Annotated in this window: 47 protein-coding genes, 1 pseudogene and 1 riboswitch (1 of these 49 cut by a window edge); of the genes and pseudogenes, 9 read left to right on the forward strand and 39 right to left on the reverse strand. The window is 55.7% G+C overall.

The window, feature by feature from the left end; all coding sequences use genetic code 11:
* The coding region (locus FHS18_RS28085) for a hypothetical protein (RefSeq protein ID WP_183603712.1) at positions 1-4,704 on the reverse strand (4,704 nt) is incomplete at its 3' end.
* A 103-nt stretch (positions 4,705-4,807) separates the two neighbouring features.
* Positions 4,808-5,611, reverse strand: a complete 804-nt coding sequence (locus tag FHS18_RS28090; protein WP_183603713.1) for a hypothetical protein — start codon at positions 5,609-5,611, stop codon at positions 4,808-4,810.
* 344 nt (positions 5,612-5,955) lie between these two features.
* Between FHS18_RS28090 and FHS18_RS28095 the strand changes: the two genes are divergently transcribed.
* The gene (locus FHS18_RS28095; RefSeq protein ID WP_183603714.1) at positions 5,956-6,576 is read left to right on the forward strand and encodes a TetR/AcrR family transcriptional regulator; all 621 of its coding nucleotides are present in this window, start codon (positions 5,956-5,958) and stop codon (positions 6,574-6,576) included.
* 39 nt (positions 6,577-6,615) lie between these two features.
* On the opposite strand, the gene thiD is transcribed toward FHS18_RS28095, so the two are convergent.
* From thiD to FHS18_RS28145, 10 genes and pseudogenes are all read right to left on the reverse strand, one after another.
* Positions 6,616-7,482: a bifunctional hydroxymethylpyrimidine kinase/phosphomethylpyrimidine kinase gene (thiD, locus tag FHS18_RS28100; protein WP_183603715.1), complete on the reverse strand. Its 867-nt coding sequence runs from the start codon at positions 7,480-7,482 to the stop codon at positions 6,616-6,618.
* Complete coding sequence (gene thiO / locus FHS18_RS28105) at positions 7,479-8,621, reverse strand: glycine oxidase ThiO (protein ID WP_183603716.1); 1,143 nt, start codon at positions 8,619-8,621, stop codon at positions 7,479-7,481. The genes thiD and thiO overlap by 4 nt, the downstream gene beginning before the upstream one ends.
* A gap of 163 nt (positions 8,622-8,784) precedes the next feature.
* A pseudogene (locus FHS18_RS28110) lies at positions 8,785-9,546 on the reverse strand (thiazole synthase); the annotation flags it as partial.
* Positions 9,547-9,562: 16 nt separating this feature from the next.
* Positions 9,563-10,420: a thiamine phosphate synthase gene (thiE, locus tag FHS18_RS28115; protein WP_183603717.1), complete on the reverse strand. Its 858-nt coding sequence runs from the start codon at positions 10,418-10,420 to the stop codon at positions 9,563-9,565.
* Positions 10,402-11,550: a ThiF family adenylyltransferase gene (locus FHS18_RS28120; RefSeq protein ID WP_183603718.1), complete on the reverse strand. Its 1,149-nt coding sequence runs from the start codon at positions 11,548-11,550 to the stop codon at positions 10,402-10,404. Before FHS18_RS28120 ends, thiE begins: the two co-directional genes overlap by 19 nt.
* On the reverse strand, positions 11,543-13,303 hold the full coding sequence (thiC, locus tag FHS18_RS28125) for a phosphomethylpyrimidine synthase ThiC (RefSeq protein ID WP_183603719.1): 1,761 nt from the start codon (positions 13,301-13,303) through the stop codon (positions 11,543-11,545). The genes FHS18_RS28120 and thiC overlap by 8 nt, the downstream gene beginning before the upstream one ends.
* A gap of 455 nt (positions 13,304-13,758) precedes the next feature.
* Positions 13,759-13,867: riboswitch (TPP riboswitch) on the reverse strand.
* A gap of 72 nt (positions 13,868-13,939) precedes the next feature.
* Entirely contained in the window at positions 13,940-19,537 is a 5,598-nt protein-coding gene (locus tag FHS18_RS28130; RefSeq protein ID WP_183603720.1) for a glycoside hydrolase family 78 protein, read from the reverse strand.
* 849 nt (positions 19,538-20,386) lie between these two features.
* Positions 20,387-21,337, reverse strand: a complete 951-nt coding sequence (locus FHS18_RS28135; protein ID WP_183603721.1) for a copper amine oxidase N-terminal domain-containing protein — start codon at positions 21,335-21,337, stop codon at positions 20,387-20,389.
* A 584-nt stretch (positions 21,338-21,921) separates the two neighbouring features.
* Positions 21,922-23,082 carry a glycosyltransferase family 4 protein gene (locus FHS18_RS28140; protein WP_183603722.1) on the reverse strand — a complete coding sequence of 387 codons (1,161 nt, stop codon included), beginning with the start codon at positions 23,080-23,082 and terminating at the stop codon, positions 21,922-21,924.
* Between the two features lie 121 nt (positions 23,083-23,203).
* Positions 23,204-23,497 carry a hypothetical protein gene (locus FHS18_RS28145; RefSeq protein WP_183603723.1) on the reverse strand — a complete coding sequence of 98 codons (294 nt, stop codon included), beginning with the start codon at positions 23,495-23,497 and terminating at the stop codon, positions 23,204-23,206.
* A 171-nt stretch (positions 23,498-23,668) separates the two neighbouring features.
* Between FHS18_RS28145 and asd the strand changes: the two genes are divergently transcribed.
* On the forward strand, positions 23,669-24,457 hold the full coding sequence (gene asd / locus FHS18_RS28150) for an archaetidylserine decarboxylase (RefSeq protein ID WP_183603724.1): 789 nt from the start codon (positions 23,669-23,671) through the stop codon (positions 24,455-24,457).
* Between the two features lie 104 nt (positions 24,458-24,561).
* On the opposite strand, the gene pdxR is transcribed toward asd, so the two are convergent.
* The gene (gene pdxR, locus FHS18_RS28155; protein WP_183603725.1) at positions 24,562-26,088 is read right to left on the reverse strand and encodes a MocR-like pyridoxine biosynthesis transcription factor PdxR; all 1,527 of its coding nucleotides are present in this window, start codon (positions 26,086-26,088) and stop codon (positions 24,562-24,564) included.
* Positions 26,089-26,205: 117 nt separating this feature from the next.
* Between pdxR and FHS18_RS28160 the strand changes: the two genes are divergently transcribed.
* Positions 26,206-26,829, forward strand: a complete 624-nt coding sequence (locus tag FHS18_RS28160) for a pyridoxamine 5'-phosphate oxidase family protein (protein WP_183603726.1) — start codon at positions 26,206-26,208, stop codon at positions 26,827-26,829.
* A 38-nt stretch (positions 26,830-26,867) separates the two neighbouring features.
* Here the strand turns inward: FHS18_RS28160 and FHS18_RS28165 are convergent, their stop codons facing one another.
* Complete coding sequence (locus FHS18_RS28165) at positions 26,868-27,653, reverse strand: helix-turn-helix domain-containing protein (RefSeq protein WP_183603727.1); 786 nt, start codon at positions 27,651-27,653, stop codon at positions 26,868-26,870.
* A gap of 350 nt (positions 27,654-28,003) precedes the next feature.
* On the opposite strand from FHS18_RS28165, the gene FHS18_RS28170 reads away from it, so the two are divergent.
* Complete coding sequence (locus FHS18_RS28170; protein WP_183603728.1) at positions 28,004-29,308, forward strand: aminotransferase class I/II-fold pyridoxal phosphate-dependent enzyme; 1,305 nt, start codon at positions 28,004-28,006, stop codon at positions 29,306-29,308.
* A 58-nt stretch (positions 29,309-29,366) separates the two neighbouring features.
* Here FHS18_RS28170 and FHS18_RS28175 read toward each other — a convergent pair whose 3' ends face one another.
* The 9 genes from FHS18_RS28175 to FHS18_RS28215 all read right to left on the reverse strand — a co-directional run bounded on the left by FHS18_RS28175 (position 29,367) and on the right by FHS18_RS28215 (position 40,456).
* The gene (locus FHS18_RS28175) at positions 29,367-30,872 is read right to left on the reverse strand and encodes an ABC transporter substrate-binding protein (protein ID WP_183603729.1); all 1,506 of its coding nucleotides are present in this window, start codon (positions 30,870-30,872) and stop codon (positions 29,367-29,369) included.
* A gap of 132 nt (positions 30,873-31,004) precedes the next feature.
* On the reverse strand, positions 31,005-32,075 hold the full coding sequence (locus FHS18_RS28180) for an aminopeptidase (RefSeq protein WP_183603730.1): 1,071 nt from the start codon (positions 32,073-32,075) through the stop codon (positions 31,005-31,007).
* Positions 32,076-32,092: 17 nt separating this feature from the next.
* On the reverse strand, positions 32,093-33,337 hold the full coding sequence (locus FHS18_RS28185) for an ABC transporter permease (RefSeq protein ID WP_183603731.1): 1,245 nt from the start codon (positions 33,335-33,337) through the stop codon (positions 32,093-32,095).
* The gene (locus FHS18_RS28190) at positions 33,321-34,085 is read right to left on the reverse strand and encodes an ABC transporter ATP-binding protein (protein ID WP_183603732.1); all 765 of its coding nucleotides are present in this window, start codon (positions 34,083-34,085) and stop codon (positions 33,321-33,323) included. The genes FHS18_RS28185 and FHS18_RS28190 overlap by 17 nt, the downstream gene beginning before the upstream one ends.
* 147 nt (positions 34,086-34,232) lie before the next feature.
* Complete coding sequence (locus FHS18_RS28195; protein WP_183603733.1) at positions 34,233-35,918, reverse strand: S-layer homology domain-containing protein; 1,686 nt, start codon at positions 35,916-35,918, stop codon at positions 34,233-34,235.
* 166 nt (positions 35,919-36,084) lie between these two features.
* Positions 36,085-37,512, reverse strand: a complete 1,428-nt coding sequence (locus FHS18_RS28200; protein WP_183603734.1) for a DEAD/DEAH box helicase — start codon at positions 37,510-37,512, stop codon at positions 36,085-36,087.
* A 29-nt stretch (positions 37,513-37,541) separates the two neighbouring features.
* Entirely contained in the window at positions 37,542-38,315 is a 774-nt protein-coding gene (locus FHS18_RS28205; RefSeq protein ID WP_183603735.1) for an SDR family NAD(P)-dependent oxidoreductase, read from the reverse strand.
* 336 nt (positions 38,316-38,651) lie between these two features.
* Positions 38,652-39,113: a chemotaxis protein CheX gene (locus tag FHS18_RS28210; RefSeq protein ID WP_183603736.1), complete on the reverse strand. Its 462-nt coding sequence runs from the start codon at positions 39,111-39,113 to the stop codon at positions 38,652-38,654.
* A 335-nt stretch (positions 39,114-39,448) separates the two neighbouring features.
* Entirely contained in the window at positions 39,449-40,456 is a 1,008-nt protein-coding gene (locus FHS18_RS28215) for an HRDC domain-containing protein (RefSeq protein ID WP_183603737.1), read from the reverse strand.
* Positions 40,457-40,947: 491 nt separating this feature from the next.
* On the opposite strand from FHS18_RS28215, the gene FHS18_RS28220 reads away from it, so the two are divergent.
* Genes FHS18_RS28220 through FHS18_RS28230 form a run of 3 tightly spaced genes read left to right on the forward strand, consistent with a single transcriptional unit; the run spans position 40,948 to position 41,808 of the window.
* Positions 40,948-41,220 carry a DUF3055 domain-containing protein gene (locus FHS18_RS28220; RefSeq protein ID WP_183603768.1) on the forward strand — a complete coding sequence of 91 codons (273 nt, stop codon included), beginning with the start codon at positions 40,948-40,950 and terminating at the stop codon, positions 41,218-41,220.
* A gap of 49 nt (positions 41,221-41,269) precedes the next feature.
* A complete protein-coding gene (locus FHS18_RS28225) occupies positions 41,270-41,545 on the forward strand; it encodes a hypothetical protein (protein ID WP_183603738.1) in 276 nt (91 codons plus the stop codon).
* Positions 41,546-41,604: 59 nt separating this feature from the next.
* A complete protein-coding gene (locus FHS18_RS28230) occupies positions 41,605-41,808 on the forward strand; it encodes a cysteine-rich CWC family protein (protein WP_183603739.1) in 204 nt (67 codons plus the stop codon).
* 161 nt (positions 41,809-41,969) lie between these two features.
* Here FHS18_RS28230 and FHS18_RS28235 read toward each other — a convergent pair whose 3' ends face one another.
* The 6 genes from FHS18_RS28235 to FHS18_RS28260 form a co-directional block, all read right to left on the reverse strand.
* On the reverse strand, positions 41,970-43,130 hold the full coding sequence (locus FHS18_RS28235; RefSeq protein WP_183603740.1) for a Gfo/Idh/MocA family protein: 1,161 nt from the start codon (positions 43,128-43,130) through the stop codon (positions 41,970-41,972).
* Between the two features lie 111 nt (positions 43,131-43,241).
* Positions 43,242-44,054, reverse strand: a complete 813-nt coding sequence (locus FHS18_RS28240; protein ID WP_183603741.1) for a hypothetical protein — start codon at positions 44,052-44,054, stop codon at positions 43,242-43,244.
* Positions 44,055-44,270: 216 nt separating this feature from the next.
* Complete coding sequence (locus FHS18_RS28245) at positions 44,271-44,957, reverse strand: TerC family protein (RefSeq protein ID WP_183603742.1); 687 nt, start codon at positions 44,955-44,957, stop codon at positions 44,271-44,273.
* Positions 44,958-45,467: 510 nt separating this feature from the next.
* Positions 45,468-45,746, reverse strand: a complete 279-nt coding sequence (locus FHS18_RS28250) for a hypothetical protein (protein WP_183603743.1) — start codon at positions 45,744-45,746, stop codon at positions 45,468-45,470.
* 232 nt (positions 45,747-45,978) lie between these two features.
* Positions 45,979-46,578 carry a hypothetical protein gene (locus FHS18_RS28255; RefSeq protein ID WP_183603744.1) on the reverse strand — a complete coding sequence of 200 codons (600 nt, stop codon included), beginning with the start codon at positions 46,576-46,578 and terminating at the stop codon, positions 45,979-45,981.
* A 110-nt stretch (positions 46,579-46,688) separates the two neighbouring features.
* Positions 46,689-47,915, reverse strand: coding sequence for a D-alanyl-D-alanine carboxypeptidase family protein (locus FHS18_RS28260; protein WP_246427967.1), 1,227 nt, complete (start codon positions 47,913-47,915; stop codon positions 46,689-46,691).
* 257 nt (positions 47,916-48,172) lie between these two features.
* Here FHS18_RS28260 and FHS18_RS35475 point away from each other — a divergent pair, with 257 nt between their 5' ends.
* Positions 48,173-48,523 (forward strand): DUF4183 domain-containing protein, encoded by a 351-nt coding sequence (locus tag FHS18_RS35475; RefSeq protein ID WP_183603746.1) that lies wholly within the window; start codon positions 48,173-48,175, stop codon positions 48,521-48,523.
* Positions 48,524-48,529: 6 nt separating this feature from the next.
* On the forward strand, positions 48,530-48,949 hold the full coding sequence (locus FHS18_RS28270; RefSeq protein WP_183603747.1) for a DUF4183 domain-containing protein: 420 nt from the start codon (positions 48,530-48,532) through the stop codon (positions 48,947-48,949).
* Positions 48,950-49,119: 170 nt separating this feature from the next.
* Here FHS18_RS28270 and FHS18_RS28275 read toward each other — a convergent pair whose 3' ends face one another.
* From FHS18_RS28275 to FHS18_RS28320, 10 genes are all read right to left on the reverse strand, one after another.
* The gene (locus FHS18_RS28275) at positions 49,120-50,004 is read right to left on the reverse strand and encodes a 5'-3' exonuclease (protein ID WP_183603748.1); all 885 of its coding nucleotides are present in this window, start codon (positions 50,002-50,004) and stop codon (positions 49,120-49,122) included.
* A gap of 70 nt (positions 50,005-50,074) precedes the next feature.
* Positions 50,075-51,280, reverse strand: coding sequence for an aminotransferase class I/II-fold pyridoxal phosphate-dependent enzyme (locus tag FHS18_RS28280; protein ID WP_343060715.1), 1,206 nt, complete (start codon positions 51,278-51,280; stop codon positions 50,075-50,077).
* A 19-nt stretch (positions 51,281-51,299) separates the two neighbouring features.
* Positions 51,300-51,659 carry an arsenate reductase family protein gene (locus FHS18_RS28285; protein WP_183603750.1) on the reverse strand — a complete coding sequence of 120 codons (360 nt, stop codon included), beginning with the start codon at positions 51,657-51,659 and terminating at the stop codon, positions 51,300-51,302.
* Positions 51,656-52,639: an RluA family pseudouridine synthase gene (locus FHS18_RS28290; protein ID WP_409348594.1), complete on the reverse strand. Its 984-nt coding sequence runs from the start codon at positions 52,637-52,639 to the stop codon at positions 51,656-51,658. The genes FHS18_RS28285 and FHS18_RS28290 overlap by 4 nt, the downstream gene beginning before the upstream one ends.
* 2 nt (positions 52,640-52,641) lie before the next feature.
* Positions 52,642-53,217 (reverse strand): cob(I)yrinic acid a,c-diamide adenosyltransferase, encoded by a 576-nt coding sequence (locus tag FHS18_RS28295; RefSeq protein WP_183603752.1) that lies wholly within the window; start codon positions 53,215-53,217, stop codon positions 52,642-52,644.
* Positions 53,214-53,765 carry a hypothetical protein gene (locus FHS18_RS28300; RefSeq protein WP_183603753.1) on the reverse strand — a complete coding sequence of 184 codons (552 nt, stop codon included), beginning with the start codon at positions 53,763-53,765 and terminating at the stop codon, positions 53,214-53,216. Before FHS18_RS28300 ends, FHS18_RS28295 begins: the two co-directional genes overlap by 4 nt.
* A gap of 157 nt (positions 53,766-53,922) precedes the next feature.
* Positions 53,923-54,945 (reverse strand): CotS family spore coat protein, encoded by a 1,023-nt coding sequence (locus tag FHS18_RS28305; RefSeq protein ID WP_183603754.1) that lies wholly within the window; start codon positions 54,943-54,945, stop codon positions 53,923-53,925.
* 4 nt (positions 54,946-54,949) lie between these two features.
* Positions 54,950-56,215 carry a glycosyltransferase family 4 protein gene (locus FHS18_RS28310; RefSeq protein ID WP_183603755.1) on the reverse strand — a complete coding sequence of 422 codons (1,266 nt, stop codon included), beginning with the start codon at positions 56,213-56,215 and terminating at the stop codon, positions 54,950-54,952.
* 25 nt (positions 56,216-56,240) lie between these two features.
* Positions 56,241-57,185, reverse strand: coding sequence for an NAD-dependent epimerase/dehydratase family protein (locus FHS18_RS28315; RefSeq protein ID WP_183603756.1), 945 nt, complete (start codon positions 57,183-57,185; stop codon positions 56,241-56,243).
* Positions 57,182-57,671, reverse strand: partial view of a nucleotide sugar dehydrogenase gene (locus tag FHS18_RS28320; protein ID WP_183603757.1) — the end only. It continues 791 nt past the right edge of the window; only the last 490 of its 1,281 coding nucleotides appear in the window; its start codon lies beyond the right edge, outside the window — the gene reads right to left on this strand; it ends in the stop codon at positions 57,182-57,184. Before FHS18_RS28320 ends, FHS18_RS28315 begins: the two co-directional genes overlap by 4 nt.

The raw sequence follows: 57,671 nt of genomic DNA on the forward strand, positions 1-57,671 counted from the left end.
TGCGGCCGACGTCACGGAACTTGCCGCGATATGCTCGCTGGTTACGGCTTCTTTGGCCAGCTGCGCGCCTGTTACCGAACTCGCAGCAAGATGGGCCTGCGTTACAGCCCCTGCAGCCAGATGCGCACTCGACACGGAACCTTCGGCTAGTTGCACGCCTGTCACCGAATCGGACGCCAAATGTGCCGACGTGATGGAACTTGCCGTGATATGCTCGCCGGTTACGGCTTCTTTGGCCAGCTGCATACCGGAGACCACGTCCGCGGCCAGATGCGCCTGCGTCACTGAGCCTAATGCCAGATGCGCGCTCGACACCGCACTCTCAGCCAATTGCACGCCTGTGACCGAATCTGCGGCGAGATGGACCGTCTTAACCGCACCTGATGCGAGGTATTCGCTGGTTACGGCTTCTTTGGCCAATTGCATACCGGAGATCACGTCTGCGGCCAGATGCGCCTGCGTCACGGAGCCAAGCGTCAGATGCGCGCTCGATACCGCATTCTCAGCCAAATGGAGTCCCGTGACCGAATCCGCGGCCAGATGCTCAACCGATACGGAACCTTTGGCCAATTGGACGCCAGTAACGACATTCGCCCCCAGATGGGCTTCCGTGACAGCGCCTGATGCGAGGTGTTCGCCCGTAACGGAACCTTTGGCAAGCTGCGCGCCTGTAACTGCTTCTGCCGCCAGATGCGCCTGCGTGACAGAGCCTTCAGCCAGATGCGCGCTCGACACCGAGCCCTCGGCCAGTTGCACGCCGGTGACGGAATCCGCGGCCAAATGTCCGCTTACGACGGAACCCGCAACCAGGTGCTCGCCCGACACGGCACCTTTAGCCAACTGCATGCCGGTAATCACGTCTGCCGCCAGATGCGCCTGCGTGACAGAGCCTTCAGCCAGATGCGCGCTCGACACCGAACCCTCGGCCAATTGCACGCCGGTAACCGAATCCGCGGCCAGATGCCCGTTCGAGATCGATCCAGCGGCTACATGTTCGCCGGACACGGCACCTTTGGCCAACTGAAGTCCCTTAAACACGTCTTCGGCCAGATGCGCCTGCGTAACAGAGCCTTCAGCCAGATGCGCGCTCGACACCGAACCCTCGGCTAGTTGCACACCGGTAACCGAATCCGCGGCCAAATGTCCGCTCGCGATGGAACCCGCAGCCAGATGCTCTCCGGATACGGCACCTTCGGCCAGATGCTCGCCATTTACGGATCCTGAAGCCAATTGCACGCCAGATACCGAGTCAGGTGCCAAATGAGCCTGTGTCACGGAGCCGGCAGCGAGATGCGCACTCGAAACCGAACCGTCAGCCAATTGATCCCCTGTGACGGCGCCGTTCGCCAGATGCGTTTGCGCTACTGCGCCGGCTGCCAGATGAGCTCCGGATACGGAGCCTTCAGCCAGCTGAATGCCGGTGACCGAATCGGCGGCTAAGTGCGTCTGCGTGACCGCGCCCGGTGCGAGATGCGTTTCGGATACGGCTCCGGCGGCCAAATGCTCACCGGATACGGAACCTTCCGCTATCTGAACGCCTGTCACGGAGTCGGCTGCCAATTGTGCTGCCGTTACGGCACCTTCTGCCAAATGCTCCTGTTTCACCGAACCGTCCGCCAAATGCGAGCTTGTTACCACGCCTTCGGCCAACTGTACGCCCGTCACCGAGTTTGCCGCGAGATGAGCTGCCGATACGGAGCCTTCAGCCAGATGCACGCTATTGACCGCGGCATCAGCCAGTTGTTCGCCCGTTACGGAATTAGCTGCGAGATGCGCGGCTGTGACGGCACCTTCGGCTAGATGCGCGCTCGTTACGACACCTTCGGCCAATTGCGTGCCTGTGACCGAGTCTGCCGCGAGATGGGCTTGCGTCACGGCCTCTTTTGCCAAATGAGTTGTGCCGATCTCGCCGGCTTTGATTTTGCTGCCGACGATGCTGCCGTCATGAATTTTGGAAGCGGCCAATACCTCAGGCGCCAGATGAGCCTGCGTGACGGCCCCTTTGCGGATATGATAGCTCTGGATCGACTCGGCCTTCAGATGCTTGCCGGTAATCGTCTCCAGCAGCAAGTGTTCGCCGGAGATGGATTGGGACGCCAGTTTCTCCTTCGTAACCGCGCCATTCGCCAGTTGCTCGGTGCTGACTGACGACGCTGTGAGATGCTCAGCGCCAACGCTGCCCTCGCGAATTTGTGCACGGCCGACCGATTGCGGTGCCAGATGTCCGTGCGTGATCGACTTCTGTGCGATATGCGCTCCTTGAACGGCCCCCGCCTGTATCGCCTTGGAGCTTACGGCATCGGCTTGCAGCTGATCCGCGCCTACGCTTTCCGCCGACAGCTTCGAAGCCGTCACGGACTGGTCGCTTAAGTGTTCCTCATGCACGCTTGCTGCTGCCAGATGTCCGCTATGCACGATGCGCTCCGCCAAGTGGCGGGAACCTATTGCCTCATCCGCCAGATGCCCGGCTTCCACTGTACCTGACGCCAGCTTGCTGCCGGCAACCGCGCCGTCCGCCAAGGCGAATGAGCCTACGGCTCCGTCGGCCAGATGGTCGCTTGTAATGGCATCCCGTGCGATAACTCGGCTGTCTACAGCGCCAGATGCCAGATGAAGGCTGCTCACTGATTGCTCCGCAAGTTGGTCGCCCGTGACCGCCTGTGCGCCAAGCTTCGTGCTCGTAACCGAACCATCCGACAGCTTCGCCGCCGTAACGGCCCCGTCTGTCAGCTTATCGGTCGACACGCTCTCCGGAGACAGCTTGAGGGAATTCACCGCATGGTCGGCAAGGTGATGCGAATAGACCGCACCGTTGCCCAGATGGCGCTCCGTCACGGATTGAGGAGCCAACTTGGCGGATTTGACCGCGCCGTCCTGCAATACCGCGGAACCGACGGATCCCTCGGACAGATGCTCAGGTGCGATTAATCCCGGTTGTAGATGCCAAGGCGCGATCGATTCGAGCGCGATCGACTCCTCGGTCACCGATGCAGCGGCCAGATGGAACGCGCGTACCGATTCCGGAGCGATCTTCTCGAACGTAACCGATTCATCGATCAGATGCTTGCCGTTCACGGTATAAGGAGCCAGCTTATCTGTCGTAACGCTGCCGTCCGCAAGCTTGCTTGTCGATACGGCGCCGGGAGCCAGCTGCTTCTCGCCGACGGCTTCGCCCGCCAGATGCTTCTTCTGGACGGCCTCCTTGGCGAGCTTCCGGGACGTGACCGACTCGCTTGCCAAATGCTTCTCTTCGACGCTGCCATCCGTGAGGCTTGCTGAATTGACGGATCCATAACCGATATGGCGAGCTTCGATCGAACCATCCGCGATTTTGTCGCTGTTTACGGAATTGCGGCCCAGATGGCGCCCTAGCACGGCAAACTCGCTCAACTTGGAGGCGCCAATGCTCTGATCAGCGATCTTCGAAGAGGTAACCGCATGATCGGCCAGCTTGATCGTCGTGATCGACATATCCGCTAGCTTAGGCGAAGTGACCGCTTGATCGTTCAGATGATGCGTCTCAACGGCGTGCTCACCGATTGCTGCCGACTCGACGGCTCCTTCCTGAAGTTGCAGCGCTCCGACGGATCCCTGTGCCAATGCTTCGGTTTTTACGGCTCCGCCCTGCAGTTCCCTTGCCCCGACCGCGCCTTCTGCCAGATGCGCGGATTCGATTTCGCCCGGAGCCAAATGCTTTCCCAGCAATACTCCGGCAGCGACGTGTTCGGCAAGCAGCAAGCCTGGCTTCAGATGGACGGAGTCGACTGCGCCTGCAGCCAGCTTATCGGTGGTGACCGATTGATCCCGCAGCTTCGAACGCGTTACCGCGCCATCGGCCAGTTTCGATGTGTTGACGGATTCGCCCGCCAAGTTCTCGGCGCGGACGGCTCCGCTTTTGATTTTACTGCTCGTAATCGCTTGATCTTCGATCAGGTCCGCCGAGACGATGAAAGGCTTCAGATGCTTCGTCTCAATCGAGCCTTCGGCGATTTTGTCCGGTCCAATGGCCCGGTCAGCCAACTTATCGGGCGTAATGCTGCCATCTTTGAGTTTGTCGCCGGTGATCGTACGGTCCCCGATTTTGGCTCCCGTAACCGCGCCTGGCACGAGATGGTCGCTGGTTACCGATTCCTCTGCAAGCTTCGAACCCGTTACCGCACCATCCGCCAGTTTGATGCTCTCGACCGCATAATCCGCAATCGACTGCGTAATAACGCTGCCGCGTCCCAGACGAGTGGAATCAACGGAACCTGGCGCCAGCTTCTCGGCCGTAACCGCATCATCGGCCAGATCATCGGTATACACGAATGGAACCGGAGCCTCGGGTCTGCGCTCGGCCGCAATCTCCTCCCGGATCTCGCGTGTTAGTCCCGGTTCTTCAGCAGGCACCTCTTCTGCCGGCTCCTCCTGAGCCGATGCAGCGACTTCCTCTGGCAGTGACTCTGATTCCGTTGTTGCGTTCTCGATGAGCTTACGCTCGGGCTGCTGATCTGAAGCAGCGGATTCAGCCGGTGCTTCAGCCAAAGCGGCGGCATTGAGATGAAGCTGCCTATCATCGGCTTTGACGTTGTTCCTAGCTGAAGCCGAAGCAGCTTGCTTCTTTTTCAGCTCATCTAGCCATTTCAGTTCCGAATCATTCGGATTATCCACGTAAAATAACGGCCGTTGCCCCTTTGCGCCCTTTCCTTTCCTGCTCTTCGCCATAGCCCTCTCCTTCTCACACCTCGAATGTCATAAGCATTCTATGCATTCACCTATAGGCAGGTCACAGGTTCGCTTGGGCGAAAGGGCGAAAAGAACAAAAAACTTACGCTTTCATCGTCTGAATCCCTTTGGACAGCGTGGCCATATACAACTCGGTTCCATGCCAGTCGACGTCGGTAACCGGTACGCCGGGCTTCAACGAGAACAGCGTCAGGCGATCGCCGAGACGTCCTAGACGGAACAGACCTTTATCGGTGCATGCGTATACATGCGGCAGACGCGTTACGACGGAGAAGATGAACATATCGCCGAAACGGATCGTCTCGAAGCCGCCTTTGCCGTTGCTGACGATCAACTCCCCGCGCTCGCTCGCTCCGACCAAATGTTCACGATCCGCGGCCAGGCTCGTCACCCCGACGCCAAGATTAAAGTTCGCCCAGCGGTCGGTCATTCTGTCGTACATGCCGACGCCATGATCTAATCCGATATACAGGTACTGCGGCGTGAACAAGAAATCATAGACGGTATTGCTTTCGTAGGCCGAGATTTTCCATACGTCGCCAGTACGATAGACAAGCCCCTGCTGCGTGGCCGCGAAGGAGTATCCCCACTCCTCCTTGTATTGATAACAGCCGTGCGGAACTTCGGTATCCTGCCAACGCTGCTTGTGCAGGCGGAATAGCCCTTTGCTCGTGCAAGCAAACAGCTTGCCGTCGATGACTTGCAACCGGTTGACGGTAGCTTCCTTCGGCAACCCTTCGGAGATGGCGTTCCATTCCCCATGCTCTTCTTTATGAAAAATCCCTTTGCCCGGCGACGCAGCAAAGAGCGATCGATCTGCCTGCACCTTAACGGATGAAAAATGAACAGGACGGGATTGCCAGCTTCTATAGGAATCGGGCAGCATTGCTATATTCAACTCCTCGCTTATATGCACAGTTGGGCCTTTTATGTGATCGGCCATCTTATTCCATTTTAATGATAATGATTATCACTGTCAATGAAGATGGCGAGGCAATGCATCTAATGGCCAGCTGTTCCTGAAGCGGTGCATAGCTTTTTCTCATATGGAAAATGCTAGAACATGACACATACGCTATAGGTTTCAGGCCCAGATGATTACAGACGGTATCTTTTTACCATTTATTATTAAAAAATAGGCAGATGGAACCGATACATAATTGAAGAGTAAGCCTTTTGACCTCTTTCCCTCACTCAATACAATTCAATCTCACACACGGATGGTGGATTATGCCCGATAAAATGGATAGACGCAAATTGCGCACCCGAGCGCTGCTGCGTCAAGCGCTGCTCAGCCTCATGAAAGAAAAAGGACTCGAACAGATCACGGTCAGCGATCTGACGAGCCGCGCAGACATCAATCGCGGAACGTTTTATCTCCACTATAAAGACGTCCCCGATATGGTCGAGCAGGAGAAGAACGAGCTGCTCCAAGGCTTGCGCGAATTGATGAGCCAGGTGGATGTCCAACAGATGATGGAACAAGCGTTGACGGATCTGGCGCATCCCAGCCTGATCGATGTCTACGCTTATATCGCGGAGCATAGCGAGACCATTCTGCGGCTGCTTGGTCCCGGCGGCGATTCCTCGTTCGCGGATCAGTTCATTGTACTGATCGAGGACGAGCTGCTGCGCAAGCTGCCGTTCTGGCAGTTCGAGGAAGAACGGCTCAACATTCCGAGAGATTATCTGATCGCGTATGTTTCGGCGGCGAATCTCGGGTTCCTCAGTCATTGGCTGAACGAAGGTGCCCAGCTGTCTCCCGAGGAATTCGCCAACATGGTGATCCGCCTGGTCCGTACGGGGCCGATCCGCCTGACGAGCGAAACGTTAGTCCGACTCGATACATGAAGAAAAGCCGACCGGCGTCCATGCCGGTCGGCTTTCCTATTAGCTGCGCTGCATCTGCAGCTGCCGATGCGCGGCGTGCCACAGCGTTCCCGTTCCTCGGCCCATCGGGCCGGCTGCGGCGATCGCGGCCGTCACGAATTGCTTGGCCTCGCGCGCCGCTTCGGGAATCGAACGTCCGCGTGCAACGAAAGCCGCAATCGCCGCGGCCGTCGTACAGCCCGTTCCATGCGTATGCTTCGTCGCATATCGGGGAGCTTGCAGGAGGACCGGCTCCGCGAGTCCGGGTCCAACGAGCACATCGATTGCCTCTTTGCTGGATAAGGCATCATTCTCGCTGGAGTATTCCTCCAGATGCCCTCCTTTAAGCAATACGTACTTCGGCCCTAACGCAAGCAGACGATCCACCGTTTTGACCATGTCGGCGACCGACCGGATCGCGTCCCGTTCGATGCCGAGCAGCTCGCATGCTTCGGGCAGATTCGGCGTCACGACGGAAGCGAGCGGGAGCAGCTCGCCGCGCAGCACGTCCACCGCCTCTTGCCGCAGCAGCGGAGATCCGCCCTTGGCGATCATGACCGGGTCGACGATGACATGCTCCGGGCGATGTCTTCGAATAGCTTCCACGGTACAGGCGACGATGTCGGGCGACAGCAGCATGCCTGTCTTCACCGTCGTTGCGCCCATATCGCCAAGTACGGCGTCGATCTGCTGCACGACAGCTTCGACGGGCAACGGATAGACCCCGTGCACCCCGACGCTGTTCTGCGCCGTTACCGCCGTAATCGCGCTCATTCCGAATACTTCGAGTTCTTGGAATGTCTTCAGATCGGCTTGTATGCCCGCTCCGCCACCGCTGTCCGACCCGGCAATCGTCAGCACGCGCGCCCACGCTCTACTGTTCGTCATGCTCTTCTCCTTCCCATCGCGGCCGCGAACCGTGCAGGCGTGAATGGCTCAATTGGTGTGGCGGGAGCGCGACCTGCCAGCAGATCCCCGACTACCTGCCCTGTGATCGGGCTGAGCAGAATCCCGTTGCGGTAATGGCCGGCTGCAATAATCACTTCCGGCTGCTCCTGAAGCTGTCCGATCAGCGGCCAACCGTCCCGTGTTGCCGGACGCAGACCTGCCCAGGTATGATTCGGTTCTTGGTCATGCAGGAACGGCAATACGCGCGGGCCCCAGCGCTTCAAGCGGCTGATGCCCTTGTCGGTTACGGAAGTATCGTAGCCGGCGACATCCTCGGATGCGCCGCAGACGAGCGTGCCGTTCTTTTTGCCGACCCAATAGGCTTGGCTGGAGAATACCATATGGCGAACTTCGCCATATGGCACCTCATACGCGCATATCTGTCCCCGTATCGGGTGAATCGGCATGGGCATCCCGAATGCCTCTGCGTAATGGCATGCCCATGCTCCTGCGCATACAATTAGGCGATCGCCGTTGTAGGTACCGGCTTGGGACGTCTCGATCCGAATACCTCCGGTTCCTCCCGTAAGGTGCTGGACCTTAATTTCTCCCGCATGGTCAACCATTCTGGCCCCAAGTCTGCGGCAAGCTTTCTCCAATGCTTCGACCAGCTTCGGCGCGTAGACATGCTGCTCGGCAGGACAATACACCGCCGCCAACGCTTCGCGAACAAGCAGCGGCTCCAGCTCGGAGAGCCGACCGCCTTGCACCAGCTCCGCTCGGGCTCCGAACGGTTGCTGCCAGGCCATTCGGCTCTGCAGCGGCAGCAAATCCGCTTCATGGAGCGCAACCGTTAAGCTTCCTGAACGTTGCAGCTCGACATCGATGCCCGATACCGCTTCAATGTCGGACGCCCATGCGGCATAGGCATTCAGGCTGTCGAGGCAGAGCCGGAAAAAGGCGTCCGGCTGTTCCGGATTCTCGGTGAACGGGGCGAGCATGCCTGCCGCAGCGCCGGATGCCTGGCCGCCGAAATAGCCCGGCTCGATAACCGTGACCGACGCCCCGCCCCGCAGCGCCTCGAAGGCGCAGGATAGACCGATGATTCCTCCGCCCAATACAAGCACCTGCTCAGACAAGGCCTTTTTCCTCCCCGCGCAGGGCTTCCGGGCTCGATTGATGCGTTCGCATATTCTGTGCCATCGTAACGGCTGCTTCATGGGCGTATGCATCCGCTTCACTCTGCCGGAGGGCGCTTGCAGATAGCGGATCAGAGCCGGATAGCGGCGATACGCCTGCTTGCTCGCTGCTGGCGGATGCATAGCGGCGTTTCGGTATCCGCCCGGCCAGATAGGAGGCGCGGCCGGCTTCTACCGCGAGCCGGATGGCATAAGCCATGGCGACGGGATCTACCGCTTTGGCAACCGGCGTGTTGACCAGTATGCCATCTGCTCCAAGTTCCATCGCTTGCACGACGTCGCCTGCAGAACCGATTCCCGCATCGACGATAATAGGGACATTCGCATCTTCGGCGATGAGTCCGATGTTGTACGGATTCAGAATGCCGAGGCCCGAGCCGATCGGGGCGCCGCCAGGCATGACGGCCGCCGCGCCGGCTTCCTCTAATCTTTTGCACAGAATCGGGTCATCCGAGGTGTAGGGCAGCACGACGAAACCTTCGGCGGCCAGCTGCTCCGTTGCCTTCAGCGTCTCGATCGGGTCGGGCAGCAGCGTGCGCGGATTCGCGCTGATCTCTACCTTGATCCAATTGCCAAGGCCGGCTGCGCGCGCAAGCCTGGCGATCCGGACCGCCTCCTCTGCGCTCGACGCTCCCGATGTATTCGGCAGATAGGTCAGCTTCCTGTCGGCAAAATGCTGCAAGACCGAGTCGTCTTCCGCAAAATCAAGATTGACTCTGCGGACCGCGAACGTAACGACCTCTGCCTTAGAGGCCGTCAGCGCCTCCTGAAGGACAGCCGGACTTGGGAATCTGCCGGTTCCGAGGAAGAACCGCGACGCTAGTCGTACGCCGCCGATCACCAGCGGATCATGCTCGGTGTTCATGGTGTAAGTCATCGAATCAGCCTCCCCCTACAAAATGAACGAGCTCCAGCTTCGCGCCTTCATCCACGCTCGTGTGTAACCAAGCTTCGCGCGCGAGAATAACGCCGTTAAGCTCCACGACGATCCGCTTGGCGCCAAGGCCGTATTGCTCGACGAGACCCGCAATCGTAACGGCGTCCGTCCACTCCTGCCTGCCGTTGATCAGGACCTGCTTCAAGCTGGACGCGCTGGCGCCATGCGCGTTGTAAGCGCGAATCCGCTGCTTGAACGCGCGGGCGGTCTCGGCCGGCTGATCGCTGCCGACGATGGCCGACACTGCGCAGATCCGGGTTGCTCCCGCTTCCAGCACGGCGTCCACGTTATCCAGCGTAATGCCGCCGATAGCTACGAACGGGATGCGGACTTGCGCTGCAGCTTCACGGACATAGTCCGTCGTGACCGCCTGCCTGCCCGGCTTCGTCCCCGTCGGGTAGACGGGACCTACGCCGATATAATCCGCGCCGCCCGCCTGCGCTTCGAGTGCTTGCGCAATATTGTGGGTCGAGATGCCGATGATGCGATCCTCCCCAAGGATGCGGCGAGCTTCCGCAAGCGGAAGATCTTCCTGGCCGAGATGAACGCCATCCGCTTCAGCGGCCAGCGCAACGTCTATGTGATCGTTGATGAGCAGCGGCACGTCGTACCTGCGCGTCAGTTCCCGAAGCGCATAGGCTTGCGCCAACAGCTCACGCTTGGACGTATCTTTGGCCCGCAGCTGAATAATGTCCGCACCGCCGCGGATCGCTTGCTCCATGACGCTGACCATGCTGCGCCCAGGATGATAATTCTCGCCTGTTATGGCATAGAGACGAAAGGTTATGTTCGGTTTGCCCATTCCAGTGGCTGACCTCCTTGCTCCATCTTAGATATATATTGGCTGCACAGCTGAACGGCCCGTTCGGGGTCCTGCGTCCCTTGAACTAGCACGCGCCCGTCGGGGAACAGCACGAGCCGCCCCCCTTCCTCCAGCTGTGCGCGAACGAGATAAGGATTGGCTGACACTTCGCAGCCAAGCGCAGCAAGCTTCTTGTGCGCTTGTTCTAGCGTTATGGCGAATCCCATCGTCACCTGGACCGTATCCCTGCCGCATAGAGCCGCGGCATATACAGGCTCATGTGATTCGACTGTTGGTATAGCCGCGTAGGAGGACTCGGTCGGCTTCCGCTGCTGATCTGCATGCCGATCGCCGCAGATTCGGCAGGAACCCGTAGGTCCGGGAAGCGCCGCTTCCGTCGTCCGGTAGTTCCACAGATCCGCGGTCAACCACGTACGACGGCGCGCCTCCTTATTTCCGGTCAGCCATTTGAATGCTTCTGCAGCCTGAATCGCCGCCACCCATTCCACGGCCGGCGAGATAACGCCGATCGTATCGCAGGAGTCCACGGCTTCTCCGTCTTCATCGCCGCCGATCAAGCAGCGAAGACAAGCGGTCTCGCCCGGGAGCAGCATTGCGCTCATGCCTATCGCCCCGGTCACTCCGCCGTACAGGAACGGAATGCCGCGCAAGAAGCATTGATCGCTGAGCAGCAGCCGGACCGCGGCATTGTCGGTGCCATCAAGCACAAGATCGACGTCAGCCGTAATGGCTTGCACGTTCGCGGCGGTCACATCGAGCACGTGAGGCTCGATCCGGATTTCGCTATTGATTCGCGCAAGCTTATTCGCCGCGGCAACCGCCTTGGGCCAAGACGCCAGCGCATCCGCTTCGTCGAACAGCATTTGGCGCTGCAAATTGCTCGGCTCCACATAGTCCCGATCGACGATCCGGACAAGGCCGACGCCGGCGCGCACCATATGCTGGGCAAGCGATGCGCCGAGCGCCCCGCAGCCGACGATCAGCACGGCGGCTTCGCCAATCTTACGCTGCCCGGCTGTCCCGATCGGGGCAAACCGGGTCTGGCGGGAATAACGATCCGGCCATTTAGGCGCTGGGGCCGGCGATGTGCTTCGCGCCTCGTTAGGCATAAATCGAGCTGCCTGCCGCCTTGAATGCTTCGGCTTTTTCCTTCATTCCGCTCTCAATCGCTTCCGTTGTCTCCAGACCGTGCTCCGCCGCGTAATCGCGAATATCTTGCGTAATGCGCATGCTGCAGAATTTCGGGCCGCACATCGAGCAGAAATGCGCCGATTTGGCCGCTTCCGCCGGCAGCGTCTCATCGTGGTAAGCCATCGCCCGCTCCGGATCGAGCGACAGGTGGAACTGGTCGCGCCATCGGAATTCGAAGCGCGCCTTCGACAACGCGTTGTCTCGCAGCTGCGCTCGCGGATGGCCTTTGGCCAAATCGGCGGCATGGGCGGCGATTTTGTATGTAATGACGCCTTCCTTCACGTCTTCCTTGTTCGGCAATCCCAGATGTTCCTTCGGCGTGACGTAACACAGCATCGCCGTGCCGAACCAGCCGATCATCGCGGCGCCGATCGCGGAGGTAATATGGTCATAGCCTGGAGCGATATCGGTCGTCAGCGGCCCGAGCGTATAGAACGGTGCCTCTTGGCAGAGCTCAAGCTGCTTATCCATGTTCTCCTTGATCAAGTGCATCGGCACATGGCCCGGGCCTTCGATCATGACCTGCACGTCGTGTTTCCAAGCGATCTTCGTCAACTCGCCGAGCGTCTCCAATTCGCCGAATTGAGCCGCGTCATTCGCATCCGCGATGGAGCCCGGGCGCAAGCCGTCACCGAGCGAGAACGAGACATCGTAGCGCTTCATGATTTCGCAAATTTCCTCAAAGTGCGTATACAGGAAGTTCTCCTTGTGATGCGCCAAGCACCATGCGGCCATAATCGAGCCCCCGCGCGATACGATACCCGTTACGCGCTTGGCCGTCAGCGGGATATAGCGCAACAGCACGCCGGCGTGGATCGTGAAGTAATCGACGCCCTGCTCGGCTTGCTCGATCAAGGTGTCGCGGAACACTTCCCAAGACAGGTCTTCCGCCTTGCCGTCCACTTTCTCGAGCGCCTGGTAGATCGGCACCGTACCGACCGGAACCGGAGAGTTGCGGACGATCCACTCGCGCGTCGTATGGATGTTCTTGCCCGTCGACAGATCCATGATCGTATCGGCGCCCCACCGGGTTGCCCACGTCATCTTTTCAACCTCTTCCTCGATCGAGGAAGCTACGGCCGAATTGCCGATGTTGGCATTGATCTTCACGTGAAAATGCCGTCCGATAATCATCGGCTCGCTCTCGGGATGGTTGATATTCGCCGGAATGATCGCTCGGCCGGCAGCAATCTCGCTGCGCACGAACTCCGGCGTCATCCCCTCGCGAATCGCGATGTATTCCATCTCCGGCGTAATCATCCCTTGGCGAGCGTAATGCAGCTGCGTCACGTTGCGGCCTTCTTGCGCGCGAAGCGGCATGCGCGCAAGGTTCGGGAACACTTCCGCTCCGCGCTTGGCCAGCGTCTCCTCGGAGTGGAAGCCGTTGTCGAGCGGCTTGATCTCACGGCCCTCGTAAGCCTCTACATCGCCGCGTTCCTCGATCCACGCCCGGCGCAGGGCAGGCAAGCCGAAGCGAACGTCCGCTTCATAGTTCTCGTCCGTATAGGGACCGCTCGCATCGTAGACGCGAATCGGCGAATTCTCTTCCAGCGTCCCGCGCACGGAACTTGGCTCCAGCGCAATCTCCCGCATGGGCACCTGCAGATCCGAACGGCTGCCTTCCACATACACTTTTCGGCTGCCCGGCAGCGCGCTTGTTAGAATGGACATGTCAAAAAACCTCCTAGGGATTTACGTATCATCCACTAGGAGGCTCTGTTAGTTAAGTGTTGGAAGGCGGCGAACGCAAGCCCGGAGAAGGCCGATCCCGCACCGCTGCCGTCCCATGCGGCTAACTGGCAGCATGGACCGCATATGGAGCGAATAGGGCTCTCGGAATTCAGGCCGTCCTCTCCGTTCACGGTTTCAGGCGCAAGGATCGAACGCGCCTTATGCGCTATCGTCCTGCTGCTCGAATCGTGCGATGGCGTGCAAGAAGGCGCTTAAGCACCTCGAATTCCGCAACATTCGCACAAAAAAACCGCTCCCGGCGAAGGAGCGGTCTGTTAGGCGTTGGTTCCATACGCGCTAAGGGGAACCCCTTGGCCGCGAATGGTCAGCTGCCTGCCGATGGCATCCCATGATCATCTCCATCATGAGCCATACACGCGCAAGCAAGCTAAATCGCACGAACATTCCCACTTTCCTACGCTGGCATAACCCAGATCAGGTTCAAAGGGACCAAGGCAACGATTTGCCTTATCTCAGCCCATGCGGGCGCCCCTAGTGGATTTCTTGGTACGACTATACCGTGCCCCGTCAAAATCTGTCAACCTTTTTTCCAAAACCAAGAATCTATAATTGCCTTTATTGCTGGCGGTGGACGCCGTAGGTTTGTCCCGTATTGCCCGCGATCGTGATCGTAATGGAGGCTGTCTTGACCGTGCCATTCGTGTAATAGGCCGTAAATACGAACGTAACCGGTCCAGCTTCTAACGAGGCGAAAGCTTCGTCCCACAGTTCGCCGCTCCAAGCCGTTTTGGCTGAATTAGCGGTCAGTTCGGCGCGGTAGCTGCCCATCGCAACCTCGACGCGCTCTGCCTTGGTTTCGGTGGAAGTGCTGGTCGTCTGTGCCTGCAGCATGAATTTCTCCCCGGCCCAGAAGGTGCCCGCCGAGCGCGGAGAATCATTCGTACCCGTCGCCGACTGATTATACTGCTTGCGCTTTTCGTCCCACTGGGCGGTATGTTGCACCTGCCCGGTAATCTGCAACGGGAGAACCTGTATCGTCTTAGTGACCGTGACCGGATCCGATTTGCCGTCCGAGACCGTCAGCGACACCGTATAGGTCCCCGTCTTCACCAATTGCCAGCTCGGCCCGCTTGTCCCGTAAGGGGCAGTCAACGTACTGCTGCGCGTGGACTTGTCGCCGCTCGGGTCGGTGAGGACGTATTGAAGCGACAAGGCGTCCAGGTCCGGATCGGCTACAGCAGGAGTAATCACGATCGTATCGCCTTCGTACACCGGCTTCGGCGACCAATCGAAGTCCGCCGTCGGCGTCTCGTTCGTTTCGATGTAGAAGAACTTCGCGTCGCTCCATTCGCTCCAATCGTAGCCGTCGTAAGCTCGAACCCTAACGAACATATTGATTTTCTCGGGTAAATCCGCCTCGGGCGTCCACGTTAACGACGCGCCGCTTACAATGCCGGAATCCTGCTGAATCGTCCCGCCGTACAAGTAGACGCGTACCTGATATTTCGTCATGGCGTCGTTGTCATTATCCGCGTAGAACCAACGGAAGGCGGGACGAAGCTCGGTCAGCTTATCCGGCTTGGTCTGGTCGATACTGCTCGGCAGCGTCACCTGGGCAGCCGGCGCACGGTTCACGATCTCGATCGTTCGCACGGCTTCTGCCGTTTGTCCCTTGCTGTCCTCGACCATCTGGCGAATCTGGAACGTACCTAGGGAGCTGAAGGCTTTCGTCCAGCTGGTCCTGACGGCGCTCTGCAGCGTCTCGTAAGAAGCCGGATTGAGCCCGCGAATGTAATATTGGTGCGGCAGCTTGTCCCTTGCACCGTCTTCCTTGTCGCTTGCTGTGGAGGCAATCGTCACATTGACGCCGCGATAGGTCGTCAGCGTGCTGAGCGTAAAGCCTGCCGTCGGCGGTTCGTCCGGCTGCGGGATCGAGGCGACCGTTATCTTTTTCTCCACCCAAGCGCTCCATGCATCGTACTCGTCCTTGACCGCCATCCCGACGGTATATTCGCCGATTTCTTCAGGCACGACCAGCTTCTGGTTGACGGTTAGACCCGATGGCGTGATGTAATAGAACTTCTTCTGCAGGATGCCTTTGGTCGTCAAATAATTGATGCCTGTCGCCTCCGTCGAGTAAATGGCGGCGCTCAAATATCGGTCCGGATCATGGCTCCTGTCCGTCCACTTGACCGTGTTGTCGGTATCGAAACCGATATCGTAATCGGCGACCGGACGCCGATGGACGATCAGCTGGCGGATGACCTGATTCGAGCTCTTCCGGTATTCCTCGAAGTCGCTTGCCGGGTAAGGATAGATCAGGTTCGGCTCGTCTTTGACCGTATACGAAATTTGATACGAACCTACCTTGTCGAGCATGTTCAACGGCGTCGTGAATGTCTTGCCGTCATGGGCAGAGATGCCGGATTTGCCATCCCCCGCATCCAGGAACTTCTGAGCCAGATGGTCGTACCGCCACTTCGTGTAGGCCGTAACCATCGGGTCGTTCTCGGGGTCCTCTGTCGTGACGGAATAGATCATCTCGTCGCCGGCAATGGCAATGCCTTGCAGCTTCGAGGTCGAACTGATCGGCGTCAGGTCAGAATAGGACATCGACATGAACTCGGTTGTCGGCAATTCCGAATACGGCCCGAAGAAACCTTTGTCGAAGGTGCCATCAACCACATCCATGACAGGAACATTGTTGATATAAGCCCGAATGCGGCCGTCCAGCACTTGAATGCGGATCGGGTACAGCGTTCGCCGCTCGATCGGATAATCCGTTTTGGCGATAACGGACCGGATGCCGTTCTCGACCTTCATGAGCCGTAGTCCGTTCAAGTTCAATTCGAGCCGGTACAAATTGCGGCTGTCTGCGGCATGGAAGCCGAATCCGACATACCGGTCATCGGTCGAGAACGGGAAATCGTTCAGACGCACTTTGAACGTATACTGTGCATTCTGAAGCGGCAGATTGCCGAGCAACTGCTGCTGATCGATATGGTTGATTGCCGAAGAGTTGCGCGGGCTGGCAAGAAAATAAGCTTCTCGTCCCGACATCTTCCCGTTGTCCGACCGATTGTAATATTGGAACATCGTGATCGCGCCGTCCAGATCGAGGTAAAATTTGCGCCGATACTGATTCACATTGGTCTCTGAGGTCCGATAGTTATCCTCCCAGATGTCGGTCAGATCATAGACAAAATTACGGTTGCCGGTCCGCGACTGAACCCGGTACAGCTTCTTGGCCTCCGTGACATAGAAATACCCTTCGCTGTCGAGATCCGTAACCTTCTCGTAGCCATCCGTCGTTTGCCATAACAGCTTAAATCTCCCTTCATCGGTCAACGTGTACGCCGCTTTGCCCGCACCGGTAAGAATGATGTCATGTACATAGACGGAGCCTACGACATCTTCCAGGTAATCCGTCCGTTCGCCGGTGTCCGTATTGAAGGCGGCCATCCCGACCGGGTAGTTGAATTGGCTCTCCGTTATGAGATACTTGCCGTCCATGTACGGATGATAAGCGCTCAGATTATTCGGTTGAAGCTTACTCTTCATGGTCGTCAGCGTGTTGGAGACCGGATTGAATTTGTAGTACGTGTACGTCGGCGAATTGTAATAATGCCGGTTGAAATTCGAATCTTGCTTGCCAAGACGCATCACATCGTAAGCCTCGGCCGACACCTGGAGCTTATTGCCCTCCGCCGTCCCGAAGGCCCAACTGAGCGGCGTAATCCAATACGTGGCAGACGTACCCGAACCCGTGACGCTTGGAGCAAACGCTCCATAGGCAGTCGAGAGCAAACCGTAGGCGGGTCCGAGCGGCAGGGCCGCCACTTCCTTCGGCGTCGAGCCCGTAGTTGCGAATTGCTGCTGCGTATACGAGTAATATTTGGTTACATTGCTGACGACTCTGTGTACATATGCGGTCTTCGTATGCCTGTCGTACAGGTCGAAATATTCTCCGCTGCGCTGATTCGTCGATCCATACGTGCCCGCTGTCCCAAGCAGGGAGATGTCATAACTGGACGTGGAGCTGGACGTGGCTGCAGCCTGATAATAAGTATAGACCAAGCCATCGTCCAGATAGGTCGGTGCCTGGTTCGTGTACAAATCAAGATGCGATACCTTCAGATCGGTCTGAACAGGTCCGAGTTTGTCGCTAAGGCTCTCGCTTGCCCCGGATGTATTATGGGCTAGGGCGCCGGTAATGGGATTGACCGACCAACGCTTGGCCTTACTGCCGGCAAGGTCGCTGTTCGTCCATGCCGAGCCCTGTACGATCGCTGTTGGAGACAGCGGTACGGAAGGAATAATCGTCGGCTCTTTGCTTTCCGAAGATACTTCGAAGTTAACGGTTGGGCTGTCATTGACGACATTCAGTATCCATGTTTTCTCCGCATCCCTGCCCCAATCTTCCTTCAGGTAGATGCTAAAGCGGTATTTGCCGACCTTGTTGGCAGAGAAGGTGAAGTTGCGGTCGCCGTTCAGCGACACCGGCAGCTTCTTCTCCTCCTCATAGTTGCCATCGTTATCTTGATCATACTGGTACCAAATGTTCTTCGTGACTAGTTGATCATTGTCCGGCGAGTAGGAGCGTTCCTGGAAAGTAAGCGTGGCTCCGCGTATCGTTGGCGACGCAAAGTTCAGCGCCGGAACCGGCGGCAAATCCGGCTTGACGGTCAGCGTATGCCGATCAGGATCGACCGACTTCAATCCTGCGGAATCATACACATGCAGCGTAATGATTTCCGTACCCGGCGTCGTATAGACATCGAGCTTATTCGTCCACTCATCGCGGGTATGATCGATTTTCCGTCTCATCGGACTGTAGCTGCGGTCAGCCGAAAAAGCAGCGGCAAGCGGCCGCCCTTCCACAACTTCGGTTGGTCCATCAATAACAGCGATAGGGTTAGGCGGAACAACGCTTATGTAGGTCGTCGCCGTCGTGGATGCGCCCCATTCATCGTGCATTTTGGCAGTGACCCGATGCAGGCCGAGTTCATCCATCGTAATGCCGTGGTAGCCGTCGGTATATTCGCGGCTCGCATACTTCGTCGGGATCGACTGAATCCACTCCGAACCGTTGGTAAAGTCAAATCCATCGAAATAGTAGTCATCGCCGTCGGGATCGGTTGGCGTCGGGACGGACAGATCCGTGATGTAGACCAAATCCATTTTGGTGCCCACGACCACCTCGTATACAGGTAGGGTTCTAACGCTCGGATCCACGAACCCGATCTGGAATTCAGGAGGCGAATTATTCGCCGGTCCCAACACCTCCAGCGGCTTCGGCCCAATCGGATCGCTCTGTCCGCAGTCCGCTACGACCACCATCGTGACGTCGTTCGTGCCGACACCTAAGGAGTACGGATAATTGGATTCCGTGACGATGAGATCCTTTGTCGCGCCGTAGACCTTATCGGTGGCGGCGGTGAAACCGTCCTTCGTGATGCGGAAATAATGATATTGATAGATACAACCGGTGACGACGATGTTCTTCGGGCGCAGCGTGAACGAGTCGCGGTAAGTTATTTTGCCAGGCAGAATTTCAAAATCGCCCGTAATGGCAGACGACGCAGAGCCCTGATAGAAGAACGTAACATAGGCCTCCTGTGGACTAGGCGTCTTGAGCGACACGCTGGCACTGGAGCCCGAAGTGACCGTGTCCGAATAGCCCGAGTAGCTTAGGCTGTAGCCTTCAATCGATCCATATTTCGCATCCGCGCTGACGGACTGCGTCCTGGCCGTACTCGAGAGCGGCGTGACGGGAATGATCGATTGATCCTTCTGGACGTAACTCCCACTCGGTCCGGCCCGAACCATATGCCGCACATGGATTTTGCCATCGCTCTGGATGTCGTAGAAGTAATACATGTACATCTCTGTAAACTCACCATTGTACTTCAAGTCTCCAAAATCTCCTTCGGTATAGGGAGGGGACTTGGATGGCTCGACGCCAGTGGTGGTTTTTTTGTAACCCAAATAGCCGTATGCGCTGTTTTCCGGATGTTCTAATGGGACCTCATCCCCTTTATTCAGAGGGATATCCTTATCCGGGAATACGGAGGCTAAGCTGGCTCCGTCTTTCGTGAAATGTTTGACGTGAATGACGCCTTCGGCTTTTTTCTCGTAGTAGAGGTTTACGTAATACTTATCGAACTCGCCTTTATACGTGAAGGAAGCCGGAGGACTGTCCACTCGCTGCACTGAGCTATCCGGTATTACTTCTTGACGTTTTTTGTAGCCTACATATGTAAAATTCGCTCCCGCATTGGGTGTTGTTCCGATGCTAACTTGATCACCGATTACTATCGATTCCGATTCATTGTCAAAGAGTGATTCATCAATCTTGGTTCCGTCGGTTAGATAATGATTGACTATTACGTCGGCATATAACTCAATTTCAAAAACCATTGGGAAATAATATCTAAATGCTTGAACATTCGCTGAACAACTTACGCAAGCATCAGATCCATATGGTGGACTTCTTAAATTCCATGCACTATCACCGAGCTGTGTCTCTAATTTCCCTGCTGTCGAAGCTACAAATGTCGTGCTTGAACCATTAATTTGTTTATCTGTTATCATAGGGGAACCACTAGTTGTTCCGAAATATGGAACGTATTTTTCGTAACTAGATTCGTTCGAATTAGACTTAGCTCTAGATTCTTCAAAATACTCTTGATGTTTTGGGTCCGAACTGTTTAAGTTATAGATCTTAACGTCTCGTATTGTTCGTCCGGGAAATGAAAATGTGTACTGATAATTCAATTCGTCTTTTGTTACTGAAGCCCCTGGCGGTTTTGTTGTCCATTCACCGGCAGAATTAGACCAAATATCATACGATAGGAAACCTACAGCGTAACGTTTAACTGGACTTCCCTTCGGGTCTTTATATGGTTGAATGGATGCATTACCCCAATTGAACGTTTCAGCAGCTTGAAGGCGGATTAATGTGGTAGATAAGGGTTCTATTAAGGCAACGAGTAAAGTTAATAGAACAACTAAGGAAGTTACTTTTTTAATCTGAATAATCCTCATAAGACTCTCCTACAATTAAAGTTCATTCTTTATGAGAAGAAGAGAGTCTACAGATCCTAGAGCATATATCCCAATATAATCGATATTCTTCAACTTTACATTTTTATAATTTTCAGCATATGTACCGAACTGATCCGAACTACTTGCCACTAGATTATAGTGGTAGGTCTTTCCGTTAAAAGTGGAATAACTGACATCATTTCTAGCCCGCGTTGGACTGTTCTTTTGGAGCAAATAATAGGCGCGGCCCATTTCAGCTTTATCGTAAACAATGGTTTGTAAAGCTTCTCCACCCTCAAGATTTACCGTCTTATCAATCCTATAATAGATCTCATCCTCAATTTTGAAAGGAAAATCAGATGGTTTTATAATCCTGACTGTTTTCATTTCATTCTTTGTGCCAGCATTTAATATGAACTGTCCACTCTTTCCAGAATAATAAGATTTATAAGGAGTTACATCCTGAGCGTTAGCTATTTCAGTAACCTGGGGCACGTCCTTATGGCCAATCCAAACGAATTGTACTGTGGAATCCCATTCTACTTTTTCGCCCAGCTGCTCACTAATGAAGCGTGTTGGGACCATCGTTCGATTATTTTTAATATAAGGGGCTTCGTTCAATGATATGTTCTTACCATTGGCAACAGCTGTTTTGGATCCGATAGTTATTTTGACTTTCTTTCCTGCCTTAGCAAATGTAATTTCCTTGCCATTGCTGCTTAATGCCAATTGAGCTCCTAGAGCTTTCGAGACAGCCGAGAAAGGAACAAATACTGTTCCCCTAACATTCTGTGGAGGAACGTCAGAAGCGATCTGACGAGCGTTATATAGCACTTTAATGTCCAATGCCGCTTTCTTAAAATCTGTTTCAGCCTTAGAAGCAGCAAATGCTGTAGGGACGGCCGTAGCGATAAGCATCGTTGCAACTGCAAAGGATGCGATGATTTTTTTCTTGTTCGTAGTCATTTTCAAATCCTCCTAATATGTTCTTTCAAAATAACGAAATATTTAGCGGCCCCAAAGAGATACCGCCTTGGCTCGGCGTTACCATAGATCCGGAGAGGCTCCGACGAAAAGGAAACTGGAATACCGCAGCTGGAAGCAAGGATATGCCGGGAAAACTTTTGGTTAGAGGACGGCCTATGGGTACGCTAGGGACAGGCAGAAGCGACAAATCACTGACCGCCCTCTCCGACACTGGCGAGATAAAATCTATGAAACATGAACGATAGTTCTACGATCTGGCATGTGTATCGCCCGCAATAGGATGACGAAATCATCTATATGCTTCTTAATTGGGTTTCGGCTTTTGCCCAATAGCATATTCCCTTCTCACGATCAAATCTCTCATTCCCTCTCAAACACCTACCACATTCTACCACCCAAACTCCAACTTAGCGACATTTTTTGACAAAAAAAGCACCTGCAGGCAAGCTCTAATTTGAGCCTACTTGCAGGTGCTTCCTGTCCATAGTCCGTTCGCATGGTTTATGATTGCTCCTATCATACTTCAGCCCAAAGGAGGAAGGCAACCCCTTCGCTGCAAAATTTCACAGCAGTCCGCTCTCCTGCAGCAAATTCAAGTAACGCTCGGCGGAGTGCTTCCACGTGAAATGCTTCTCCACGCGGTCGCGGCTGTTGCGGCCCATGGCGCGGCGCAGCTCGTCATTGCGCAGCAGCTCGAGCAGGCGCTGCTCCATCTCGTGCTCGACTCGTTCAGGGCTTACGAGATAGCCGGTTACGCCATCCTCGATAATCTCCTTCATCCCGCCGGCTCTAGTGGCGACGACGGGAAGCCCGCATGACATCGCCTCGACATTGACGAGTCCGAACGCCTCCTGCGAGTTCGAAGGAACGGCTGCCACATCGGCAGCGAGGAACCAGTCGGGTACCTCGGTATGCGGCACATACGGCACGAACAGCACGTGCCGTTTCATGTTGGCCCCCATCCGGTGAAGCATCCGCGAATAGGTGGTGGTACGCGTTGAGCCGTAGAACGCGCCGCCGACAATGACGAGCAGGATCGAAGGATGCTGCTCGATAAGTCGAGGCAGCATGCGCAGCAGATGGTGCACGCCTTTGATCTCGAGCAGCCGGCCCATGAACAGCACTACGCTTCGTCCTTCCCAACCACGCATGGCACGCAGCTGCGCTCTTCGCGCCGCTCCTTCATAGACGTATTGCGAAATAAAACGTTCGGTCTCCACGCCAGGATAGACGACGCTTACTTTATGTGCAGCCTGCGGTACCCGGCGAATGACATCCGACTTCAAATATTCGCTGTTCACGATAATGCGTTCCGTCTGCGCAAAGCTGCGGGCAAGCGTTGCAGGCAATATGGCATTCGGGCGTATGAAGGTCGAGGAGTGCAAATGCAGCCATAGCCGGCTTGACGGACGCAGCTTCCGAAGCTTAAGTACATAATGCGGCCGGTTCTCCACCTCCGTCAGATCAGGCGCCCATTGCCGGAGCGATGCCGCGACTTGAGCCACGTATTTGCCCTTGTCCGCTGCCGGATACCTGCGGCATTTGACCCCCTTGAGCATACTGAACCGCTTGAGCCTGGCGCCGATTCGGCCGTAGATCGTTGCATCCACGCTTGGTGCGAGCTGCGGAACCAGCTTCTCGATCACCCGCTCGACCGATCCCCCCTTGGGAGAAGGAAGCGGAAAAGCGCCCGGCGTGACAAACGCGATCCGAGGACGCGTCATGCTCTAATCAACTCCTTCGCACATGGCTTGTCGATGTAGCATACGAAACTAGCATCAACTCTGTCACGGCATCTCCCTATCGCCCCTGCCTTATGTTTATACCTTCCTGGCACCCGTACCGTTATTCGCGCTCGCCCTCGATAGTGAGCTGGAACAACCGCTCAATGAAATAAGCTCCGAGATAGGCGCTGCTGATCAGGAAGATTTCGTTTAAGAATATTTCATGTACCGTCGTCATCAATACTTCGTCATTCACGATAATCTCGATCACCTTACTGCCGGCAATCGACGCCGCAGCGAGCAATGCCAGAGACGCCGCGCCATCGGCAATCTTGCGCCAGATGCCTCCGAGACGTCGCAGCAAGTAAATGAACGCCGCACCGATCATATTCGCGGCCAGTACGATCCACACCATGATCTTCACCTCTTTATAGCCCAAGCATCGTCCAAAAGCAGACGGCCCAAACCTGCCCCGTACACCACGCAGGTGTCGCAGACTCTATTGCTTAAAGACGCGCGATATGTCAAACTAATCGGAGGCCAAGCAACAAGGCGTTAACCGATAGAAAGGACGTGTACGACCCGCATGACCAAGTGGCTGCTCAGATCCATGACCGAGCTCAGCTCGCGCAAATGGATCTCTCAATTGACAGGCCGATTCGCACAATCTTCCGCCAGCCGGCGTTTTATACCGAAATTCGCTTCCATGTATGGCATTCGCCTCGAAGAAGCTGAGAAAGCGCTGCATGATTACCGCACGCTGAACGAATTTTTCACCCGCAGATTGAAGGAGGGCATGCGAACCGTAGACACCGCGATCGAGGCGCTCGTCAGCCCCGTTGATGCGCTCATCACCGGCGCAGGACCGATCGAAGCCGGGACGATTCTGAATGTCAAAGGGCAGGATTATACGGTCGACGAACTGTTGAACCGTTCCCCCCGGACCGAGAGTTACAAGGACGGCTACTATATCGTCCTCTACTTAAGCCCGACGGACTACCATCGCATACATACGCCGGTAAGCGGAACCATCGTGGAGCGTGAACATATTCCCGGCAAGGTATATCCGGTCAACGACTTCGGCCTGCGTCACATGAAGCGCGTCCTCAGCCGTAATGAACGGCTCATTACCTACATCCGGAACGGAGCGGGCGAGACCGCTGTCGTGAAGGTCGGCGCCATGAACGTAAGCAGCATCAAATATGTCGAACCCCGCAAGGACCAAGTCGAGAAAGGCGATGAGCTTGCCTATTTCGAGTTCGGATCGACGGTGGTGCTCCTAATGGAAGACGATTCTTTCATCCCGCGTTCGGATTTGGCCGTAGGGCTTAAAGTACGCATGGGCGAGCGGCTCGGCGTTCTCGTCGAAGACTGAGCCTGACACTATCATTCCTATTCTATTCCTCAACCCAACGCCGCTGACGCAGGCAACCGTATCGGTTCGCTCTCGCACAGCGGCGTTTCTCATAGCATCAGCCCCTACTCCCCGTTATCTCCTCCGAATAACATACCGGCAATACTGGCAATCCGGCTGATGCCTTCCGCAATCTGCTCTTCCTCCAGATGCGCGAATCCGAACAACGCCGTAGGCGGGCACTGCGCGCCTCGCTCAGACTCCACTTGCTTCTCCGGTTCCGTTACCCAATATCTCGCCCCATCCGTCCAATACACGCCTTCCGCCCGGCATGCCTCACGCAATCGAGCATAGCTTCCAGACTCCCCCAGCCAAAAAGCGAACAGATGGAGTCCCGCATCCGTCTCCACGATGCGGAACCAACGGCCAAGCTGCCGCTTCATATCCTGCTGAAGCTGTTGCAGCCTGCGACCGCTCACCCGCCGAATGCGCCGGATATGGCGCTCATATCCGCCGCTGGCCATGAACGAAGCCAATCCCCGCTGGCTGACCGTCCCCGAGCTTGTCGGATGCAGCAGCAGCTTGGCCCTGCGAAAAGGCTCGACCAACACTTCGGGCAACAGCACGTAGCCAATCCGCTGATCGCCGAGCATCGTCCGCGAGAAGGTCCCCACATAGACGACCCGGTCGTCGCGATCGAGCGCCTTCAAGGGCTCAACGGGCCGGCCTCCCCAGCGGAAGGTGCTGTCATAGTCGTCTTCAATGATGACGGCTCCCTGCCGGTCCGCCCAATCGAGCAGCGCCCGCCGCCGTTCGATCGAGAGCACCGCTCCTGTCGGAAAATGCCGCGTCGGCGTAACAAACAGCAGTCGGGCCTTCCAATCGCTCGGCACAATGCCGGCATCATCGACAGGCGCCAGCACCAGCTTCCCGCCTGCCGCTCGCACAGCCTGAACAATGCCAGGATACGTCGGGTTCTCGATGACCACCGGATCATCTGGCGTAATGAGCAGCATAGTCAGCAACGCGAGCGCCTCCATCGAGCCGTTCGTCAGCATGATCCGAGAAGCATCCGCCCGGATTCCCCGTTCCCGCCATAGATCTAATGCGATCGCTTCGCGCAGCGGCCGGTAACCCTCTCCAGGTTCGCGCTCATGAGGCTCCAAGAGCGCCCGGATCTCCGCATACATGACCTTCTTCCATTCCTCGGCGGGGAACAGCTTCGAATCGAACGAGGCGATATTGAAGTCGATCACCTGTCCTGAGCCGCCACCGCTTCTATTCCTTATACGTGGAGGAAACGCAGGTTGTAATCGCTCAGCCCAAGCGGAGAGCGCAATATGTGCTGACTCCTTCTTGCCTTTAATCGACGCTGCTTCGCGCGCTTGCCCCTCCGACTTACGCTGATAAGCAACGAAGGTGCCGCTGCCTGCTTCCGTCCGCACATAACCATCGGCATACAGCATGTCGTAGACCTGATTCACCACGCCTCGCGAGAGTCCGTGCCTGCCGGCAAGCTCGCGGCTCGAAGGGAGCCTCATGCCTTCCTCCGCCAATCCGCTTACGATTGCGTCCTTGATGGCATGGTATAAGGCCTCGGTCTTCCGCCCGAAAGCTGCATAGTAGGTGTCGTATCCGCTCAGAAAATCCATCTCTCTCGCCTTCTCCCCTAAACTGGTCTATTATAATCATGCTAAATTGGACCTTTTGAATTGTCAATATTGGCGCTAGAATCGCATATATCCAATCCATTGCAGGAGGTTAGCGTCATGAGAAGATCTGAATTCGAAATCGGCGAAGAAAAGATAGAGGATGTTGAAGCGTTCTTGCGGGAGATGAGCTTCGGCTTTCTCGGCACCATAGACGAGGAGGGCATGCCGGCGATTACGCCGCTGAACTTTGCGTACGTGAACCAGGCGATCTACTTTCACGGGAGCCGTGTCGGGGAAAAAATGCGTTCCATTCGCGAGCAGCGCAGCGTAACGTTCGCAGTGGCCAAGGAATTCGCGGTCATCCCCTCCTACTTCTCCGATCCGCTCCTCGCCTGTCCGGCGACTAGCTACTTCAAATCGGTCCGGATCGACGGACAGGCCGTTGTCGTCGATGATCCGAACGAGAAGGCACTTGCGCTCGAAGGCCTTATGCAGAAACTGCAGCCGGAGGGCGGCTATAAGACGATCGACGCGAACGATCCCGACTACGTTTCCCGGTTAAAGGGCGTTGCCGTGGTCCGGATCGACGCCAGGCGCACCGTGGCCAAATTCAAGTTCGGCCAGAATTTGAAAGACGTTCCCCGGCAAGCGGTGGAAGAAGGGCTTGCGCAGCGAGGCGCGCAACATGACGAAGAGACGATCGCCCTCATACGCCGCTACTGCCCGCACCATAAGGAATAGCCGCCTCCCCACGAAGTAAGAAAAGCCCTTCGCAAGATCTATCGGATCTCGGAAGGGCTTTTGCCTGTATATTGCTTGAATTGGCGGCTGAAGAAGAAAATATCCCGGTAGCCAAGCGCGTCCGCTACCTCGGTCACGTTCATCCCTGCATGCATGAGCAGATGCTGGGCGCGTTCGATGCGCGTGCGGATCATGTACGTCTGCACGGAGACGCCGACGATCTCCTTGAACTTGATCGAGAAATATCGCGGCGATAGCTGGGCGCGCTGGGCCAAATCCTCCACCCGATGCGCAGATCCCGGATTCTGCCGGATAAAGTTGGCGATCTCATGGATCGCCTCGGTCAGCTGGTTGCTTGCCTTGCGTTCGACCGGTCCTTCGAGGTCGTCGCGCAGCAGATGGATCATCAGCTGCTTCAGGATCAGCCTCGCCTCCTCCTCGGCCGCGTAGGTCTTGACGAGGAAGAGCCGGACATACCGTGAGAGCAGATGCTCGAAATCGACGGTCTCCGTCAGTACCCGATAGGGGACTGGCACCAGATCGACCGGCTCGCTGACATCGAAATGAATATACGTTAAGACGAGCGGCTTCTGCGGGTTATGGGTAGCGCTCGTATGGTCACCGGGACGGAAGAGAAAGCAGCTTCCTTTGCCGACCGGGAACGCTTCGCCGTTCAAGATGACTTCGCCTTCGCCGCTCCAGACGTAGAACAGATCATAGTTGGCCATCGGTTTTTCGCGTTTTTGCCATTTCCAGCCGGGTTCGCAGACGATTTTTGCAAAGGAGGGCTTTAAGATATATGAAGAAGGCGGTATGTGCAGCATCGCCTCAATCCTCCTATCGATAAATCACGGCGCTGCCGGAACCTCGCCTGCAGCTTGCCGATTCTTGTCGTTGTCATTCTACACTGAGCGCCCAGCAATCGCAAGAGAGATACCGCATAGTGTATAGGAGCGGAGCGGTTAGAGCCCTATTCGTATGCCGTAGCGTGCTTCAGGAAAACGGCCTGCTACATGACTGGTAGCGCGGATATGTTTTTACAATAATAAATCTTGACAATATCGCGTCTTTTATGGGCTTCTGATGTTAAATAGTGCTATAATAGCGACTAAACAGATTTCAACTTTGGAGCCTAAGCATACGAACCAACATTTGGAAGGATGGAATGAGTTCAATGAACCCACTTGCCCAGCAGCTGAACGCGACGATTGAAAGCGAGAATCCGCATGTCTATGCGATGCTATCGTCACTCGGCAAAGCGATTTATTTCCCGAAAGTCGGCATTCTAAGCCAGTCGGCGGAAGCGAAATCGAAAGCGAAGAAGTTCAACGCAACAATCGGCATCGCAACAGAAGGCGGTCAGCCGATGCATCTGAAGGTCATTCAGGATACCCTGTCCGCGTACAATCCGAAGGACATTTATGAATATGCGCCTCCAGCAGGCAAGCCAGAGCTGCGCAGCGTATGGCGTGCCAAGATGCTGAAGGAGAATCCTTCCCTTGAAGGCAAAAGCTTCGGCAATCCGGTTGTAACCAACGCCCTCACCCACGGGCTTAGCATCGTGGCCGATCTGTTCGCAGATGCCGGCGATGCAGTCGTTATTCCGAACAAGAACTGGGAGAACTACGAGCTGACCTTCGGCGTACGCCGCGGCGCAGAGATCGTGGAGTACCCTCTCTATAATGAACAAGAACGCTTCAACAGCGCAGGCCTGCGCGAAGCGCTGATCGCACAGAAGGATAAGGGCAAAGCGATCGTCGTCCTGAACTTCCCGAACAACCCGACGGGCTACACGCCGGATGCCAAGGAAGGCGATGAGATCGTGGCCGCGATCCGCGATGCGGCTGAAGCTGGCGTCAACGTCGTCGTCGTCACTGACGATGCGTACTTCGGCCTCTTCTTCGAGGACTCGCTGCATGAATCGCTGTTCGGCAAGCTCGCCGATCTGCACCCGCGCGTACTGGCCATCAAGGTCGACGGCGCGACGAAGGAAGAATATGTGTGGGGCTTCCGCGTCGGTTTCATTACCTTCGCGAGCAAATCCGACGCTCTGCTGAACGCGCTGGAGCAGAAGACGCTCGGCATTATCCGCGCGACGATCTCGAGCGGCGCTCACCCATCGCAAACGTTCGTCTTGCATGCGCTGCAATCGCCTGAGTTCGAAGCGCAGAAGCAAGAGAAATTCGATATTATGAAAGCCCGCGCGAACCGCGTCAAGGAACTGCTCGACAGCGGCCGCTATGGCGATGTATGGGGATACTACCCGTTCAACTCCGGCTACTTCATGTGCTTGAAGCTCAAGGGCGTACACGCCGAGACCGTTCGCCAGCGATTGCTCGACGAGTATGGCATCGGCACGATCGCGCTCGGCGAGACCGACCTGCGCGTCGCGTTCTCCTGTATCGAGGAGCCGAATCTCGAGGAGCTCTACGACTCGATCTACAAAGCGGTTCAAGAGGTTACCGTAGCAAGCAAATAAGCAACAGATGCAACAAGGCCGCTGTCCGATGATTCGGAACAGCGGCCTTTCATTTCGATCAGGATGCGGTAGCGGCGGCACTTTCGCTCACGGCGTCCGGGGCATCTTCTTGGGTGGCCGGACTCGTCTCCGCATTCTCCCCTTCACTCGCGCCGGCATTCTTTGCTTCCGCCGCTTTTCGCTCGGCTTCCGCCTTCTTCGCTTTCTCCAGCTCGATCTGAGCGGCGGCCTCGGCATCCTTCAACGCCTGGTCGATCGTCTTCTTGCCGTCCTTCACCGAATTGATCTCTTTCTCGAGTACCGTATTGAACGGGCCGTAGAATTCCTGCGGCAAATTCTCGTACTGGTTTATCATGTCTGTGCGCGGCTTCAGCGTGTAAAACGCTTCAAGACTGACGCCGTTACGATCCTGCAGATAGGGCAGACGGGCCATCAGGTTGCCGTTCATGGTGCGGGACAGCAGCTTCGCAGCAAGATCGCCGTTCATATATTTGACCAGTTGCCATGCGGCCTTGGCATTCGGCGTCTTGGCGTTAATGACGAAGATTTCGTTCGCGCCGATCGACGAACCTACGGTCGGATTGGCCGGATCGACCGGTTCGGTAGACAAGCCCAGGTTGAATTTCTTGTAGTCCTTTATGTTATCTTCGGCTTGTTCGAGCTGCTGCAGATAATACGAACCGCTGATTGTCATGGCCGCTTTGCCCGAGAGGAACTTATCTTGGCTTAAATAGCTTTCATACGTCCCTCCCATGGGCATATCGTTCTCCCCTGACATCCCCTGCGCATAGTAGGCGCCTGAGTTGACCGTATCGATCGCGAGCTGGAACGCTTGCTTCCAGCCGTCCGTGTTCAGCGACACTTTGGTGCCCGCCGGGTCAAGATAGCGGAGTCCTCCCGTACCGCCGATCTGCATCCCTAGATTCGTCAAATTGTAGTAGTCCATATAGAAGCCGTACACGCGGTCATCCTTCGACCCTGTCGTCGGGAAGCGTTGAGCCAGCTGCAGAATTTCCTGCCAGCTCATGCTTGCCTGAGGCAGCGGCACGCCATATTTTTCGAACAGATCCTTATTATAGTAGAGCGCTTGCCCGTAGAAGGACGGCGACAGCCCGTACAGCTTGCCGTTGCCCTTCTCCCTTAGCACTTCAATCATGCCCGGCAGCAGATCCTCGCTCTTGAAATCCTCTTCGGTGAGCATCGACTCCAGATCGAGCAGCATATCCTTCTCGACCAACTTCGCGTATTGGTCCATCGATACCATGATGACATCCGGATTCTCCTTGGCGATGAAATCATCGAACGCCTTCTCGTAATCCGTTACGCCGTCCCGGAACATCGAGTTGGTGCTGGCTACCTCGATCTCCACGTTCGGAAACTTCGCATTGAACAAATTGCCGTACTGCTGGAAGAAATAAGACTCGTCATAATACGTCACCTTCAAATTCCCGGCCGCTTCTTCATCCATCGAATAAGCCGAGTTGTCGCCTCCACAGCCTGCCAGCATCGTCGTCGTGAGCAATGTTGCCGCAAGCGCAGCTGCGGATTTCTTTGAAACTCTCATCTTCAACCTCCTAGAATTATAAACTCTAGTAGATTTTACCATCCATAGATTCATTGTCAAATTTTCCCTGCTAAAAAAGCCCGATCCGCCGCGGTTATGCGTGAATCAGGCTCTCTATCGTAACGCTTCTATTTAGAACAGCCACTTGCCGTCCTTCTGCACCAATTCGCCGTCCAGATACAGCTCTCCGCCGTTCTTCAGGCTCTTGATCATGTCCCAGTGGATGACCGATTCATTGCCGGGACCGCCCGCTTCATAAGCGCGGCCAAGTGCCAGATGGACCGATCCGCCGATCTTCTCATCGAACAGAATCTCCTTGGTCGGATATTCGATGCCGAAGTTGCAGCCAATGCCCAACTCCCCAAGGTATCGCGCGCCTGCGTCCGTATCGAGCGCAGCGATGAGCGCTGCCTCGCCCTTCTCGGCCGAACATTCGACGACGCGGCCCTGCTCGAACTTCAGGCGGATCCCCGCAATCTCTTGTCCATTGAAGATTGTCGGCCATTCATAGTAGATATGCCCTTCGGTTAGCAGATGATTCGGCGAGAAATAAAATTCGCCGTCCGGCACGTTACGGTAGCCAGCGCACATGACTGCCTTTCGGCCCGAGATATCGATCGTGATGTCCGTCTCGTTGGCGACGATCCGGACTTTCGAAGCCTGATTGAATTTCTCGGACGCCGCCTGCATCGATTCGAGAATCGCGTCGTAGTCCACGTTCACGGCGCTGTAAACGAAATCTTCGTACTCGGACAGTGACATGCCGGCGTCCATCGCCTGCGCCTGGGTCGGGAACATCGTCAGCACCCAGCGGGCGCCGCCCTTCATCAGATACTGCGACAACTCGGAGGTCGCCTTCCGCCGCTGTTGGATCCGCTTCGGATCGACGTTCGTAAGCTCCTTGTTGTTCTCCTCGCCCAGGATACGGATGACGGCATCGGATTGCTCATAGAGCCATTTCATCGCTTGAATGTCAGCTAGCTGCGCATCGTTCGCTTCCCCGATGAAGATTCGCTCCATCTCCGGCAGCGTCACCTGGGTGACGGGATGTCCCCCGGCACGCAGCACTTCCCGATACACCTCGCGGATGAGCGGCGCGGTTACGGCCTCGCCGATAATGAGGACACGTTCGCCCTCCTTGACTTTAATCGAGTGGCCGACGAGTACCTTGGCCAATTGTTCTACGCGTGGATCTGCCATCATTGATTTCCCCTTTGACGTTAATCTTCTTCCAAATCCAGCTGCATCTTGCGGCGCAGCCGCCCGGGCCGCACGAGCAGGATAAGCACAACGGCGGCAAGCGCATTGACGACCAATTGAGCGATATAGCCTTGACCGGGCAGCAGGATCGCATGCGGTACCAGCAGCAGGATTGCGCACAGCACATAGGCGGAACGGTCGACGCGTTGGACCGCTTCGAAGCGCAGCCGGTCCGGCAGCGGATAGACATGGCGCCATACGGAATGCCGATGCGCTTGCGTCAGTGCCGCCAGTTGGACGCCGACGAGCCAGACGAACAGCACGTACACGGCGGCGGCTCCCCAGCCCAATGCGAGACCGGACTCGGCGGCAAGCGCGCCGCAGAACATGCCGAGCAGCGTCAGGCGGAGCGTAATGCCGCCAAGCTCGGTCCGGTAGAGCGAATGGGCGTATAGGTAGACAAAGGCGTTACTCTGCTTATAGGCAATCGACTTCGCCATCCAAGCCAAGTACCCTCTTCGCGCGATATTGGCCGTCTCCGACGGCACGTCCGCGAACGCGCTGAAGAATACGACATAACGCCGTTTCGTCTTCCGCTCTTCGCGGATAAGCGTCTGCCAAGGCAGCCTGAATTTGCTCATGGAGCGGTAGAGCAGCCCGAATAGGACGATGCTGAGTAGCGTTATAGTCAATCCGATCCAAGGCTCCGACTGCACGAGCGCTCCGACGCATACCGCCGTGACGAGCCAACGGAGCACGCGGATCCCTCTTCGGCTGCCGTTCCACACCATGCGCCGCTCCTGCCATGCGGCATAGGCGCCAAGCAGCTTCAAGGCAATGACAACACCGACGAGCAGTGCCGCATGCAGCTGTCCAGGACCTTTCACATAGATCGGAATATAGATCAAGCAGACGAATAAGACCGCAGCCAGGCCAGCCAGCCCATTGTAACGTAACGACTTGCTTATGTAACGATCCATCTGCCCTTCAAGCGGCATCAGGAAGACCAGATCCGCCTCTCTCAGCCAAGTGCGAAGCGGATTGTAGCTGATGAACGGCGTGAGCGCCGCGATCCCGACGATGGTAAAAGGAAAGTCAGCCGGCATATCCCGCAGCAATGACGTATAGCTGGCCAGCGCCGTAAGTGCCGCCATCGCGAAGACGAAAGGCACTCCGCTCCGAAGCATATCGCTTATGTACGGCATCGATTCCCGCCAGAATGCGCCGACGCGGGCTTTCCACAAGGACTCAACCGATCGTTCCATTCGATCCCCCATCCGCCGTCAGCCGGTAGAAGGCTTCCTCGAGCGAACCTTCTCCTTCCCGAAATCCCGCTGCCGCGCACACTTCCGCCAGCGTTCCGTACGCAATCATCCGGCCATGATGCAGCACGATGAATCGATCGCAATACGTCTCCACCGTCGACAGGATGTGCGAGCTCATGAAGATCGCCGCGCCTTCGCGCTTCACCTCGACGAGCTTATCGAGCAGGGAGCGGATCCCGAGCGGGTCCAGACCCAGGAACGGTTCGTCGATAATATAGAGCGGCGGCCGGGCCAGCAGCGCGTTCATAATCATCACCTTTTGCCGCATTCCCTTCGACAGATGCGCCGCGAATGCCCCGCGCTTCGGCTTCATGTAGAATTCGCCGAGCAGGTCCGTCGCCAGCTGTTCATACCGCGCCTGGTCGACGCCGTAAGCCATGCCGGTCAGCCTTAAATGTTCTTCAACGGTCAGCTCATCGAATAAGAGCGGCGTCTCGGGCACATAGGCCAATGCGCTGCGGTAACGTTCCGGGTCCTCCGCAAGCGTCGTTCCCTGGATGCGAATTTCGCCGGTATGCGGCTGCATAAGTCCGAGAATATGCTTGATCGCCGTGCTTTTGCCCGCGCCGTTCAGACCGATCAGACCGATCATCTCGCCTGGCGCCAGCGTGAATGACAGTTCATGCAGTACGGGCTTGCGCGGACTATATCCGCCCGTTACCCGTTGTACGTCCAATACCGGATTCATTACATTCACCTCACTATTGCCATTATACCGAAATTCGCCTCACATTTGAAAACGCCTCTCTAAACGCCAAAACCCCTACCCTCCCGTCAACACGTGACAGAGAGAGCAAGGGTTTTACTTACGCAATCATTATTGTATTATTCGCAATTATTCAACCTCGATCTTCGTTACAAGACCGTTCGTCAGCGTAACTTCTACTTCCGCTCCAGCAACCAGGTCGGATGCGTCGCCTTCAATCACGACAGTCTCAGCTACGTTCAGCACGAGCGCTTGCGTGCCGCCAGTCACTTCCTGCGTGAGCGATACGGTTGCGATTTTGCCCGACGCATTCAGGATGACGCTGTTCAGCTTGCCTTCGTAAGTAACAACCGTCGTCTCAGGCGCTTTCTTCGTCACTTCGATGAAGATCGCTTTGCTGTCGTCCGTGCGCACGAGCACTTCGTCGCCGGCTTTAAGCGCGGAAGCTTCAACCTTCACGCCGTCGCGGAAAACGAACACGTTGGATGCAAGCGTTACCGTGACTTCGGATTTGTCGGCTTTCACGATCGTCACCTTATTGTCGGCAACAGCCGCTTTCAGCGCGCCCGTGATGGAAGCTTCAATCGCCGTCTCGCCGTTCTTCGTGACTTCGATGAAAATCACTTTGCCTTCAAACGTGCGGACGAGCACTTCATCGCCGGCTACGAGCGCGGAAGCTGCGACTTTAACGCCATTGCGATAGATGAATGCATTGTCAGTCAGCGGCACCGTTACTTCGGACTTGTCTGCTTTCACGATCGTTACTTTGTTGTCGGCAACGGCTGCTTTCACCGAACCCGAGAAGGAGGCTTCAACCGCTTCTTCAGCGGAATCGGTCACTTCTACGAATACTGCCTTGCCTTCGTACGTGCGGACCATGACATCGTCGCCTGCTTTGAGCGCCGAGATCGAAGATTTTACATCATTGCGGAAAATGAAGACGTTCGACGCGAGCGGTACCGTCACTTCCGTTTTGTCGGCCTTGACGATCGTGATCGAACCGTTCGAAGCTGCTGCTTTCAGCGTACCCGTGATCGCTTGCGCATCTTCATCATTGTCCGGCATTTGCTCGTCCGTACGGTCAAGCAGCGCCGCCAGCTCTGCGCGCGTTACCGGTTGGTTCGGACGGAACGTGTTGTCGTTGTATCCCGTGATCAGCTTCTTCTCCAGCGCGACTGCGACATATCCGACCGATGCTGCAGGAATGTTCTTCGCATCTTTGAAGTTCAGCGCCGTATTGCTCTTCGCCTTCGCTTCGGCTTCCAGCCCCAGTGCCTTCACGAGCAGCGTTGCCGCGAACAGGCGGGTAGCAGACTTGTCCGCTTGAATGCTTGCGTCCGTCTCAGCGAACAGATCCTTCTCCAGCGCTACGGCCACATAGCCGACCGCCCACGGATATTTCTTCTCCAGCTGGTCCGCATCTTTGAAGTTCAGCTCAGTCGCCAGCTCCTCAGCGGATTCCGCCTGCTCCTTCAATCCCATCAGACGAACTGCCGCCACGATCGCTTCAATGCGCGTGATCTCCTTGTTCGGTTTGAAAGTACCGTCTTCGTAACCGTTAAACACACCCTTCGAAGCGAGACGAACGATATATTCAAGCGCCCATTTCAATTCCTTTTCATCCTTGAAATTGACGTTGATGTTCACTTCTTTCTTGCCGCCATTGCCTTTGTTCTCTTTCGAGCTTTCGTACTTGTCCTTGTTGTTGCCGTTACCATTACCTTTGCCATCGGCAAACGCGCTCGTTGCTCCGCCCGCCAGTGTCAGTACCGCCATCGATGTTACCGCCGCTTTTTTCAACATTGCCTTCTTCATCAATTGCCACTCTCCCTCATACTGCGGTCTCTGCCGCGAATTTGCTTTTACGCCGATACTGTTCGACAGGGTGTACGTTTTTTGAGGGGGTGCAGCCAATAATTTTGTTTCAGATTGGTAAAAAAGGACCAACCGCATGCGGTTGGTCCCTCTGTTCAATCCCTTGTTATTGTTGGTCGCGCTTGGCTTTGAGCCATTTTGGCGCTCCTTTATTTTTGCGCTCGCGTTCGCGTTGCGCTTTCGCCGCCTTGGTCATCGCAGCTTGCGGTTTGCCGCCAGCCTGAGGACGACCGCCTCCTGCTTGCTCCGGCTTGCTGCTTACTGCCGCAGTTTCCTTGACTTGGGCACGTTCAGCCGCGCTGCCCGCTTTTGCTTCAGGTCGGTTGGAAGGTCTGCGATCGGCAGCTTGCCCCGATGGTTTGCGGTCACGGTGCGTTCCGATCTGGTAGGAAGTCAATTCTTCCGGATCCCACAGACGCCCGCGGAACATGCGCTTCTCTTGCAATTTAATGTTCAGCTGCTTGCAGAACTTGCTCATGATGAACACCTGCTGCGGCGTAACGATCGTGACGACCGTGCCATTGCGGCCCATGCGCCCAGTCCGGCCTGCCCGGTGGACATAATGGTCGGCATCGGTCGCCGGGTCCAATTGGACGACGAGCGGCAGACCCGCGATATCGATGCCTCTTGCCGCTACGTCGGTGGCGAGCAGCAGTTGGAGCCGGCCTTCGCGGAAGCGCGTCAAGGTCGCGGCACGGCGCTGCTTGTCCGCATCTCCGTACAGCGTCTCGATATTGAAGCCTTCATAGCCGAATTTCGATTCGTAATTGGCGATCTCATCCGTATCGTTGATGAAGAGCAGAGCCGATTTGGGCTCCAGCATCCGAATCAATCTGCGCGCCGCATCCACCTTATCCCGCTTGTCCGCGACAAGGTAATAATGTTCAACCTGCTCCGGCAGCTTCTGGTCCGTCGTGACGTCGATCGTCTTCGGATTCTGCATCCAACGATCTTCCACGTCCTCCATCGCTTGCGGCTTCGTGGCGGAGAAGAACGCGATTTGGCGCTCGCGCCCCATTGCCTTCAGCAGCGTATCCACTTCACCGGTCGAACCCAGCTGGAACACTTGATCCGCCTCGTCGATGATGAGAAACTTGATATTGTGCAGCTTCAGCTTGCCGGCCATATAAATTTCGTGGACCCGGCCAGGCGTGCCGACGACCAGGTGAGGACGCTGCTTCAGCTTCTCCACTTGACGCTGCATCGAAGCGCCGCCGATCAGCTGATGTACCCGGATGGACAGCTCCTCGCCGTACAGCTCCGCTACGCGGTAAATTTGCATGGCCAATTCTTGCGTAGGCGCAAGCACCAACACCTGCAGCGCTTCGCTGCCTGCCTCGATTCGCTGCAATGCCGGCAGTATGAACGCAAGCGTCTTCCCTGTCCCGGTCTGCGATCTTGCGGTCACGTCATGCCCAGCCAGCAGCTCCGGGATCGCCGCAGCTTGCACCGGCGTCGGCTGATCGATCTGGTTGTCCTTCAATTTTGCTGCCAATTCAGCCCGAATCCCCATCGATTCCCAAACAACGTTCATCGTCGTAATGCTCCTTTAGTCTTACATCCTTATTTGCGATTCAAATATTTGCCCGCGATCCTGTCGGCAAAGCGGGGCGCAAGCCCGTACAGCCGAATGCCGATTCCCGCGGACAACGGCATATCGACCTCGGGTATGCGCTTGTCGATTACCTTCACGATAGCATCCGCTACCTGCTCCGGCTTCAGCATATAGCTGCGCACGCTCTTCGCGTATCCGCCCTCGGGATCGGCCGTCAGCAGGAACGGCGTGTCGATCGGTCCCGGATTGACGGCCGATACGGCGATGGACATCGGAGCAAGCTCCGCGCGCAGCGCATTCGTAAGTCCGAGCACCGCGTGCTTGGTTGCCGCATACGCCGAGGCTTTGGCCGTGCTCAGCTTACCGGCCATCGAAGCGATATTGACGATATGCCCGCCGCCCTGCTGCTTCATAATCGGCAGCACCGCCTTCGTGCAGCGGACAACGCCCATATAATTCGTATTCATCATATCTTCAAAATGCCCGATTGGCGCGTCGATAAAACGCTCGAACAGCCCAAATCCCGCATTATTGACGAGCACGTCGATACGGCCGAACTCACGGGCGATCTGTTCGATCGTCCGGTTCACCTCGTCATTGTCGGTTACGTCCATGACATAACTGCCGCAACGGCCCTTGATGGAACCGGCAGCAGCCGCAAGTTTCGCCGCGCTGCGGCCGGTGATGACCGGTACGGCGCCGGCTTGCGCCAGCCTTCTAGCCGCTTCAGCACCGACCCCGCTGGCAGCACCGGTTATAACCACAATCTTCCCATTAAGCAATCCCGATCCCTCACCCGTCGCGCATGCACATATTCTCTCGTATTACTTTAACAGAGTGGCCTCCATTACGGAAGGAGCATATGCGCGAAATGCAAGGTGAAACGGCTGTCGCCGTCCCCTGGCGGCGCAGCGCGTTTCATTCCGGAGAAATACAAGGCGATTGATAAGCGTGAACTTATAAATTCTTATATTTCAAGGCGAAACGGCTATCGCCATTCTCTGGCGCCGCAGCGCGTAGCATTCCGGAGACATAGAGGCCGAAGGATAAGCGTGAAACTTATGCATACCTATATGTAAAAAAGCCCCCGGCGGGAGCTTTAATGTAAACAAATGGACTTAAGATGCAATGAGAACTTGAATATCCAGCTCGCCAATACCGTCCATAATCAGCGGTATTGTCAGTGCTTTCTTCGCTTCGAAGCCAGCCGATTGTGCGGAATGCAGTACCTTAGGCGGTGTAATGTCTACACGCACGCCTTGATTGAACAGCATCGTGCTTGCGTTGCCGCTGATCATATTGCCTAGCTCCGAGATAGCGCTCTTGCCCATCTCGTCCATCTCGGAAATCGCGAAGCCGCCCATCATGGCGGAAACCATCTTAATCGCAACCTCTTCACTTAGACCCAGCACGATATCGCCGTTCAGTTGGCCGTTCAGTCCGATCTGAATCCAAATATAATTCTCAACAAATTTAACGTCTTTCACGCCAAGTTGTCCCGTTGCCGGTCGAATCTGAACAACCTGTTCGATGACTATTTTAGCAGATTCCAAGAATGGGTTAATATACTCGGCATTCATCGCGAGGTAGCGCTCCTTTTTCGACTCGTTTCATATCCCTGCTCATATTATACTAGATCGAATAGGTCAAGTATACTATGCCTTTAATGGAAATATACGAGTCATCTCTGATTTTGTCGAACTATGTTCGGGATAGAACTTATATCGGACATATGATCCAAAAACATTAGAGATCGCTCACAAGCTGACCATCTTTTCATCGGCTAAATAGTACCAACAACCCACGGTGAAACGGCTGTGACCATTCTCTAGCGGCACAGCTCGTTTCATTCCGGAGAAATACAAGGTTCAGATTCGAGCCATGCTCTACTGCTTAAAGCCGCTGGCTTAGCGTGTTAGACCGCTTCGTTGTGGGTGCGCCGGAAGCGAAGCCGGATAAGCCGCAGCCGGTCATACAGCTGGTCGAGCGGCTGTCCGGGACGCTGGTCTTCGCCATACACTTGATGAAGCACAGGCTTCAGGTATCGGTCGCCGATAATCGTGAGCGCTTCCCAGACTTGGTCCTGCTCGACCTGGGGCATATGCTGAAGTTCCCGCTGGATAAGCGGCTCGATATCATAGCCTTCCACTTCCAGGCGCTCGATCCGCTCCATCAGATCGCGGCGTGGCATCGACAGCTCCTCTTGCAGCTGTGCAAGCGTCTTGCCGTCGGCTATCGCGCCAAGCAGCAATTTCTTCTCCTGCTGCCGATCCATGATCGCCTTATACTTCGCTTCCTTCTGTCGGAAGAGCCACTGCGTGAATAGCTGCGGTTCAAGCGCCTCTTCGACCCAATCGAGCGGGAATGGGCGCGGCTGCTCGAACGTCCCCGTAAGCTTCAGTATTTCTTCGCCGTAGGCCGTCTGCTTCGTCTCGCCCCAGCCGGGGATCTGGTCTAGCTCTTCGGCCGTGTGAGGCACATAGGCGCTGATCATCCACAGCATCCGGTTGTTCGCGACGAGGTAAGCGGACTTCTTCTCGGAGGCTGCCTTCGTCCGCCGCCAATCGCGCAGCGCATCGAATAACGCCGCATTCATATTAGCCTCTCCGTAGCAATGAAGCATCGCATACATACTGCCCGATCCCGTGGTCGGCTTGCGGTCGTCCAGCAGCCCGTCAATAATCGGCGAATAGCCTTCCCCCATCTTAACGGCGATGCCATGCCGGAAGGCAGCCATCATCTCTTCCCAAGATCCGCCTTCGAACCAGATCGAAGCCGGCGTCTCTTCCTCCTGCATAATCGCCTCTTGCGTCCAGAGGACAGACCATTGACCCTCCGATTCGCCAATGGAAACTTGGGCCCGCTCCTTCATCTCGCGCTCGCTGTTCACGCGCTCGAACGTGTTCAAAAATACAATCTGCATCTGATATCCTCCTATTCGAATCGTACGTATCGTTGATACTGAGCCAAATCTGCGCACAAAAAAAAGCACCTCTTACGTCCGGTTACCGGACATGTAAGAGGTGCTTCCCCGCGTACATCGATTTGATTGCTCACATCATAGCATAGGCTGGCTAATATTGACAAGGGGAACAGCAGCCATTATTTAGGGCCGCAATCGTTGCCGTTCGTCAAACGTAAATGATATGATGTGGGATGGATTGGTTTGAGCGGCCGTTAGGCCGATCAGCATTCCATCGATAGTCTGGATTGGTTTGAGCGGCCGTTAGGCCGATCAGCATTCCATCGATAGTCTGGATTGGTTTGAGCGGCCGTTAGCCGATCAGCATTCCATCGATAGTCTGGATTGGTTTGAGCGGCCGTTAGGCCGATCAGCCTTACATGGATTCGTCCCCATTTTTCCCTACTTAAAGGAGGATCAGCAATACCGTGCAGCTGCCCGATTACGATTTTATGTCCGACATGACCGAAGACACGTCGACCCGATTCACGACGTTCATTACGCCAAGCCTGAAGCGGTTCGATCTTGCGATTACCGCCACCAACCGCTTCTACGGGAAGAAGCTCATTACCGATCTGCAGAGCGGCAAGACCGCCATTATCGGCCCCGACGATCTGGAAGAGGAGGGCTACCTCGAGTATACGTTCAAGCTTACCGAAGAAGAAGCGATGGAGCTTAGCCAGTTCCTCTATCTCGTGGTCGGAACGGTGAATTTTACCGATTAAACAGGGCACACTTAAGCAGTAGTCCACTACAGCTTATAGGAGAGATACCATGAGCCGATTTATCGATGAACAACGCCAGCCGTACACCGATTTGTCCACCGTGGCTTCACAGAGCAGCGATCTCTTCGACGAGGACTCCGGCGGAGTAACGTTCGGTTCAGCCGTGTCTGCTGAGAAATTAGGCAAGAGCAAGCCATGGCGCCTCGACCAGCAGCCATTCGATCGCTATGATTACGAGGATCGCTCCTTGCGTGCTTACATGAAGTACGAAGATCGCATCGACGATGATAGCCTCATGACGCCGGATGCCATTGACGAGCCTTAGCCGCCTCGCGTTTGTTGAACAAGATAAACACCGGCTCTTTTATAAAGGAGCTTACGTGCATGAACTGTCCGCTATGCGGCAAAGACAGCAACTGCGGTTATAACCAGGCAGACCCGGCAAGCACGCGGTGTTGGTGCTTCCATGCATCATTCCCGCCCGAGATCTTCGAGCAGATCCCCGCCGAGCTGCGGAAGAAAGCCTGCATTTGCCAAACCTGTCTGGAGCAATTCCGAATGAACCCATCACGTACAGAAATCAGCTAATCTAGCTCATATACTCCCCCGGCCTGCTTCTCATTGGAAGCATAGGCCGGGGGTTTCGTTTAAATAAGCGTCTATAAGTTTCACTCTTATCAATCATCTTGCATTTCACCGGAATGAAACGCGCTGAGCCATCAAAGACGGCGAAAGCCGTTTCACCTTGATTATTCCCCGATCGTGACCCATCGACTCTCTTCATTGCTGCGCAAAATCGCATCGATCAGCTGCATGGAACGGTGACCGTCCTCGAACGTGGCGAAATCACAGTGATCAATACTAGGATTCTTCCCTTCCCGGATGAAAGTGTAAAAGTGCAGCATCTGATTCTTGAGCGCGTCCGGCCAACCTTCGTTATGTCCACCTGGCAAATGGATCGCGCTCTGGGCTTCCTCCGTGAACAAGGAAGGATCGGCAAGCAGCATCTCGTTCGGTCGGTCGCGATGCCCAACCCATAGCCGATGCGGCTCCTCTTGGTTCCAGAACGCCGATTGCTTCGCGCCGTTCATCTCGAAGCTGAGCCGATTCTTCCGCCCCGCGCTCACCTGGGAGACGGTAAACACGCCTTTCGTCCCGTCATCGAATCGCAGTAGCACCGAAGCGCAATCCTCGGTCTCGACTTCGTATTCGGTCATGTCTTGCGTGGATTGGACCGAGTTGCCGAACGTCGCGATGTCCTGTTCGGCTCTCTTGCGCATCGGCAGAACGGTAGAGAAATCCGCGAAAACCTGACGGATGCGCTTGCCGCTCACATATTGGACCGTATCGCACCAATGCGAGCCGATATCCGCGACTGCCCGCGTCTTGCCGCCGATCTCCGGATCCAGCCGCCAGCTGTAATCCGTTTCGTACAGCAGCCAGTCCTGCAAATAACTGCCGTGGATCAGATGCACATCGCCCAGATCCCCGCGTTCGACAAGCGTGCGCAGCTGCTTCAGAATCGGGAACTGCCGGTAATTGAAATTAACGCCGTGCACGACGCCGCTTGAACGGGCGATCCGCAGCAGATCCGCCGATTCCCGGCTGTTCATCGCGAGCGGCTTCTCGGCCATCACGTGTTTGCCGGCCAACATAATGTCTCTATTAATCTCGAAATGCACATCGTTCGGCGTACAATTATGTACCACCTGAATATTCGGATCGTTCAGCAGCTCCCTGTAATCGCCGTAAGCTTGCGGAATGTCCAGCTCCGCCGCCTTCTGCTCGGCACGCTCGGACGTTGTGCCTGCGATTGCGGCCACTTTCACGAAGCCAAGCCGTCTCACCGCTTCGACATGCGCGGGACCGATAAAACCTGCGCCGATAATGCCCACTGTAATCTGTTCCATTTCGATCGCCTCCTCAAGTATCCGTTGGACCGGTAAACCTGTCCTCTATACATACCCGATTTGGCAGAACTGGACGCGAGAGGCAATACGAACGTAAGCCCCACGCTTGCGCTATTTGGTCACTATCGTCACGTATCGAGGCACATCATATGGATCGAACGGGGATGCGAAGGCGTCCCGCGATTCATAGGGAATCCCCATGTCGTCAAGCAGTTCGTGCAACGCACGCTGCTCTTCGGGACCTTTGTTGGTGATGAGAAGAACGCCAGGTGAAGCCAGATGCTCGTAAGCGTGTTCGATCAGCCGCTGAGGCATGAACGTACGCAGCGGCAGCCCCCAATGGAGCAGCGCTTGCTCCGTCACGAACGGCAGGAACATCGTACATACATTATAGGACTGCTCATAGGCGGCGAAGTCCATCGCTTCGTAGCGGACGACCGGATCACCGATTTCTTTCATATAAGCAAGCGCGTAATCATAAGCCGTATAGCCGTTGCGGTAGCGCCGGTAAGGGTCGAGTTCGATGCCGCAGATCGACTTAAGTTCCAATCCGCCATAGGTACCAAAGTGATAGAGACACGGCGCGTAATAGAAGGTTCTGCTCCCGACATCGACAAGCCGCACCGGATGTACGCCAAGCGAGATCAATCGGTGCCGCACGCTGTCCATCAGATCCAGATGGTATAGATTAAGCTGATAGTCGACCCGGCCAAGCTTATGCTTCCACCTGTCAAAATGATAGTGTTCGAGCAACTGCTCTTCCCGCTCCCGAGTCTTCGGATCGGTAAACAAGCCATCGTTGGCCCCGGGTTTCAGCCTCACCTCGCCTAAGCTTAACCGGAAGCATCTGCGAAACAGGTACTTCACTTGATTGCGCGTGCTGAGCAGCGCCCGCTTCCAGGGCTTCATCGTACGAACAGTCATTGGGCAGCATGTCTCCTCTCATTGGTGAGTCTGGTGCCGATTGGATTCGTTGCATGAATAATGGCACTTATAGCATGTTCATCTTGTCTGTTCTTCACCCGGCTGCGTACCGGCTAAGCTGTTTTCTTGCCTCGGATGCCCTGCACCAGCCTATAAAAAAACTGCGCGACAGAGGTTGTCCTCCTTCGCGCAGTCTGGAATTGCAGCGCCTTACGATCAAGACGCCGTATGAGGCTCGTGCTTGTCGCGATCCTTACGCCCGCCCAGCTTGCCGGTCACGACCACGAATACGGCCAGCAAGATCGGCAGCGCATAATGGATATGCGGCACCCATGCTTCCAAATGTTCGCCAACGATCCGATCGCTTAAGATCATCTCGCCTGCCGTATAACCGAGCAGCGCCGCCCCGAGGATGACGATAGTCGGGAACCGCGTCATCAGCGCCATCAGCAGCTGGCTTGCCCATATAATAAGCGGGATCGAGATCGCAAGGCCAATGATGATGAGCACCATATTGTTATTCGCCGCGCCGGCTACCGCCAGCACATTATCCAGGCTCATGACCACGTCGGCGATAATAATGGTCCTAATCGCTTCTTTCAGATTCGCGCCCGACTGGATATGCTCTTCCGCGTCATCGCCTTTCAACAGCTTAATGGCAATGAACAGCAGCAGTATGCTGCCCACTACTTGAACGAGCGGGATATGCATGAGCCAGACGGCGACGAAAGTGAGCACTACCCGCAGCAGCACCGCGCCCATGCTGCCCCAGAAGATGGCTTTCTTCTGCTGCTCGGACGGCAGATTACGGCAAGCCAGCGCAATAACGACCGCGTTGTCTCCGCTCAGCACGATATTGATCAAGATCAGCTCCAGCAATCCTAGCCAAAATTCTCCGGTCATTTCATTCGACTCCTTTTCCTTAAAGCTTGTACCATCAAACCTTATGCGCATCAAGCCGCTCTTGCTTCCTGCAATCGTGCAAGTCATCGGATTACGCATACAATCGGACAAAGGCGCTGTCCCCGATAAGTCCAATGAGGAAAGCGCCTAGCTAAGGTGTGCCGCATCCAGTCTTGACGGCTATAGAATGATTATATTATACCTCTAAAAGAGCCCGCTGCACCAATTTGCCGACTTAAGGCAGTTGAGGCGCCATGATGCGGTCAAAATGATCAAGAGTGCTGACCCTCGCTTGACGTCCACTTTGTGGACACGCTTGCTTGAGTGTGTACAACGTAAAAACCAGCGCCGTGAACGACTTGCGCTGGTTTACGGGGAACGTCTGTATGTGTCTCATTCTAGTGGGACGTGGTGTTTCAAATCGGCTGGTGTAAGGCTGATTTTGCCTGGATCAGCAGGACTGATTCCATGGTAACTGAACATTAGCATACACTCGCGTACGATAGGAAGCTAATCAATCCCATCAATCTTCCAACCCCCGTCCCTTTTCTTAAGTGTGTACATTCGCTCCGCCTCGGTTTCCTTGGGATAATCCAGGTAAGTTTCATGAACAGAAACGGAAATCGTATCCTCGCTCAGTTTCACAAACTGGGGGTCATGCAGCTTGATAATGGTTGTACGACTATCTTTGGCTACTTCGAGACGTAAAGAGGGATCTGCCTCAGCTGTAAATACAGAGGAGTACTTGGCCACATCACGTTTATTGAGATAGGTTACGCGTTGCTTCACCACTTGAACGACCTGAAGCTCATCCCCCGAATATGCGGATTAATCGAGCATCTCTGATGGACCGACTTTATAAATATAAGTATCAATTACATCACTTGAATCACTAGAGATGTTATCGTTCGAAGAACATCCGGCTACGAATATCATTGCTGTAAGCAACATTTTGGACAGTGCCTTGTTCAAATAAGTATACTCCCTTCGAGCTTGTGGATTTCATCATACGAATTGGTGCTTACGGAATAGGCACCTTAATATAATCCGTTCCCAAAAACTTGACCCCATCCTTCTCGGCAGACCCCACTTCAACAGCGATTTCACCCAACGCTTGGGCCAGATCGGCATCTGGATCAGGCACTAAATCGATGATGATCGTCCCTACGCCTCCCCCTGACGAGTGGTAACGTTCTCTTCCAACCTCTATCCATTTGTCCCGCTCGTAATCCTCGCTCGCCGTCGACCTCGTTGCAACATAATCGGCCGGATCGGCTTCCGGTTTGTTCTCGGGATAGCTGCTGTCGATAGTCGCAATCTCCCACTCTCTGGGAATGGAGAAGGCGACACCGCCCCAATCACGAGAGTCAATCTCGATCATTGCCACGATCCGCACATGACTAGGCACCTCTTCATCTCCGCGGACGAATATCGTTCCTTGCGCGGAGGTAATCAAGTCCGTTGATGCCGCATGTACCGCAAACCCTGCGGATCGAACATTGTTACCATTCATGACTGGCCGAGTGGACTGATCTTGTTTCGGCGACAGCTGAATAATAAGCAGAAGGCTTACAACCATGGTGGCAGCGAACAACACATAGACGTTTTTCAGATTCTTCATGCCCATATTTTAACATTGATTACTTGTTATAGGCTTATGAATTCGATAGGTCGCCCAGATAAAAAATGGCCATGCAAGACGTTCTCTTGCACAGCCACTTCCCGATATGTCTATCTCATGCGCTCGTCGTAACTCACTCGTCTCGAACGCTTCTGCTTCTGGCGATTAATCTTCATGGCACCGACGGCGGCCAGCATAAGCAGCATGAGCAGCCACGCCCCGGCGATCGGGACCGTCCAGGCTGAAGGCTCTTCCCCGGTGCGCTCATCTGCGGCTGCCGATACGGATAGCGCGCTCACTTCGTGGGCGTCCGCAGACTCCGGCTGGACATAGGTGAGCTGCCCGGCCATCCATGTCCGATCCGCGCTTGTCATCGTAATGGCGCCGGTAGGTCCGATCTGCACGGTGGCTTCTTGCTGCTTGGGCACTGCCGTCCAAATCTCATCATCGGCCACGAACTGAAGCGGTTCTTGGTCTTCTTGCTGTAAGTTATAAGTCTGGCCGGCCTGGAATAGCTGCTTCGGCTCGAACGCTTCGAAGCCGTAGTCGAGCAGCTTGGTCATCTCTGCATATAGGTTCTTATTCGTGTCCGACTTCAGGATAACGGCAATCAACTCGAAGCCGTCGCGGTTGGCCGCGCTGACCAGCGTGAAGCCTGCAGCTTGCGTAAAGCCGTTCTTAACGCCGATCGCACCTTCGTAGGTGGTGAGCAGCTTGTTGTGGTTCTCCAGCTGAGACTGCCATTCCTTGCCGTTCCACGGCATCTTCTGCGTAGCTACGATCTCGCGAAACTTCTCGTTACGCAACGCGTACTGAGTGATCTTCGCCATATCGGATGCGGTCGTATAATGTTCGGGATCCGGCAGACCGTGCGGATTCATGAAGTGGGTATTGACGACGCCGACCTGCTCCTGCACGAACAAGTTCATTTGCTCCGAGAACGCGGCCTTCGATCCGGCCAAATGCTCGGCAATCGCCGTTGCGGCATCATTGCCGGAGTTGAGCATCAGCGCATAGACCAGATTCTCGAGCGGCACCTGCTCGCCCTCGGCAAGATAGACGCGCGTGCCGTCTTCGTAACGCGCCTCTTTGGAAACGGTCACAAGTTCATCGAGACGTCCGGATTCCAACGCCATGATCCCGGTTATGATCTTCGTTATACTCGCAGGATACATCCGCTCCTCAGCATTCTTCTCATAGAGGATCGTGCCAGACTTGGCATCGATTAATAGAGCGGCTCCAGCCTGCAGGCTCGGTGGTGCGCTTGCCATTTGTTCTTCCGCGAAGCTTACGCTCGAACAAACGAATAAGCTGATGAGCAGTACAGGGATAAGCATGCTGCGCAAAACAAATATGACCCTCAGCTCCTTCATTCGCATCCGAATTGAATTATTTAAACTAAAGATAACATCGCCGGGCATTACTCCACAATAGAAATTTTACGGTTAGCCAAAGGCTCAATATCCCCCTCATCATCTTACAAAAAAAGCAACCACCATAAAGACAGGTGGCTATGCGGCTTCCAATCTATTCGCATAATCTATACTGAAATCGGGATATTCCCGTCTCCTTAGGAAGGGGTGATAGACGGATCATGCCGTGCCCTTGCCCTCCCAAACGCCGCTTGCGCAAACGGAGCGCCAATCGAAAACGCAGACGTAGCCGCAAGCCGCGAATTACCGCCAGAACCTACCTGTATTACGCCATCTCTGATGGGGTAAGCCGCGAATATGGCCATCAAGATCGAGTCGCCGGTTATGGGGTAGATAATCAAATCCCAGATCCCGCAACCGTATCTCTGACCAATATATTTATCAATGGCGTGCTGCAGCCTTCTCCCCTTTTCCGTATCAGCAAAGGGACAATTTGCTTTCTATCCGCAGATGTACCGGAGAAAGGCGTGCCGATCCTCGTGCAATCGATCCGTTTCCGAGAAAGGAGGTGAGAAAGAATGCCCCCATCCCTGATCAAGCTGTTCGTCGCTGCTTCGGCAACGGCACCGGTCGCTACAGGAGGAACCATCGACACGGCCGTAACCCCGGTTGTCACCCGCTTCGTCGCGGTCATGGACCCTGGCATGATTACCGGAGGAGCTACGGTCATTCCTGCAGCAAGCTTCGCCAATGACAACGGAGATCCGATCACAGACCTGCCTGCTCCGCCGACCGAAGGCTACTACAACGTGTATGTGAACGCGGTCCTCCAGGAAGCGAACCTGTCCACCTTAACCCAAACGGCCCTTACCCTAGATACGGTTGCGATTCCAGCCGGCGCTCCGATTATTCTCGAGGTTGACGACTTCTCAGCGACGACATCCACCATGACTGTGCCGCCGACAATTTCGACGCCGACGATTACCATTACGACCTAATTATATCTCGCCTTGCAAGCAGAGCGAAGCCCCTTCTTCCGATCCATTGGGAGGGGGTTTCCGTCTGATCCTGTCCCTCCTTCAACTTCACGCCAAGGACAAGCCATAATGGAACCTAAATCAACAAGCCCCAAACCAAATTGGTCTGGGGCTGTCTGCCGTAAAGGATATTAGCTTATAAGTGCCGTTAAGCTGCGGAACTCCAGTTCCTCGAACTTGTTCAATACTTGCGCTCTATTCACGGACCAGACGGACAGCGAATAATCGACTTCCAACGGCACGTCGCATTTGATCGTCGCGAGCTCGCGGGATAGATGCAGCATCGCAAGATCCGCTTCGATCTTGACCTTCACCGACTTGGACAGCGAATCGAGGTTGGCCAGAATGCCATCCACCGAACCGTACTCCTGGACCAGCTTGTGAGCGGTCTTCTCGCCGATCCCGCGTACGCCAGGGTAATTATCAGAAGTGTCGCCCATCAGACCTTTGACGCAGATAACCTGCGCCGGGGTCAGCTGCCGTTCTTCAAGCAATGCCGCAGGCGTGTAGACTGCATAATTGCCGAACCCTTTTTTCATAATAACAACCGTTACCTGCTCATCCACAAGCTGCAGCAGATCTTGGTCGCCGGATAAGACGAACACTTCGGCTTGCTGGCTGAAGCGTCTTGCCAAGGTGCCGATGCAATCGTCCGCCTCATAACCGACCATGCCGATATTCGGCACGTCGAAGCTCGCGACAACCTCCTTGACCAGATCGAACTGCGGGATCAAATCTTCTGGGGCGTCCGGGCGATTGGCCTTATATCCATCGAACTGTGCCGTACGGAACGTCGTGCTTCCCATATCCCAGCAGCATATAACATGGGTGGGCTCGAACTTCTGAACCGCATCCATAAAATAACGCACGAATCCGTATACCGCGTTCACCGGTATGCCGGTGCTCGTCCGGCGTACGCTGCCGCCGTAATTGTTCGCGAAGAAAGCGCGGAACAGCAGCGCCATCCCGTCGACCAGCAGCAGGCGCTCGCCTCTAGCTTGTTGGTGCTCCGTCATCGTTCTTATCTCCTCTACTGCTTGTTGTCTCGCACTTGATGTCTATTCTATTATATCGGCATCTGCCCTTCTATTGTTCACCGCGAATAAACTTACCGATTCTGGAAGCGGCCTCCAGCAGCTTAGACTCGTCTTCGACCAGCGCGATCCGCACGAATCCTTCGCCTTCCGAGCCGAAGGCATCGCCCGGAATGACCGCCACGCCTTGCATGCGCAGCATTTCCCGGGAAATTCGACGCGAGGTCCAATCTTCCGACAGCCCCCATTCCATCTTAGGCAGCTGCGCCCAGACGAACATCGTAGCGCTAGGTTTCGGAACGATCCAGCCTTCCGCCGCCAGCGCCTCAATGAATAGGTCTCTGCGTTTCTCGTAAATATGGCTGACCGGTTGGTGAACGCCTGCCATATCGTCCGACAGCGCTGCGATCGCCGCTTCTTGAACAGGCAGGAACACGCCGTAATCGATATTCGCCTTCAGCTCGCCGAGCGCCGATACGACGTCCCGGTTGCCTGCGAAGAAGCCGATTCGGCCGCCGGCAAGATTGAAGCTCTTGGACATCGAATGGAATTCGACCGCATAGTCGATCGCTCCCGGCACTTCAAGGATGCTTGGCGGGCGGCAGCCGTCAAAGGCCATCTCCGAATAGGCCAAATCGTGGACGATCAGCACGCCGTGCTGCTTCGCCGTCTCGACCGCTTTCGTGAAAAAAGCCAAATCGGCCACAGCCGACACCGGGTTGCTCGGGTAATTGAGCAGCATGAATTTGGCGCGCTGCCAGACCTCGTGCGGAATCGCTTCGAAATCCGGCAAGTATCCATGCTCAGGACGGAGCGGCATCAGGTAGGGGTCGATGCCGGCAACCGCTAGCCCCGCCGCATAGACAGGGTAGCCGGGATTCGGGATGAGCGCTACATCGCCGGGATTGCAGAGCGCAAGAGCAAGATGACCGAGCCCATCCTGCGAGCCCATCAGCGAGACAAGCTCGGTATCGGGATCCAGCTTCACGCCGAACCGGTGGTTCATCCACTCTGCGGCTTTCCCCAAGTAGGCGCGAGTGCCCTTCGTCCCCGGATAACGGTAGGCGTCTGGCCTTAATGCAGCATCGGCCAGCACCTGCCGGACCCGCTCGGAAGGCGGCTTGTCCGGACTGCCAATGCTAAGATCGATGACCGCAAGTCCAGCCTGCACCGCTTCATGTTTCCAATTCGCTACCTCGGCAAAGATCGAGGAACCCAGCCGGGAGAGCCTATCCGCTCGCCACACTTTCTTCGTCACGGCATATGCCTCCTTCGACTCAGGACCATTCCTGCTCGTATAATTCATCCTTGAATCCGACGGTGACTTTCTTGCCGTCCGTCACGACAGGACGCTTCAGCAATCGGCCGTTCGAGGCGAGCAGCGCAATCTTCTCTTCGTCGCTCATCGCGCCGATTTTATCTTTGAGGTTCATTTCCTTGTAGACTTCGCCGGACGTGTTGAAAAACTTCTTCAGTTCCAGACCGCTGAGACGTACCAGCTCCGCAATCGTCTCTTCGGAAGGCGCTGTCTCGAATACATTGTGCTTCGTAAGCTCATGGCCCTTACCCTGCAGCCACTTGATCGCCGAGCGGCACGTGCCGCACTTCGGATATTCGTATACGGTTAACTGACTCATGCTTGTTCAATCTCTCCATTCTCCATGCTGTTGTTCTCTTGCTGCAAGGCGTCCTCCAGCTGCCGCAGATCATCCGGCAAGGACGCTTCCCACTGCATCCATTCGCGCTTCATCGGATGGGTAAACCCGAGCACGGCGGCATGCAGCGCCTGCCGGTTCACCATCGCTTCCAGCTCCGGGGATCCTGCCGCTTGACGCTCAGGCGATGCGAAGCCGTACATGCTGTCGCCGATTAGCGGGCAGCCCAAATGTTTCATATGCACCCGGATCTGATGGGTTCTCCCTGTCTCGAGCTTCAGCTTTATCTTGGAAGCTGCGCCGTTCCGGTATGCGGCGACCGTCTCATAATGCGTAACGGAGGGATAACCCTCCGGGGTAACGATACGGATATGGGGCGAATCCGGATCGCGGTCGATCGGTTCATTGACCGTGCCGACTGCGATCTGGGGCGCGTTATATACATAAGCGAGATAGGATTTGTGCACCTCGCCGGCTTGAAGCTGTTCGGACAGCTGCTGGTGGATATACGGATTCTTGGCAATGGCAACCAGACCCGATGTATCCTCATCGAGCCGGTGAATCGGCCGGAAACGGACTGCCTCTCCCCGCTCCTGCCAGTGATGGACGACGCCGTTCGCTAATGTGCCCGTATAGTGCCCATGCGTCGGATGGACGACGATGCCCGGCGGCTTATTCACAATAAGCAGGTCACGATCCTCGTAGACGATATCCAGCGCCATCGGTTCCGGAAGAATATCATCCGATCGTTCCTGCTCCATGCGCAGCTCGACAAGATCGCCCGCCTTCACGCGGTCATTCGTATAGACCCTCTGTCCGTTGACGGTGATGCCCTGCTCCGTCAGCTTCAGCCGGGAGAGCAGCTTGCGCGAGACGCCGAGACGCCGCTCCACGAGCGTCCGCACCATCATGCCGTCATCCTTCATTTCAACGACAAGCGAAAGCGGCTCATAATACTGCATCGTCATTTGCTCTTCTTCCGGAACACTTCCGCGCTGCGCACATATTCCACGTCGGGCACGTCAAGCGCTGCATTCGCGCTGCGCGCAACGGCGAAGAAATAGTCGGACAGGCGGTTCATATAGACCAGCACATCGTGGTTGATCTCCGTCTCGCCAGCCAAAGTGACGATCAAGCGCTCCGCGCGCCGGCATACGGTGCGGCATACATGGAGCAGCGCAGACACTTCGCTGCCGCCGGGCAGAATGAATCGCGTCACTTCCGGAGCGGCCGCGATATGGGCGTCGATCCAGCCCTCCAGCCGAACGGCCGGTTCACCGTCCAGCTTGTACTCCTTGCCCGCAGGGTCGGCGAATGCCAAGTCCGAACCGCAATCGAACAATTCCTGTTGAATCTCGAGCAGTTCGGCGACAAGCCCTGCCAGCTTCTGCTCGCGCAGCGCGACCGCAGCCGCTTGTCCGACGAAGCTGTTCAGCTCGTCGATCGTGCCGTACGTCTCGACTCGAATATCGTCCTTGCGGACTCGGCCGCCTTTTACCGACGTCTGTCCGCTGTCGCCTGTACGCGTATATAGCCTCATGGCTTCATCAGCTCCTTCAGCACTTCAATCGACAATTCCTTATTCGGGGAGTTCACCGGAATGAAAGCGAGGATATCCTCCTCCGCATAGCCGGATGCCTTGAAGATCGGCAGACTATCGACCGGAATCGCGAACAGTCCCTTCACTTGTTTCTCGTTGCCGGCTTCATCCTCGACCAGACTCTCCATCACGCCGGCAGGATAATCCTCAGCCTTGAAATAGTCATCGAGCTGAACGGCCGGACCTTGCGCCGACATCATCGCAAGCGTATCCTTCGGAACTAGAATAATGCCGTTGCCGCCAGCGGCGATCTCGACAATGAGCTTCTGATCATTGTACATCGGGCTTGAGAAAACTTCGATCTTCTTCGTCTCGCCGAAGGCGGCCTGCAGCTTCTCCTCCACCTTGACAGCGACTTCCGTGTTCATATACTCCTTTGGCATGGCAAAAATCTTCAAATCCGCTTCGTCTCCGCAACCCGCCAAAAATACCGCCGCAAGCATCAAAAGCAGCAGCAGGCTGGTCAACTTCGTTGTCCTTTTCTTCATCCTAGGCACGTGCTCCCCCCACAAATATGGTCTATGTCAACTATATCATATCTATCGGCTTGCCCACACCATCGGCAGTCTCGGTCACGGAACGGACACATCCGAGGGATTGCCGCTCATAGGCAAAAGCCGCCTCCTCTACCGGAAGCGGCCGCTATTATTTGAGCGCATTATTCACGATCGTATCCCATTGAGCCAGCATCTGAAGCCGATTCTTGTCGTCTTGAATCATCGCTCCCAGCTTGCGGTTGGTGACCTCCAAGGTCCATTCCAGCCGGCCGGTAAAATATTTGTTCGCCAGCCCGTAGAAGAGGTGCGGGAATAGCAAGTCGGCGTAGATGACGCTGCACTCTTCCTTGGTGAGCGGGTGGCGCTCGTGGTAGGCGCGCAGCATCGCGGTTGCCTTCACCGCGCTCCAGCCGGTCTTCTTCATGACTTTATTGAAAATCTTGCGGATGTCCCGCGCCGGCAGATCCAGCGTAATCGAGTCCATATCGATAATATAGAAGCCTTTGCTCGTCTTAATCAGGTTACCGGCGGCAAAGTCCTGGTGGCACAGATTCCGCTGGACGGATACCTTGTTCACCCACCGCCGGTACGCATTCCCTTGAATGACGGCGAGCGCCTCATTCCCCTGTTTGATATACGCATCAACATGCTGCATGAACAGCTTGGAGAAGGTGCTGCTGCTGCGGTTCGCCAAGGCTTTGAACAGCTCGAGATTATCCAGATGGTTCTGGTATCCGTTCTCCCATCGGCCCAGGTGGTTCCGCGATTTCGTTCCGCGGTTCGCTTGGAAGCCCCGGGAAGCGATATGGAATTTCGCCATCTCGCGCATAATTTGGTTCAACTCTTCGCCCGTATAACCGATCCGCCCCGTGGTCTGGACGGCCTCCGACAGCACATAGCAGGCACCGTTCGCATCCTCGGCGAAATCGACGCCTTCACGGGTCGCGACAATACGCGGAATGCTGGCGCCGTTATTCTGTAGATGCTTGGTCGCTTGCATGAGGAAGAGCAGACGTTCCTTACGGGCCGGCGATTTTTTCAGAATCTTCGTCCCGGTAGACGTCTCTACCGTCCACGCTGCCTTCTTCCCTTTATCTTGAATGATTCTGACGCTCTTGACCTGAATGGGATACTGAGCCAATATCGCGGTAACTTGGGATTGGATGGCCATTGCTCTACCTGCCCCTTGCCGTTAGTCTTTTCGTCTGGCGGCTTGCGCGTTTGCTCGTCGTCAGCGGCTTGCTCTTCCGCTTGCGCTTCTTGCCCCATCGGCTCAATGTAGCCGTCTGCATCGGCGTCGGTTCGCTGTTATAAGCTTCCATATAGACATTGTTCAGACGGTCGGCGACATGATTGAACGTAAAGGCGGTGTCGACCTTCTGACGTCCGGTGCGCGCCATCTTCATCGCCATCTCCCGGTTCGACAACATATAGTTGATCGCGCTTGCGAACGACTCCACCTTGTTGTATTCCTTGACGATAAAGCCGTTGACGCCATGCGCGATGACCTCGCCATTGCCGCCGCGGTTCGTCGTGATGATCGGCGTCCCTGCCGCCATCGCCTCGTAATGAACCCGTGCCAGCGGCTCTTGCCACTGCGAGCTGCAGACGAAGACGTCGCCCATCAAGAAGTAATTCTGAATTTCGTTGGCCGGAACATACTTCGTGAAGATGACCTTCGTGCCGTACGGCTTGGCAAGCCGCTGCAGGATGCGCCCATAGTTGTCCACCGCGTCGTCGCTGAACCACCGGCCGCCGACAATGACCAGAACGGCCTCCGGATGTTTCTTCAGCACCGAATCCATGGCCTGGATGAGCAGATGCGGCCCTTTCTTGATGCTAAGGCGGCCGACGAACAGAATAACCTTCTTGTTCTGTACGCCGTATTTAGCACGCAACGATTTGCGCAGCTCTTGCCCCTTCGTCGTCCACCGCGATGGGAAGGTCGAAGGGTCGAAGCCCGAGTAGACCGTTCTGGCTTTGCTCTCCGAACCGGCCACGCGGTCGGTGACCGTCTTCTTGATGAAGTCGCTGACCGACGTAATTCGCGTCGCATAACGCACGCAGAGCTCCGCCTCTTCATCCGTCAGCTTATGGGCAGCGAACATTTCGTTGTGCAAACTGACGATGAAGCGGCTCCCAGGCGAGGCGGCCTTCAGCCGAATCAAATTTCTGGGGCGGTTAAAGACGTGCACCACATCAAAGGTATGCTCCTTCAAAGAAGCCGCCACGTCCTTGATATAGCTCTCTCGCGGAAAACGGAAGTATCTTACGCCATTCTTCACTTCATAGTTCGGAAGCTGAGGGTCTGTAATCGAGTAGACCGTCATCTGATGCTTCTGGTTTAGAATCGGAATGACACCGTCAATCATGATCTGAATCGCCCCGCCCTTAATCGCGGGGCTCGGTAGTTTCTCGGTGCACACGTACGCAAGCCTCATCTTACGCTGCTGCCTCCTTGACAAGTCAACTGTACAGCTTCTTGAGATCATCAAGCTCCAGAGATAGCCCCGTCGCCAGTGTTACCGCCGGTTCATAGCCCAGCAGTTGGTACGCTCTGGCAATGTTCGCCCACGTATGCTTCGGCTCGCCGCGCGTCGTTCCCGTGTAGTTCACTTTCGCCTGCTTCCCGGTCAACGTCTCCAAGAGCTGTATGATCTCGTTGACCGAAGCGCGCTCCTTGCCGCCGATATTGATCGTCTCGCCGATCAACCCTGGCTGCAGCGCAACGGAGGCCGTTCCCCGGACGCAATCGGAGACGAACGTGAAGTCCCTTGTCTGCGTACCGTCGCCATAGACGGAGATCGGCTCATCCTTCAGCATGCTGCGAATGAAGATATGGAAGGCCATATCCGACCGCTGGCGAGGACCGTATACCGTAAAGAAGCGAAGGACCACTGTCGGGACGCCGTCATTGACGCGATAGACGCGGCACAATTGCTCGCCCGTTTGTTTGGTTACGCCGTAAGGAGAAAGCGGCGTGAGCGCGGCATCCTCTGACACCTGCCCGGCTTTCTCGCCATATACTGAGGACGTAGAGGCAAATATGAATTTCCGGAGTTTCGTGCCGCGGCAAGCTTCGAGCAGCTGCTGGGTGGCCAATATATTGCTGTCCGCATAATTGGCGAATGACCGGCCAAAGCTCGACCGAACGCCCGGGATCCCTGCCAGATGGTAGACGATATCGACGCCGTCAAGCGCCTTCGTCCAGTCCAGCTGAAGCATGTTCGCCCGGATTAGGGTGAATCTCGGATGCTGAAGGATGGAAGCTATATTCCGTGTGCCAATGACACTTAGCTCCTCGCGGACGAATCCATCGACACCGATAACGTCGTGCTCGGTTTCATTCAGGAAATATTCGCTGAGGTGCGATCCGATAAATCCGGCCGCGCCTGTTATGAGAATTTTCATGACCGCCCAACTCCTACATAGCGGAAGCCATGCGCCGCCATAACCGAAGGGTCCAGCAGATTGCGGCCATCCAGAATGATATCGCCCTGCATCTGTTCTTTGACCTTGGCCCAGTCGGGATGAACCAGCTCTTCCCAACCGGTAGCCAGCACGACCGCATCCGCCCCGGCAGCTGCCTCGTAAGGCGATGAAGACCAGGACACGCCGCGGATTGACGGTTGGACAAGTGGATCGTAGGCTTTCACCTTCCACCCTTGCCGCACCAGCTTCTTCATGAAGGCAATTGCTTGCGAGAAGCGGATATCATCGGTATTTTCCTTGAATGTAGCGCCCCACACGGCAATTGTCGGTTGATGTGATTCACCCAATGCCTGTTTCAGTTTATTCAGATAGATATTCAGTTGTGTCCGATTAATCTGGCGCGCCGCGCGGAGAAGCGTCAACTTCACGCCCCGGGTGCCCGCTGCATGCATCAGCGCGATCGTA

Source organism: Paenibacillus phyllosphaerae, assembly GCF_014192105.1.
Lineage (GTDB): Bacteria > Bacillota > Bacilli > Paenibacillales > Paenibacillaceae > Paenibacillus_Z > Paenibacillus_Z phyllosphaerae.

Excerpts from the sequence above, each read along its gene's own strand:
- FHS18_RS28090 (WP_183603713.1), bottom strand. The coding sequence starts at position 5,611 with ATGCTGCCCGATTCCTATAGAAGCTGGCAATCCCGTCCTGTTCATTTT.
- FHS18_RS28095 (WP_183603714.1), top strand. The coding sequence starts at position 5,956 with ATGCCCGATAAAATGGATAGACGCAAATTGCGCACCCGAGCGCTGCTG.
- thiD (WP_183603715.1), bottom strand. The coding sequence starts at position 7,482 with ATGACGAACAGTAGAGCGTGGGCGCGCGTGCTGACGATTGCCGGGTCG.
- thiE (WP_183603717.1), bottom strand. The coding sequence starts at position 10,420 with ATGGGCAAACCGAACATAACCTTTCGTCTCTATGCCATAACAGGCGAG.
- FHS18_RS28120 (WP_183603718.1), bottom strand. The coding sequence starts at position 11,550 with ATGCCTAACGAGGCGCGAAGCACATCGCCGGCCCCAGCGCCTAAATGG.
- thiC (WP_183603719.1), bottom strand. The coding sequence starts at position 13,303 with ATGTCCATTCTAACAAGCGCGCTGCCGGGCAGCCGAAAAGTGTATGTG.
- FHS18_RS28135 (WP_183603721.1), bottom strand. The coding sequence starts at position 21,337 with ATGACTACGAACAAGAAAAAAATCATCGCATCCTTTGCAGTTGCAACG.
- FHS18_RS28140 (WP_183603722.1), bottom strand. The coding sequence starts at position 23,082 with ATGACGCGTCCTCGGATCGCGTTTGTCACGCCGGGCGCTTTTCCGCTT.
- FHS18_RS28145 (WP_183603723.1), bottom strand. The coding sequence starts at position 23,497 with ATGGTGTGGATCGTACTGGCCGCGAATATGATCGGTGCGGCGTTCATT.
- asd (WP_183603724.1), top strand. The coding sequence starts at position 23,669 with ATGACCAAGTGGCTGCTCAGATCCATGACCGAGCTCAGCTCGCGCAAA.
- pdxR (WP_183603725.1), bottom strand. The coding sequence starts at position 26,088 with ATGGATTTTCTGAGCGGATACGACACCTACTATGCAGCTTTCGGGCGG.
- FHS18_RS28160 (WP_183603726.1), top strand. The coding sequence starts at position 26,206 with ATGAGAAGATCTGAATTCGAAATCGGCGAAGAAAAGATAGAGGATGTT.
- FHS18_RS28165 (WP_183603727.1), bottom strand. The coding sequence starts at position 27,653 with ATGCTGCACATACCGCCTTCTTCATATATCTTAAAGCCCTCCTTTGCA.
- FHS18_RS28170 (WP_183603728.1), top strand. The coding sequence starts at position 28,004 with ATGAACCCACTTGCCCAGCAGCTGAACGCGACGATTGAAAGCGAGAAT.
- FHS18_RS28175 (WP_183603729.1), bottom strand. The coding sequence starts at position 30,872 with ATGAGAGTTTCAAAGAAATCCGCAGCTGCGCTTGCGGCAACATTGCTC.
- FHS18_RS28180 (WP_183603730.1), bottom strand. The coding sequence starts at position 32,075 with ATGATGGCAGATCCACGCGTAGAACAATTGGCCAAGGTACTCGTCGGC.
- FHS18_RS28185 (WP_183603731.1), bottom strand. The coding sequence starts at position 33,337 with ATGGAACGATCGGTTGAGTCCTTGTGGAAAGCCCGCGTCGGCGCATTC.
- FHS18_RS28190 (WP_183603732.1), bottom strand. The coding sequence starts at position 34,085 with ATGAATCCGGTATTGGACGTACAACGGGTAACGGGCGGATATAGTCCG.
- FHS18_RS28195 (WP_183603733.1), bottom strand. The coding sequence starts at position 35,918 with ATGAAGAAGGCAATGTTGAAAAAAGCGGCGGTAACATCGATGGCGGTA.
- FHS18_RS28200 (WP_183603734.1), bottom strand. The coding sequence starts at position 37,512 with ATGAACGTTGTTTGGGAATCGATGGGGATTCGGGCTGAATTGGCAGCA.
- FHS18_RS28210 (WP_183603736.1), bottom strand. The coding sequence starts at position 39,113 with ATGAATGCCGAGTATATTAACCCATTCTTGGAATCTGCTAAAATAGTC.
- FHS18_RS28215 (WP_183603737.1), bottom strand. The coding sequence starts at position 40,456 with ATGCAGATTGTATTTTTGAACACGTTCGAGCGCGTGAACAGCGAGCGC.
- FHS18_RS28220 (WP_183603768.1), top strand. The coding sequence starts at position 40,948 with ATGTCCGACATGACCGAAGACACGTCGACCCGATTCACGACGTTCATT.
- FHS18_RS28225 (WP_183603738.1), top strand. The coding sequence starts at position 41,270 with ATGAGCCGATTTATCGATGAACAACGCCAGCCGTACACCGATTTGTCC.
- FHS18_RS28230 (WP_183603739.1), top strand. The coding sequence starts at position 41,605 with ATGAACTGTCCGCTATGCGGCAAAGACAGCAACTGCGGTTATAACCAG.
- FHS18_RS28235 (WP_183603740.1), bottom strand. The coding sequence starts at position 43,130 with ATGGAACAGATTACAGTGGGCATTATCGGCGCAGGTTTTATCGGTCCC.
- FHS18_RS28240 (WP_183603741.1), bottom strand. The coding sequence starts at position 44,054 with ATGACTGTTCGTACGATGAAGCCCTGGAAGCGGGCGCTGCTCAGCACG.
- FHS18_RS28245 (WP_183603742.1), bottom strand. The coding sequence starts at position 44,957 with ATGACCGGAGAATTTTGGCTAGGATTGCTGGAGCTGATCTTGATCAAT.
- FHS18_RS28255 (WP_183603744.1), bottom strand. The coding sequence starts at position 46,578 with ATGAAGAATCTGAAAAACGTCTATGTGTTGTTCGCTGCCACCATGGTT.
- FHS18_RS28260 (WP_246427967.1), bottom strand. The coding sequence starts at position 47,915 with ATGCTTATCCCTGTACTGCTCATCAGCTTATTCGTTTGTTCGAGCGTA.
- FHS18_RS35475 (WP_183603746.1), top strand. The coding sequence starts at position 48,173 with ATGCCGTGCCCTTGCCCTCCCAAACGCCGCTTGCGCAAACGGAGCGCC.
- FHS18_RS28270 (WP_183603747.1), top strand. The coding sequence starts at position 48,530 with ATGCCCCCATCCCTGATCAAGCTGTTCGTCGCTGCTTCGGCAACGGCA.
- FHS18_RS28275 (WP_183603748.1), bottom strand. The coding sequence starts at position 50,004 with ATGACGGAGCACCAACAAGCTAGAGGCGAGCGCCTGCTGCTGGTCGAC.
- FHS18_RS28285 (WP_183603750.1), bottom strand. The coding sequence starts at position 51,659 with ATGAGTCAGTTAACCGTATACGAATATCCGAAGTGCGGCACGTGCCGC.
- FHS18_RS28290 (WP_409348594.1), bottom strand. The coding sequence starts at position 52,639 with ATGCAGTATTATGAGCCGCTTTCGCTTGTCGTTGAAATGAAGGATGAC.
- FHS18_RS28295 (WP_183603752.1), bottom strand. The coding sequence starts at position 53,217 with ATGAGGCTATATACGCGTACAGGCGACAGCGGACAGACGTCGGTAAAA.
- FHS18_RS28300 (WP_183603753.1), bottom strand. The coding sequence starts at position 53,765 with ATGAAGAAAAGGACAACGAAGTTGACCAGCCTGCTGCTGCTTTTGATG.
- FHS18_RS28305 (WP_183603754.1), bottom strand. The coding sequence starts at position 54,945 with ATGGCCATCCAATCCCAAGTTACCGCGATATTGGCTCAGTATCCCATT.
- FHS18_RS28310 (WP_183603755.1), bottom strand. The coding sequence starts at position 56,215 with ATGAGGCTTGCGTACGTGTGCACCGAGAAACTACCGAGCCCCGCGATT.
- FHS18_RS28315 (WP_183603756.1), bottom strand. The coding sequence starts at position 57,185 with ATGAAAATTCTCATAACAGGCGCGGCCGGATTTATCGGATCGCACCTC.